Annotated in this window: 30 protein-coding genes, 2 tRNA genes and 1 other RNA gene; 23 read left to right on the top strand and 10 right to left on the bottom strand. The window is 56.8% G+C overall.

Annotation, left to right across the window (positions count from 1 at the left end; all coding sequences use genetic code 11):
• The coding region (locus KUL77_RS05325) for an ABC transporter transmembrane domain-containing protein (RefSeq protein ID WP_297144264.1) at positions 1-1450 on the bottom strand (1450 nt) is incomplete at its 3' end.
• A 165-nt stretch (positions 1451-1615) separates the two neighbouring features.
• Between KUL77_RS05325 and KUL77_RS05320 the strand changes: the two genes are divergently transcribed.
• Positions 1616-4456, top strand: coding sequence for an EAL domain-containing protein (locus tag KUL77_RS05320; RefSeq protein ID WP_297144263.1), 2841 nt, complete (start codon positions 1616-1618; stop codon positions 4454-4456).
• On the opposite strand, the gene xseA is transcribed toward KUL77_RS05320, so the two are convergent.
• Positions 4453-5730, bottom strand: a complete 1278-nt coding sequence (xseA, locus tag KUL77_RS05315) for an exodeoxyribonuclease VII large subunit (protein ID WP_297144262.1) — start codon at positions 5728-5730, stop codon at positions 4453-4455. The genes KUL77_RS05320 and xseA overlap by 4 nt on opposite strands.
• A gap of 39 nt (positions 5731-5769) precedes the next feature.
• Between xseA and ispG the strand changes: the two genes are divergently transcribed.
• Positions 5770-7044, top strand: coding sequence for a flavodoxin-dependent (E)-4-hydroxy-3-methylbut-2-enyl-diphosphate synthase (gene ispG / locus KUL77_RS05310; protein WP_297144261.1), 1275 nt, complete (start codon positions 5770-5772; stop codon positions 7042-7044).
• Between the two features lie 59 nt (positions 7045-7103).
• Positions 7104-9068, top strand: coding sequence for an HD domain-containing phosphohydrolase (locus KUL77_RS05305; RefSeq protein ID WP_297144260.1), 1965 nt, complete (start codon positions 7104-7106; stop codon positions 9066-9068).
• Between the two features lie 5 nt (positions 9069-9073).
• On the opposite strand, the gene KUL77_RS05300 is transcribed toward KUL77_RS05305, so the two are convergent.
• A complete protein-coding gene (locus KUL77_RS05300; RefSeq protein WP_297144259.1) occupies positions 9074-10684 on the bottom strand; it encodes a carboxyl transferase domain-containing protein in 1611 nt (536 codons plus the stop codon).
• An 89-nt stretch (positions 10685-10773) separates the two neighbouring features.
• Between KUL77_RS05300 and rlmD the strand changes: the two genes are divergently transcribed.
• The 6 genes from rlmD (at position 10774) to KUL77_RS05270 (ending at position 15507) form a co-directional block, all read left to right on the top strand.
• Positions 10774-12132: a 23S rRNA (uracil(1939)-C(5))-methyltransferase RlmD gene (gene rlmD / locus KUL77_RS05295; protein WP_297144258.1), complete on the top strand. Its 1359-nt coding sequence runs from the start codon at positions 10774-10776 to the stop codon at positions 12130-12132.
• 3 nt (positions 12133-12135) lie between these two features.
• Complete coding sequence (locus KUL77_RS05290; protein WP_297144257.1) at positions 12136-12651, top strand: CYTH domain-containing protein; 516 nt, start codon at positions 12136-12138, stop codon at positions 12649-12651.
• A gap of 11 nt (positions 12652-12662) precedes the next feature.
• Positions 12663-13715, top strand: a complete 1053-nt coding sequence (gene nagZ, locus KUL77_RS05285; protein WP_297144256.1) for a beta-N-acetylhexosaminidase — start codon at positions 12663-12665, stop codon at positions 13713-13715.
• Entirely contained in the window at positions 13712-14269 is a 558-nt protein-coding gene (locus KUL77_RS05280) for a hypoxanthine-guanine phosphoribosyltransferase (protein ID WP_297144255.1), read from the top strand. The genes nagZ and KUL77_RS05280 overlap by 4 nt, the downstream gene beginning before the upstream one ends.
• Positions 14270-14410: 141 nt before the next feature.
• A complete protein-coding gene (locus tag KUL77_RS05275; RefSeq protein ID WP_297144254.1) occupies positions 14411-15160 on the top strand; it encodes an S-methyl-5'-thioinosine phosphorylase in 750 nt (249 codons plus the stop codon).
• Positions 15161-15300: 140 nt separating this feature from the next.
• On the top strand, positions 15301-15507 hold the full coding sequence (locus KUL77_RS05270; RefSeq protein ID WP_297144266.1) for a cold-shock protein: 207 nt from the start codon (positions 15301-15303) through the stop codon (positions 15505-15507).
• A gap of 55 nt (positions 15508-15562) precedes the next feature.
• Here KUL77_RS05270 and KUL77_RS05265 read toward each other — a convergent pair whose 3' ends face one another.
• Entirely contained in the window at positions 15563-17905 is a 2343-nt protein-coding gene (locus KUL77_RS05265; protein WP_297144253.1) for a Tex family protein, read from the bottom strand.
• Positions 17906-17974: 69 nt separating this feature from the next.
• Between KUL77_RS05265 and KUL77_RS05260 the strand changes: the two genes are divergently transcribed.
• The 10 genes from KUL77_RS05260 (at position 17975) to KUL77_RS05215 (ending at position 28680) form a co-directional block, all read left to right on the top strand.
• The gene (locus tag KUL77_RS05260; RefSeq protein ID WP_297144252.1) at positions 17975-18748 is read left to right on the top strand and encodes an arylamine N-acetyltransferase; all 774 of its coding nucleotides are present in this window, start codon (positions 17975-17977) and stop codon (positions 18746-18748) included.
• Positions 18749-18811: 63 nt separating this feature from the next.
• Positions 18812-18898: transfer RNA gene (locus KUL77_RS05255), tRNA-Leu, on the top strand.
• 21 nt (positions 18899-18919) lie between these two features.
• A complete protein-coding gene (locus KUL77_RS05250; protein WP_297144251.1) occupies positions 18920-20545 on the top strand; it encodes an FMN-binding glutamate synthase family protein in 1626 nt (541 codons plus the stop codon).
• Positions 20546-20581: 36 nt separating this feature from the next.
• Positions 20582-21487, top strand: a complete 906-nt coding sequence (gene cysD, locus KUL77_RS05245) for a sulfate adenylyltransferase subunit CysD (protein ID WP_297144265.1) — start codon at positions 20582-20584, stop codon at positions 21485-21487.
• Positions 21487-23388 (top strand): sulfate adenylyltransferase subunit CysN, encoded by a 1902-nt coding sequence (gene cysN / locus KUL77_RS05240; protein ID WP_297144250.1) that lies wholly within the window; start codon positions 21487-21489, stop codon positions 23386-23388. The genes cysD and cysN overlap by 1 nt, the downstream gene beginning before the upstream one ends.
• A 152-nt stretch (positions 23389-23540) precedes the next feature.
• Positions 23541-24959: a replicative DNA helicase gene (locus tag KUL77_RS05235; RefSeq protein ID WP_297144249.1), complete on the top strand. Its 1419-nt coding sequence runs from the start codon at positions 23541-23543 to the stop codon at positions 24957-24959.
• 3 nt (positions 24960-24962) lie between these two features.
• The gene (gene alr / locus KUL77_RS05230) at positions 24963-26093 is read left to right on the top strand and encodes an alanine racemase (RefSeq protein ID WP_297144248.1); all 1131 of its coding nucleotides are present in this window, start codon (positions 24963-24965) and stop codon (positions 26091-26093) included.
• Between the two features lie 85 nt (positions 26094-26178).
• Positions 26179-26853 carry an OmpA family protein gene (locus KUL77_RS05225; protein WP_343231534.1) on the top strand — a complete coding sequence of 225 codons (675 nt, stop codon included), beginning with the start codon at positions 26179-26181 and terminating at the stop codon, positions 26851-26853.
• A gap of 87 nt (positions 26854-26940) precedes the next feature.
• Positions 26941-27294: a transfer-messenger RNA gene (gene ssrA / locus KUL77_RS05220) on the top strand.
• A 237-nt stretch (positions 27295-27531) separates the two neighbouring features.
• The gene (locus KUL77_RS05215; protein ID WP_297144247.1) at positions 27532-28680 is read left to right on the top strand and encodes a Fic family protein; all 1149 of its coding nucleotides are present in this window, start codon (positions 27532-27534) and stop codon (positions 28678-28680) included.
• 188 nt (positions 28681-28868) lie between these two features.
• On the opposite strand, the gene KUL77_RS05210 is transcribed toward KUL77_RS05215, so the two are convergent.
• Positions 28869-28945: transfer RNA gene (locus tag KUL77_RS05210), tRNA-Met, on the bottom strand.
• A gap of 264 nt (positions 28946-29209) precedes the next feature.
• Positions 29210-29443, bottom strand: coding sequence for a helix-turn-helix transcriptional regulator (locus tag KUL77_RS05205; RefSeq protein ID WP_297144246.1), 234 nt, complete (start codon positions 29441-29443; stop codon positions 29210-29212).
• A gap of 129 nt (positions 29444-29572) precedes the next feature.
• Between KUL77_RS05205 and KUL77_RS05200 the strand changes: the two genes are divergently transcribed.
• From KUL77_RS05200 to KUL77_RS05185, 4 genes are read left to right on the top strand one after another with little or no spacing between them, the layout of a single operon-like run.
• Positions 29573-29812 carry a hypothetical protein gene (locus KUL77_RS05200; RefSeq protein WP_297144245.1) on the top strand — a complete coding sequence of 80 codons (240 nt, stop codon included), beginning with the start codon at positions 29573-29575 and terminating at the stop codon, positions 29810-29812.
• The gene (locus KUL77_RS05195; RefSeq protein WP_297144244.1) at positions 29805-31076 is read left to right on the top strand and encodes a DUF3596 domain-containing protein; all 1272 of its coding nucleotides are present in this window, start codon (positions 29805-29807) and stop codon (positions 31074-31076) included. Before KUL77_RS05200 ends, KUL77_RS05195 begins: the two co-directional genes overlap by 8 nt.
• Positions 31073-32074 carry an HD domain-containing protein gene (locus tag KUL77_RS05190; protein WP_297144243.1) on the top strand — a complete coding sequence of 334 codons (1002 nt, stop codon included), beginning with the start codon at positions 31073-31075 and terminating at the stop codon, positions 32072-32074. Before KUL77_RS05195 ends, KUL77_RS05190 begins: the two co-directional genes overlap by 4 nt.
• A 31-nt stretch (positions 32075-32105) precedes the next feature.
• The gene (locus KUL77_RS05185) at positions 32106-32399 is read left to right on the top strand and encodes a hypothetical protein (protein ID WP_297144242.1); all 294 of its coding nucleotides are present in this window, start codon (positions 32106-32108) and stop codon (positions 32397-32399) included.
• 23 nt (positions 32400-32422) lie between these two features.
• On the opposite strand, the gene KUL77_RS05180 is transcribed toward KUL77_RS05185, so the two are convergent.
• From KUL77_RS05180 to KUL77_RS05165, 4 genes are all read right to left on the bottom strand, one after another.
• Positions 32423-38050, bottom strand: coding sequence for a tyrosine-type recombinase/integrase (locus KUL77_RS05180; protein WP_297144241.1), 5628 nt, complete (start codon positions 38048-38050; stop codon positions 32423-32425).
• On the bottom strand, positions 37992-38753 hold the full coding sequence (locus KUL77_RS05175; protein ID WP_297144240.1) for a hypothetical protein: 762 nt from the start codon (positions 38751-38753) through the stop codon (positions 37992-37994). Before KUL77_RS05175 ends, KUL77_RS05180 begins: the two co-directional genes overlap by 59 nt.
• 227 nt (positions 38754-38980) lie before the next feature.
• Positions 38981-40210, bottom strand: coding sequence for an SH3 domain-containing protein (locus KUL77_RS05170; RefSeq protein ID WP_297144239.1), 1230 nt, complete (start codon positions 40208-40210; stop codon positions 38981-38983).
• A gap of 11 nt (positions 40211-40221) precedes the next feature.
• On the bottom strand, positions 40222-41033 hold an 812-nt coding region (locus KUL77_RS05165), incomplete at its 5' end, for an N-6 DNA methylase (RefSeq protein WP_297144238.1).

Here is a 41033-nt window from a genome sequence, read left to right as displayed (position 1 = left end):
GCGCGCCGCGTTCGCCCAGTTCGCTGGCAAAGCCATCGGGAAGGGCGTCAAGAAACTCGCTCGCTTTGGCCGAATCGGCTGCACGGCGCACTTCGGCATCGGTTGCTTCCAGCTTGCCATAGCGGATGTTGTCGGCCGCGCTGCTGGCAAAAATGACGGGCGCTTGCGGCACGATGGCGATGGCGCTGCGCAGATCAGACGGATCCAAGTCGGTGATTGTTTCACCATCCAGCAAAATGCGGCCAGTGTCTGGGTCGTGAAAGCGCAGCAACATTGAAATGACGGTGCTTTTTCCGGCCCCCGATGGCCCCACCAGTGCAACAGTTTCACCGGGTTTGACGTGCAGCGAAAAACCTTCCAGAGCCGGTGCGTCCGGGCGTTGTGGGTAGTGAAAGGTTACGTTATCGAAATGGATTTCGCCGTGTACGGGGGCAGGTAGTTGGCGCGGGTGCGTCGGTGCGGTAATGGCTGGCTGCTCTTCCATCAGCTCGTGGATGCGGCCCATGCCGCCTGCGGCCTTTTGCAGTTCGTTCCACACCTCGGCCAGCGCGCCCACCGAGCCGCCGCCGATCATGGCATACATGACAAATTGCCCAAGCGCGCCCGCGCTGAGTTTGCCGCCGATGACATCGTGTGCACCGGACCAAAGCACCACGATTACTGCGCCAAAAATCAGCGAAATGGCCACCACCGTTACGATGGCTTGGGCACCGATGCGCTTTTGCGCCGTGCCCACGGCGGCTGTCATCGCGCTGTCGTAGCGGCTGCGCTCGTAGCCCTCGCGTGCGTGTGCCTGCACCGTGCGCACAGCACCTAAGGCCTCGGTTGCCAGCGTGTTGGCGTCGGCGATGCGGTCTTGGCTGGCGCGTGAGGTTTTCTTGATGCGCCGCGCGCCAAGAATAATGGGGATAACCGCCATAGGAATGCCCAGCAGCGCCCACGCGGCCAGCTTGGGGCTGGTGACAAACATCATCACCAGTGAGCCAATGACCGTCACGCTACTGCGCAAGGCCACCGACATGCTTGATGCAATCACGCTGCGCAGCAGCTCCGCATCGGCGGTAAGGCGCGAAACCAGCTCGCCGCTGCGGCTGCGGTCGTAAAACCCGGCATCTAGCCCAAGCAGATGCGCATAAAGGCGGGTGCGTAAATCGGCCACCACTTTTTCACCCAGCAAGGTGACGAAGAAGTAGCGTGCGCCCGTGGCAAGCGCGAGGGCCAAAATAACGATCAGCACAAACCCAAAGGTCTGATCGATATTGCTGCCGCTCTTGAAGCCGTGGTCGATCATTTGCCGAAACGCCACCGGCAGGCTAAGTGTGGCCGTTGAAGAACAGGCAAGCGCAATCAGCCACGCAGTAAATAGCCCCGTATGCCGCCGCATAAAGGGCCAGAGGGCTTGCAGGGAACCGACGCGCGCTTTGGGTGAAACCGGGTCAGAAGCATTCATACGCGTAGTTTAACGGCTACGCGTGAGGCCCGCGCTGATCTGGATCGGCTCCACTTGCAATTGGCTTAAATTCCAATAGGTTATGGGCGCAGCGACGAGCGGCGTGGTGTTGGCGTTGGAATGCAGGCAAAATACGCTGTGGATAAGTGGTTTTGACTGGCTGAGATGTCTTTGGGGAATACGAAACAGCACCGCGGAAAGGGCATCCTTTCCGGAATCGCAGCGCAGCTAGCAGAAACACTGCCGGATGGCGCGTGCGTACAGGTGGGCTGGCATCATTTGATGCTGGGCGAAGGCCGTGTGTTCTCGGCTGAAACCGCTGCGCACCTAGTTGAGCCGGTTGTACCAGCACTGAGTCAGTCGTGGACGGGGCCGGAAGGCGTGCTGCTGAGCTTATCGGTCAGTGGTATGTCGATAGACGACACGTTTAGCCGCTATTGGCTGGCAAGTGCGATACAGCGCATCGATCAAGCCGTGCAGGCAGAGTTTTCGGAGCAAAAAATCACCGCGATACAGCGTTCGGAGAAGGTGCGACAAGCACTGTATGAAATTTCCGATTTGGCGGCCAGCAACCTAGATGTGGCCACCTTCTTGCGCCGAGTACATGTGATTGTTGGCGAACTTATGTTTGCCGAAAATTTTTACGTGGCCCTTTACGATCCGCTGCAAGAGACACTGCGGTTTTTGTATTACATAGATCAGCAAGACACGTTTAAGCCTGAGCTTGACCATAATTACGATGTCTCAGAGACAGATAGTTCGCTGACCCTTCAGTTGGTGCGCGGTGGGAAAGTGCTGCAGGGGGCGTCCGCCGACTTGTGCGAGCAGTTTGGTCTGCCCTTATCCGACGAGTGGGGGCCAGACAGTGCTGATTGGCTTGGCGTGCCTATGCTGCGTGATGGTCGGGCCGTTGGGGCGCTGGTGGTGCAGCACTACAGCCAGGCCAATATGTATGACGAAGACGACCGGGTGCTGCTGGGCTACATCGCCCAGCATGTGATGGTGGCCTTGGATCGAAGGGAAAGCCGCCGCCGATTGGAGCAGCGTGTTACCGAGCGCACTTCCGAACTGCAGCTGGCAAACGAGGTTTTACAATCCGAGGTGTTTGAACGCAAACGCATGCAGGAAGTGCAGCGCGTGCTGTTCAAAATTGCGGAGCTATCCACGAGTAGCGACAGCCTGCAGCATTTCTATGCGGAAATTCACACCGCTGTCAGCGAGCTTCTGTACGCCAATAATTTCTATATTGCGATGTTGTCGACGGACGGTCGCATGCTGGAGTTTCCGTATTCGGTCGATGAATTCGATCCGAATCGCCAAGCCCGCTCGTTATCAACGGGGCTTACTGAGCACGTCTTGAAAACAGGGCGTCCATTGCTGATCAATAAAGATTCGGTAATGACATTCCGCCAAAAAGGGCACGCACTTGGCTATGGAACTGTGGCCGAATGCTGGCTGGGCGTGCCGCTTGCAGACAACGACCGCGTGATTGGCGTGCTGGCCGTGCAGAGCTATTCACCGGATATTTTGTTTAACCCGCAAGACCAAGAACTATTGAGCTTTGTGGCCACGCAGATTGGCAGCAGCCTGTCGCGCAAGCAGGCGCAGGAGCGGTTAAAACTGGCCCACGCGAGCCTAGAGCAGCGCGTTGCCGAGCGTACCCGCGAGCTTGCCGACGCCAATATCGAACTACTGGAGCAAATTGGTGAGCGTGTGCGCATGGAGCGCAAGCTGGTGCATCAGGCTACCCACGATGCGCTTACCGGCTTACCTAACCGCGCGCAGCTTTTGGATCGCTTATCGCACGCGATCGCGATTGCTAGGGAGGGGAAGCACACCTGCTTTGCCGTTTTGTTTATGGATTTGGATCGCTTCAAACTGGTGAATGATAGCGTTGGCCATGCCGTGGGAGATGAGCTGCTGGTTGAGGCCGGGCGAAGAATTGCAGCGGCTGTTCGCGCCGACGATATGGTGGCGCGCCTTGGTGGTGATGAGTTCGCTATTTTGGCGGAAGGCTTGGATGGCCCATCGATGGCCGAAGACTTGGGGCGGCGCGTACTGGCGGCGCTGTCGATGCCGGTGTGGGTAGCAGGGCGCGAACTGTATCCACGTGCCAGCATTGGCATTGCAATGTGGGACCCGCGTTATCGCAATGGCGAAGACATGCTGCGCGATGCCGACGCCGCAATGTACCGCGCCAAAGGCGATGGCCGCGACCGCTGCACGCTGTTCGATGAAGAGATGCACCGCGATGCGATGCGTGCGCTGAATCTTGAAATGGATATGCGTCGCGCCATCCAAGCAGAGCGCTTTATCCCCTATTATCAGCCCATTGTATGCATGGATAGCGCTGAGGTCGTGGGTTATGAGGCGCTGCTGCGCTGGCGTCATGAGGTACATGGGCTGATGACGCCTGGCGAGTTTTTGGATGTAGGTGAAGACAGCGGTTTGATCGAAAATATCGATTGGCTGATGTATCAGCGCGTGATTGATGACCTTGCCGCGCATCCAGCGCTTGGTTATGTGGCGATCAACGTATCGCCGCGCCATTTCCGCAATGACGATTTCGCCGAGCGCCTGCTTGCCATGCTGCATTCTGCGGGCGTCGATCCTTCGCGCTTGCGGGTAGAAATTACCGAAGTGGCGCTAATGGACGATGCGCCCAAAACACTCGATATTCTTGCCACCCTGCGTGCAAACGGCATTTTGGTACAGCTTGATGACTTTGGTACCGGCTTTTCTGCGCTGTCGTATCTGCACCGGTTCCCCATTGCTAGCTTGAAAATCGACCGCAGCTTTGTGTCCGGTTTGACGCTAGACAAAGGCAATGAAAGTGAAGCGGTGATCCGCGCGATTGTGGCCTTGGCCGGGAGTTTGGGCATTGGGCTGATTGCCGAAGGCGTGGAAACCCCGCAGCAGCGCGAGCGCCTTTTGGCCTTGCATTGTCCTTATGCACAGGGCTACCTGTTTAGCCCGCCGCTGCCGTTGGCGCAGGTGCTCGGTTAGGGCGCATCCGGTAGTTTTTCGATGAGCTGCACACGCAGCTGGCCATCGCTAATGCGGGCTGTGAGCGTTTCACCTATGTGTACGTCGCTGCTTGTGCGCACCACGCTGCCACTCTCGCGCTGCAAGATACTGTAGCCGCGCGCCACCGTTGCCAATGGGCTGATCGCGTGTAGCGAGCGTGCCAACCCGCGTAGGTGCAGGGTGTCGTGCTGCAGGCGCTGGGCCATCAGTGTTTGTGGCCGCGTTGCGTAGCCTTGAAGCTGATAGCGCAGCCCTTGTAAGTGCTGCTGGATCACCTGCTGCAGACGCTGCTGTGCACGTTTTGCGCGGTCGTTCAACGCCGCGAGCCGCGCCTGCGGCTGGTGCGGCTGCAGGCGCAGAAAGGCGCGATCCAAGCGCTGCATGCGCTGCCGCTGTGCATTGGCTTGCTGCGTGTGCAGCTGCCGGTGCAGGGCGTGCAGGCGCGTGAGCAGTGCTGCTGCATCGGGCACAAGCAGTTCGGCCGCTGCTGAAGGCGTGGGTGCGCGCAGGTCGGCGGCATAGTCGCTGAGCGAAAAATCAGTTTCATGGCCCACAGCAGAAACTACCGGGGTTTGGCAGGCCGCAATCGCGCGCGCCAATGCTTCGTCATTGAATGCCCAAAGGTCTTCAAGTGAGCCGCCACCGCGCGCCAGCACAAGCACATCGTAACGGCCGCAGCGATCGGCCTGTTCTAGCCGCTGACGGATATGCGCCGCAGCGGTATCACCCTGCACCGGCACTGGCAGCAGTTCCACTTCCACCAGCGGAAAGCGCCTACGCAGCACACTGACGATGTCGCGAATGACCGCACCTGACGGCGAAGTGAGTACCGCGATTCGGCGCGGAAGCGCGGGCAGCGGGCGCTTGCGCGCCGCATCAAACAGCCCTTCGTCAGCCAATTTTGCTTTTAGGGCTTCATATGCGCGGCGCAGTGCGCCTTCGCCCGCTTCTTCCATGGTGTCTAACACCATTTGATATTCACCGCGCGCTTCGTAGAGCGTTAAGCGGCCGCGCGCCACGACCTTTGTACCTTCGCGAGGGGTAAAAGTCAGCCATTGGCTTTTAGGCTTGAACAAAGCGCAGCGCACCTGCGCGCGTGCATCCTTCAAAGTGAAATACAGGTGTCCCGAAGCGGGCCGCGCCAGATTGCCAATTTCCCCCTCCACCAACACATTGGGAAAACTGCCTTCTAGCAGGTCGCGGGCCAGCGTATTGAGCTGGCTGGGGGTCAAAATAGCGTCTTGGCGTGGCATGGCTACAAGCATAAGCCCTAGCAGCGCTAAAATAGGCGGATGAATCTTGAAACCAGCACCATCGCCTCTGAACGTCCCGACCGATTTGGCCCACTGCCGCGCCATATCACCCGCCAGGTTACTGTGGGCAATGTCAAAGTAGGTGGCGGTGCGCCGGTGGTCGTGCAGTCGATGACCAATACCGACACCGCCGACGTGGCATCCACCGCAAAACAAATCGCGGAGCTATGGCGCGCCGGGTCGGAGCTGGTACGCATTACCGTAAATACCGCCGCTGCGGCCGCGGCCGTGCCCAAGATCGTGGACAAACTTTCCATGATGGGCGTGCATGTGCCGATCATCGGCGACTTCCACTACAACGGCCATACGCTGCTGGCGAATGAGCCCGCCTGCGCTGAAGCGCTCGCCAAGTACCGCATTAACCCCGGTAACGTGGGTTTTGGCGCTAAAAAAGATACGCAGTTTGCGCAGTTGATCGAGTTTGCCTGTCGCAACAATAAACCAGTGCGCATTGGTGCGAACTGGGGTTCGCTCGATCAGTCGCTCGCCACGCGGCTGATGGACGAAAACGCGCAGCGCGCCGCGCCTTGGGAAGCAGGGCGGGTGATGCGTGAGGCGTTGATCCTGTCGGCGCTGGAATCGGCACAACGTGCAGTGGAGCTGGGCCTTCCTGCTGAAAAAATCATTTTGAGTGCGAAAGTGAGCGGTGTGCAGGAGCTCATTGCGGTGTACCGCGACTTGGCCGCACGCAGTAATTTTGCTCTGCATTTAGGGCTTACCGAAGCGGGTATGGGCAGCAAGGGTATGGTGGCGTCCAGTGCGGCGCTTGGTGTGCTGCTGCAGGAAGGTATTGGCGATACGATCCGTATCTCGCTGACGCCAGAACCGGGCAGCTCGCGCACGAAAGAAGTGATCGTTGCGCAAGAGCTATTGCAGACGATGGGGCTGCGCGCATTCACGCCGATGGTGACCGCTTGCCCGGGCTGTGGCCGCACGACGTCGGAGTTTTTCCAAGAATTAGCGCGCGATGTGCAAGAACATGTGCGCGCCAAAATGCCGGAGTGGAAAATCAGCCACCCCGGTGCTGAAAATATGACGCTAGCGGTGATGGGCTGTGTGGTGAATGGGCCGGGCGAATCGCGCCACGCCAATATCGGCATTTCTTTGCCGGGCACCGGCGAAGCGCCATCTGCACCCGTGTTTGTGGATGGAGAAAAGACAGTAACGCTACGCGGCGAGCACATCGCGCAAGACTTCATTACCTTGATTGATGATTATGTGAACAAACACTATCGCTCGGGTATGCAACGATAGTCCGAGTTTCTGGCGTTTCTGCGTTATATAGAGTGTCAGGTTGGTGTCGGGGGGCATCTATGGCAGGCAAGCGCTTCAGTGTTCCGCTGTATCTCTACATCACCTTGCTGTCGATGGCATTGGTGGTGATTACAGGGGAAGTGCTGCGCTGGTACGGCGACGCCATCCCCGGCGAGTTGGAATTTTTTCTATTAGTGCTTGGTGCGGGCATCACCGCACTTTTGGTGTCAAGGCGCATCGTTGCACCGCTGGCACAACTTGCAGATGAGGCCGAAGCGATTCGCCGCTTCGACTTCACCGACCACCCGATGATTCGTTCGCAAGTACGCGAGATCGATGGGCTGGGGGCCGCGTTTGACTTGATGCGCGATACACTGCGTCGCTTTTTGCGGATCAACCGGCGCTTGGCTGTGGAGACCGATTTTGAAACGCTACGCCCTTGGCTGCTCGATCGGCTGGTTGACATTGCCAGTGCGCGCGCGGGCGTTCTTTATTTAATTGACACAGAAACCGATGCCCTGCGCGCTACGGCCTTCGACGTGGAAGGGGGGAGGGCCAAGCCCGCACCAGAATTACCCCTGCTTCGCCCAGAGGCAATGCCCAGCCTCATGGCGCAGGCGCATGCCACGATGCTGCCGCTAAGCGGCACGCTGCACGAAGCGGAACTGCACACGCTTGGCCTAGACCCGGTGCTGAGTGTGCTGTCCACGCTAGCGATGCCGCTGCGGGATCGCAGTGATCAATTGCTGGGCATGCTATTGCTATTCAAAGACGATGAAATTGACGACGCAACGATTAGTTTTATTACCGCGGTTGCGGCCAGCGCTGCTACCTCACTAGAGACTCAAGAATTACTGCGTAGCCAAAAGGCGTTGGTAGAAGCCACCATTCATATGGTGGCCAATGCCATCGACTCGAAAAGCCCTTACACCAGTGGCCACTGCTCGCGCGTTCCGGAGCTAACCTTCATGCTGGCGCGCGCGGCCTGTGACGCAGAAGAGGGGCCGTTTGCCAATTATCAGCTCAATGCAGAGGAGTGGGAGGCGTTGCAAATTGCGGGCTGGCTGCACGACTGCGGCAAGGTGGTTACGCCGGAATATGTGGTGGACAAGGCCACTAAGCTCGAAACGATCCATAACCGAATCCACGAAGTGCGCACCCGTTTTGAGGTACTTAAACGTGATGCGGAGATCACCTACTGGCGCGGCCTTGCCGAAGGCGGCGATGCTACCGTTTTGCAGGCGCAGCGCGATGCGCTTGTGCAAATGCTCGATGCGGAATTTGCGTTTGTTGCACAGTGCAATATCGGCGGTGAGTTTCTTTCCAATGCGGCGCGTGAGCGCCTGCAGTTGATCGGGCAGCGGCGCTGGTTACGCACGCTGGACGACCGGCTGGGCTTGTCCCGCGATGAACTGGAGCGCTGCGTGCAACCCGCGCCAACGCTGCCGGCAGAGGAACAGTTGTTGTCCGATAAGCCCGAGCAGCGCATTCCACGTGCAGCCAACGAGTACGTGCACGATAACGCGCGCTGGGGGTTCCAAATGGACGTGCCCGAGCTGCTGTATAACCGTGGCGAGCTGCATAACCTTGGCATTAGTCGCGGCACGCTGACGGCGGAAGAGCGCTATAAAATTAACGAGCACATCGTGCTGACCATCGAAATGCTGGGCGCGCTGCCTCTTCCGAAATATCTACGTGCTGTTCCTGATATTGCCGGGGGGCATCACGAAAAATTAGATGGCACCGGCTATCCGCGCAAGCTCAATGCGGGGCAGCTCAGTCTTGAAACGCGGATGATGGCGATTGCCGATATTTTTGAAGCACTCACCGCGGGTGACCGCCCGTACAAGCCGGGCAAAACACTGCACGAAGCGTTGGGAATCATGGCGAAGATGCGCGATACCGCACATATCGACCGCGATCTATTCGCGCTATTTTTGCGCTCGGGTGTCTATCACGACTACGCCGAGCGCTTTTTGCATTCCGAACAACTTGATGAAGTGCGGATCGAGGACTACCTCTAGCCCTCTTACATGCGAAATACGCCAAACCGCGTGCGTTCTTCGATGGGTGCATTGAGCGATGCCGACAGCCCTAAGCCCAGTACACGGCGGGTATCGGCAGGGTCGATGATGCCATCGTCCCACAGCCTTGCGCTGGCGTAATACGGGTTGCCTTGGTCTTCATATTGCTGACGAATGGGCGACTTGAACGCGTCCTCTTCTTCCGGTGTCCAAATGCCACCCTTAGCCTCGATCCCGTCGCGTTTAACGGTAGCCAGTACGCTGGCCGCCTGTTCGCCCCCCATCACGCTGATGCGCGCATTCGGCCACATCCACATAAAACGCGCGCCATAAGCGCGGCCGCACATGGCGTAGTTGCCCGCACCGAAGCTACCGCCAATCACCACGGTGAACTTAGGAACGTGTGAGCAAGCCACCGCCGTCACCATCTTGGCGCCATCTTTGGCGATGCCCGCCTGTTCGTATTTTTTGCCCACCATAAAGCCAGTGATGTTTTGCAAGAACACCAGCGGGATGCCGCGTTGGTTGCACAGTTCGATGAAATGCGCACCTTTAAGCGCCGACTCGGAAAATAAGATGCCGTTGTTGGCAATAATGCCAACGGGGTAGCCGTGCAGATGTGCAAAGCCAGTGATAAGGGTCTTGCCGTAGCGTGCTTTGAATTCCTGCAGATCGCTGCCGTCGGTGATGCGCGCAATGACTTCACGAATATCGAACGGGCGGCGTGCATCCTTCGGCACGATGCCGTAAAGCTCTTCGGCAGGGTAGAGCGGTTCGCGTGCTGGCTGCGTGGTTACCGGCAATACTTTCTTGCGGTTGAGGTTGCGCACGATATTGCGTGCAATTTCCAGTGCGTGGCGATCGTCTTCGGCAAAATGATCGGCCACGCCAGAAATACTGGTGTGTACGTCAGCGCCGCCAAGTGTTTCGGCATCCACCACCTCGCCCGTAGCGGCTTTCACTAGGGGCGGGCCGCCGAGGAAGATCGTGCCCTGTTCTTTCACGATCACCGACTCATCGCACATCGCCGGAACATAAGCGCCACCAGCGGTGCAGCTTCCCATCACCACCGCGATTTGTGGGATGTTCTCGGCGCTCAGCCGCGCTTGGTTGTAGAAGATGCGGCCAAAATGCTCTTTATCGGGAAAAACTTCGTCTTGCAGCGGCAAGAACGCACCGCCCGAATCCACCAAATAGACACAGGGCAGGTTGTTTTCACGCGCCACTTCCTGCGCGCGCAGGTGTTTTTTTACCGTCATCGGGAAATAGGTGCCACCTTTGACGGTGGCATCGTTGGCCACGATGACCACTTCTTGCCCCATCACTCGGCCAATTCCGCAGATCATCCCGGCGGCAGGTGCGGCGCCGTCGTACATGTCTTCGGCGGCCAGCGGGGCGATTTCAAGGAACGGCGAACCCGGATCGAGCAGGGCGTCGATGCGCTCACGCGGCAGCAGTTTGCCGCGCGCGGTGTGCTTGGCGCGGGCTTTTTCACCGCCACCATCGGCCGCGCGGGCAAGGCGACGATCTAATTCAGCTACCAGTGTGCGCTGGTAGTCGGCATTGTCGAGAAAGTCCTGCGAACGCGGGTCGATCTGGGAAATCAGAGCGGGCATGCGGTGCATCCTTGGCCAATTAGCCCATAAGGATACCGCGTTGCACCATCTTTCCGGCTCCAGTCTGCGACAATAGCGGGCCATTTGTCGTGTTTTTCGCCGTGGCTCGCCTCGATCAAACCCCTAAAACTCTTACCGTTTCCGACCTGAGCCACGATGGCCGTGGCGTTGCACATTGGCCAGAAGGCCACGCACAGGCGGGGAAGGCTGTCTTTGTTGCCGGTGCGCTGCCCGGTGAAACCGTGTCGGTGCAGCAGACCGCACGCTCGAAGCATTTTGATGAAGCCAAAACGCTGGAAGTGCTGCAGGCCTCGCCCGATCGCGTGACGCCGCGTTGCCCGCATTTCGGTGTGTGCGGTGGCTGCGTGCTGCAGCATTTAGACGAAAGCAAACAGATCACCTATAAGCAGCAGGTGTTACTGGATAACTTGCAGCGCATCGGCCATGTAGCGCCTGCTTCGGTGCTCGCGCCGCTGCAGGCTGAGAGTTGGGGTTACCGCCGCAAAGGGCGGCTATCGGTGCGCCGCGTCGAGAAGAAAGATAAAACGCTGGTGGGGTTTCGTGAACAAGACCCGCGCTTTGTGGCCGATCTGCGCGAATGCCATACCGTCGTTCCACAGCTGGGCTTCAAGCTGAATGCCTTAGGTACGCTGGTCGATGGCATGGACGGCCGTCGCGATATTCCGCAGATCGAGTTTATTTCAGGTGACGCGGCCACCGCGCTGGTGTTTCGCCACCTGCAGCCACTTTCGGAACATGATCGTGTCAAGCTTGACGCATTTGGCCGCGAGCACGGGTTCACTATTTTTCTGCAGCCCGGTGGTCTTGACTCAGTACACCCGCTAAATGACGAGCCAGCAGTGCTGTCTTTCCATTTGCAGCAGTGGAATGTTGAACTGAACTTCCGTCCGCTAGATTTTATTCAAGTCAACGCCAAGCTCAATGATGCAATGATCGCGCGCGCGCTGGACTTGCTTGACGTGCAGCCGGGCGAGCGCGTTCTGGACTTGTTTTGTGGGCTGGGCAATTTCACCTTGCCACTGGCGCGTGTAGCGGGTGAAGGTGCTGTGGTGGGTGTTGAAGGCGATGCCGGGCTAGTGGCGCGTGCGCGTGCCAATGCCGTGCATAACGGCTTCAACAATGTGCAGTTTTACACCGCCGACCTTGCCCAAGACCTCGCCGGGCAGCCGTGGCTGAAGGCTGGTTTCGATAAACTCTTGCTTGATCCGGCACGTGCAGGCGCGCTAGAGGTGTTAAATCAGCTGCCGCTAAAAGGGCTGAAGCGTATCGTGTATGTAAGCTGCCACCCCGGCTCGCTCGCGCGCGATGCGGGCTATTTGGTTAATGAACGCGGCTGGGCGCTACGCGAAGCGGGGGTGATGGACATGTTTCCGCATACGGCGCATGTTGAGTCGATCGCGGTGTTTGATCCACCCAAGAAGGGCTAACGCATGGGTATTGAGATCGAGCGCAAGTTTCTTGTTCAAGGCGATGCCTGGCGTGCCTTGGCGCACAAGGTCGTGCCGATGGCGCAGGGCTATCTCAATGACCTTGCCTTGGTGAATACCGGCGCGATGCGCGCTTCGGTGCGCGTGCGCTTAGAGGGCGATGAAGCGCGGCTCAATATCAAGTCGCGTGAGCTTGGCGCGAGCCGTCAAGAATTTGAATATGCAATTCCCGTGAGCGATGCTCAAGCATTGCTGGCGCTATGCGTGGGCGGGCGCGTGGAGAAGCATCGCCACTACGTGCAGCACGAAGGCCATCTTTGGGAAATTGACGAGTTTTTGGGTGATAACGCTGGGCTGGTCGTGGCTGAAATTGAGCTGCAAAGTGAGAACGAAACTTTTTCACGGCCAAGCTGGCTTGGCGCCGAAGCCACGCACGCGCCGCGCTACTACAATCTTGCTTTGGCCGATCGCCCATATTCGCAATGGCGCGAAGACGAGCGGCAAGCGCTGGACTTATAAAGGACACATAGATGCTGTTAATTGGCGTTGCCGGGCTTGAGCTCACCGCACAAGAGCGCGATTGGTTGCAGCATAGCGCTTGCGCGGGGCTGACCCTGTTTGCGCGTAATTTCGCGTCACAGCAGCAGGTGTTTGAACTCACCCAAGCGATTCGCGAAGCCGCAGCGCGTCCACTGCTGATCTGCGTCGATCAAGAAGGTGGCCGCGTGCAGCGCTTTCGCGACGGCTATAGCAAATTGCCTGCGCTACATGGTTTTGAAGCACTGTATCAGCGCGATCCGGAAACGGCGCTGCAATCTGCCCGCGAACACGCTTGGCTCATGGCCAGTGAGGTGCGCGCCAGCGGCCTAGACCTGAGCTTTGCGCCGGTGGTGGATCTGGCCCGCGGCAACCGCGCCATTGGCGACCGCGCTTTTGCCGAAGACCCACAGATAGTGGCCGCGCTTACGTGTGCCTATATCGAGGGTATGCACGAAGCAGGCATGGCCGCCACGCTCAAACATTTCCCGGGGCATGGATCGGTCTTGGAAGACACCCATTTTGATGCGGCGGTGGATCCGCGCTCGTTGGATGTTATGCGCGAAACTGACCTTGTTCCGTTTTCTGCAGGTATTGCCGCGGGTGCCGATGCTGTAATGATGGCGCACGTTATTTACCCAAACATTGCTCCAGAACCCGCAGGCTGCGCGCCGCGTTGGATCAACGACATTTTGCGCGGCGAAATGGGCTTTCGCGGCGTGGTGTTTTCCGATGATATCGGCATGGCTGCGGCAGGCGCGGTGGGCGGCATAAAAGCCTGTATCGACGCGCATTTGGACGCAGGCTGCGACGTGGTCTTAGTGTCCAAACCCACGCAGGCTGAAGAAGCGTTGCAGGCGGTGCAGCACCGCAGCCTCAATACGCTGGCGCTCACAGGGCTCATTGGGCGCGGGCCGATGGCGTGGGATAGCCTGCTTGCCAATACGCGGCATGCAGGTGTACAGCAGCAGCTCGCCGATGTTTTGGTGCCAGAATTAAAGACCGATGCGCTATCCGGCGCGATCAATATTGGAGATGTGGCATGACGATGCCAAAGCTAAAGGACGCGCTGCCGTCTTCGCATGTGCTGTTTGAACGCGATGTGCTGGAAACTGAAATCATGCGCATGGCAGACGAAATCTGCGCAGCCTATGCAGAAGACGAAGTGCCGCTGTTTATCACCGTGATGAACGGTGGCCTGCCGTTTGCCGCGCAGCTGGGTTTTGCGCTGGGTGAGCGCGGCTTAGATTTGCAATACGACTATCTACACGCTACCCGCTACCGCGGCCAGACCACCGGCTCGGGCTTGGCGTGGCTGCATCGCCCGGCCACGCCGATGGCGGGGCGCAAGGTGCTATTGGTCGACGATATTTTGGACGAAGGCCATACTCTGCTGGCGGTCAAGCAGTGGTGCGAGGATCAGGGCGCAGCAGAGGTGCGTATTGCCGTGCTTGCGGAAAAAGTGCACGACCGCTGCGTGGACGGCATCCAAGCGCAGCATGTGGGGGTGCAAGTGCCGGATGCGTTTGTATTTGGCTACGGCATGGATTATTACGAACAGGGGCGCAATCTTCCGGCGATTTACGCGCTGGCGGACTAGTACCGTAGGCCGCCCTGGCATTGTATTGACGGACACGCCGTGAATACATCCATGTAGGCTTCTCGGCGGCATCCTTGCCGCCGAGAGTCCGTCAATACAACACCAGGGTAGCCCTGTGTGAATGTAAGGAAGAGCATTGCTATGACGATTGATCTTGCCGTTATCGGCGGCACCGGCGTGTATGCATTGGGAGAGCTGGCCGACGTTGAGACCGTGCAGCCACAAACCGCCTATGGCGCACCTTCTGGCCCTATTCGTATTGGTCGCTTTGCAGGCAAACGCGTAGCGTTTTTAGCGCGGCACGGCGAAGGTCACTCGCTACCACCGCATAAAATCAATTACCGGGCAAACTTGGCCGCATTAAAAGCGGTGGGCGCGGCGCGCGTGCTGGCGCTCAATACCGTGGGCGGCATTACCAAAGCCTATGGCCCGCGGGTGCTGGCCTGCCCAGACCAGCTGATTGATTACACCTGGGGGCGCGTTTCAACGCTGTGCGAAGAACCGGGCAGTGACGTGCTGCACGTAGATTTTGGTGATCCGTACACACCATCCCTGCGGCGCGAAGTGCTTGCAGCAGCGCAGCGCGCTGGCGTCACATTAGTGGATGGCGGCTGCTATGGCGCCACCCAAGGCCCACGTTTGGAAACCAAGGCTGAAATTGCGCGGATGCGCCGTGATGGCTGCGATTTGGTGGGTATGACCGGCATGCCCGAAGCTGGGCTGGCGCGCGAGTTGGGGCTGGATTATGCCTGCCTTGCGATCGTGGCCAATTGGGCCGCAGGGGCCGGGCCGGATGTGGATGAAGTCATCACCCTACAAGACGTGTTGGATAACGTCGCGGCGGCAATGGATGGCGTGCCCAAGCTATTGCAAACGTTACTAGAAGGATAAACGGTACATTTGCAAGTGCTAAAGGGCTTGCACATCCCGTAAGTTGTTGCATACTCGCGCGGTGGCGCCGAGGGGAGCGGCACACAGGCGCCACAATGCCTGTTCCACCATCCATCGCTTTGTATGAGGTTTATGTATCCATGCAGTACGGTACTGTGAAGTGGTTTAACGACGGTAAGGGGTTTGGTTTTATTGCACCGGAAGACGGCAGCGCAGATGTGTTTGTGCACTTCTCTGCTATCGATTCGAAAGGCTTTCGCAGCCTGCAAGAAGGCCAGCGCGTGAGCTATGAAGTGCAGCAGGGCGCCAAGGGCGCACAGGCAGCAGGCGTTAAGCCGGTTGCATAAGACTTAGATGATGAAGCCCGCAGCGTCTGTGCTGCGGGCTTTTTTAATGGGCGCGTTAACTGCGCTTCAACCCTTTTAACGCATCGGCCATGGCGCTATTAAACGGCGCTTTTTGCTGCATCTGCTGCGGAGCACGTGGGGCAGGGCGTTGGCCGCGTCCAGCGGGCGCACTGCTACGTTGATCGGGTAAATCGCGGCTATCACCGATGGGGTCATCCATGCGGCGGGTAAGGGCAATACGCTTGCGCGCCACGTCCACTTCTAGCACCTTCACCTTCACGATATCGCCCGCTTTGACCACCTCGCGCGGGTCTTTAACGTAGCGGTCGGACAGTGCAGAAATGTGGATCAACCCGTCTTGATGCACGCCAATATCCACAAACGCCCCAAATGCAGCGACGTTGCTAACCACGCCTTCTAGCACCATACCGGGGCGAAGATCTTTGATGTCTTCAACACCCTCGGCAAACTGCGCCGCTTTGAATTCAGGGCGAGGGTCGCGGCCGGGTTTTTCGAGTTCTTTCAAAATATCGCGAATGGTGGGAACGCCGAATTTTTCGTCGGTAAACTGCTCTGGCTTGATCGAACGAAGAAAGCTGGCGTCGCCAATGATTTGCTTCACCTGTTTGCCGCCGGCCGCCAAAATGCGCTCCACCACAGGGTAGGCTTCAGGGTGAACGGAAGAGGCGTCCAGCGCCTGCTCGCCGTCCATGATGCGCAAGAACCCTGCGCATTGTTCAAACGTTTTGTCACCTAGGCGCGGTACCTTCAGCAGCGCCTTGCGCGACTTGAACGCGCCGTTAGCATCGCGGTGCGCCACGATGTTTTCGGCCACCGTAGTTGAAAGCCCGGACACCCGCGCCAGCAATGCACTAGACGCCGTGTTTACATCAACGCCCACCGCGTTCACGCAGTCTTCCACCTTGGAATCGAGCGCCTTGGCCAAACGATACTGATCCACATCGTGTTGATACTGGCCCACGCCAATCGCCTTGGGATCAATTTTGACAAGTTCGGCCAGCGGGTCTTGCAGGCGGCGTGCAATGGAAACTGCGCCGCGTAGCGATACGTCGAGATTGGGAAACTCTTTCGCGGCCAGCTCCGAAGCCGAATATACCGAGGCACCGGCTTCGCTGACCACGATCTTTTGCATTTTTTGTTCGGGCAGGAACTTCAGTAGATCGCCTGCGAGCTTGTCGGTTTCACGCGAGGCGGTGCCGTTGCCGATGGCGATCAGTTGCACGCCGTGGGCGGCGCACAGTTTTTTGAGTGCAATTAGCGATTGATCCCACTGCCGCTTGGGCTCGTGTGGATAGATCGTGTCGGTGGCTACCAGCTTGCCAGTGGCATCGACTACGGCCACCTTCACGCCGGTACGCAGGCCGGGGTCCAGCCCCAGCACTGCCTTCGGGCCTGCGGGAGCGGCCAGTAGCAGGTCTTTGAGGTTATCGCCAAAGACCGCAATCGCCTCGGCTTCGGCCTGCTCGCGTGCTTGGTTGAAAAGATCCAGCAGCAGGTGCAGATGAATTTTCGCGCGCCATGCGAGGCGGCAGGCGTTACGCAGCCATGCATCGGCCGCGCGGCCCTGCACATCAATCCCTGCCTGTTTGGCGATGCGGCCTTCGGCATACAGATGGCCCGCTTCCACGTCGGCACCGGGGTCTAGTTCAAGTTGTAAAAACTCCTCGCGGCGGCCGCGCAGCAGGGCCAGCATCCGGTGCGAAGGAATTTTGGAAATGGCTTCGGCGTGGTCGAAGTAGTCGCGGTATTTTTCGCCCGCCGTTTCTTTGCCTTCCACCACCTTGGCGTGGATTAGGCCGTTTTGGTGCAACCAGTCGCGCAATTCGCCAAGTAGCGCCGCGTCTTCACCCCAACGCTCGATCAAAATAGCGCGCGCGCCTTCCAGCGCCGCTTTCGCGTCGGCGACGCCCTTTTCTGCATCCACAAAGCCTGCTGCAAACTCCTCGGGAACGAGGCTGGGATTGCCTAATAAGCCATCTGCCAGTGGCTCAAGCCCAGCTTCACGCGCAATTTGCGCACGGGTGCGGCGCTTCTGCTTATAGGGAAGATACAGGTCTTCAAGGCGCGATTTGCTATCGGCCGCTTCAATGTCAGCGCGCAGTTCGTCGGTGAGTTTTCCTTGCTCGGCAATGCTAGAAAGAATGCTGGCGCGACGGTCTTCCATCTCGCGCAGATACGTCAGGCGAACTTCAAGATTACGCAGTTGCGTGTCATCTAGGCCGCCGGTGACTTCTTTACGGTAGCGGGCGATGAAGGGCACGGTGGCGCCTTCGTCGAGCAGTGCGACAGCGGCCTGCACCTGCGCGGGCTGCGCCGCAATTTCCGTAGCGATGGTGTGGGCAATTTTGCGCGCAAGCGCGGTGGAGAGTTCGGTCATGCGGGGGTAAATAGTTACAACAAGAGCCCCCATTGTCGCCGCAGCGAGCGTCTTGTGTAAGCTTGACAGATGAGTATCGACCTTATCCGTTATCTTGCCCGTATTGGCTATGACGGGCCGCTGCAGCCGAATGCCGCGCTTTTGCACGCGCTTACACAGGCGCATACGTCGGCGATCCCGTTCGAAAACTTGGACGTGCTGCTCAAGCGCCCCATCCGTTTGGAGTTGGATGCGGTTTTTGAAAAACTCGTGAACGCACGCCGTGGTGGCTATTGTTTCGAGCAAAACGGCCTGTTTTTACAGGTGCTGCAACAGCTTGGCTATCACGCCAGGCCTTTAGCGGCGCGGGTGCGCCTGCGCGCCAAAGATCGCAGCGAAATTCCCGTGCGCACGCATTTGTTTATCGCAGTTGAGCTGGATGGGCAAACTTGGCTCACCGATGTGGGCATCGGTGGGCTGTCGCTGACGGGTGCGATTTTATGGCAGGCCGATATCGAACAGGACACCCCGCACGAAAAACGCCGCCTACAATACGAGCAGGGCCGCTGGTTTCACCAAGCGTGGCAAAACGAACAATGGGTGGACGTGTATGAATTTACCGGCGAGCCGATGCTGCCGCCCGATTGCAAAGTGGCCAGTTGGTACACCAGTACCCATCCAGATTCCAGCTTTATGCAGCAGCGCGTGCTGGCGCGTGCGTTGCCAAACGGCGGGCGTTTAGCGTTATTAGGAAATGAGCTGCGGCGGCGTAATCAGCAAGGTGAGGTAACGCTTACCATCATCAGCGACGACATGCTGCCCAGCATCCTGCAAGAGCGCTTCGGGCTTCCGTGGCCGCTATAACCTAGAAGCAGTGCAAATTTTTACATGACGAAAGCACCCAAGATCGCGTAAGCTTACGCCGCTGCCCGGATGGCGAAATAGGTAGACGCAAGGGACTTAAAATCCCTCGGTGGAAACACCGTGCCGGTTCGATTCCGGCTCCGGGCACCACTTCCAGACAGAAGGGGGGTTATGTCTAGGTACTCCGCGTACTACGCCAGCATTCTGTTGACGGCGGCATCACTGCTTCTTGTTTTTTGGCACCCGCATGCGTGGTGGCTGGTGGCTATTTTTGGTGGCCTGATGTTGCTGGGCACCGCTGATTTGCTTCAGCACAAAAGTACGCTGCGGCGCAATTACCCGCTACTGGCGCATTTTCGCTACGGGCTTGAAACCATCGGCCCGGAAATTCGCCAGTATTTCATTCAGGCCGATACCGACAAGGCGCCATTCTCGCGCGACCAGCGCGCCTTGGTGTATCAGCGTGCGAAACACGTCAACGACGTGCGTCCGTTCGGCACGCTGCGCGATGTTTATCGAAACGATTACGAATGGATCAACCATTCGCTTGCGCCTACGGAAGTTGGCGATCACGACTTTCGTATTGTGATCGGCGAACACTGCAAACAGCCGTATTCGGCCAGCGTGTTCAATATTTCAGCAATGAGCTTTGGTGCGCTGTCGGCGGCGGCTATCCGTGCGCTTAATGGTGGCGCTAAGCGCGGTGGCTTCTATCACGACACTGGCGAAGGTTCGATCTCCCCCTATCACCGCGAGGCCGGTGGCGACTTGGTGTGGGAATTAGGCTCGGGTTATTTTGGCTGCCGCAATCACGATGGCACGTTTAACGAGCAGCGCTTTGCTGAGCAGGCCAAAGACCCTCAGGTCAAAATGATCGAAGTGAAGCTCTCGCAAGGGGCTAAGCCTGGGCATGGTGGGGTGCTGCCAGCGGCGAAGCTTTCGGCAGAAATCGCGGCCACGCGCGACGTACCAATGGGGCAAGATTGCGTATCCCCCGCCCGCCATTCGGCATTTTCCACGCCGTTGGAGCTGCTGCAGTTTGTTGCGCATTTGCGTGAAGTGTCGGGTGGCAAACCCACCGGCTTCAAACTGGCTATTGGCCACCCGTGGGAATGGTTTGGTATTGCCAAGGCCATGCAAGAAAGCAACCTCTTGCCGGATTTCATCGTAGTTGATGGGGGCGAGGGCGGCACTGGGGCGGCACCGGCGGAGTTTGTGGATCACGTAGGCGTGCCAATGCACGAAGGCCTAATGCTAGTGCACAACACGCTGGTGGGCTTGGGGCTGCGCGACCGCATCAAAATTGGCGCGGCCGGCAAGGTGGTGAGCGCGTTTGATATTGCACGCACGCTGGCACTAGGTGCGGACTGGTGTAACGCTGCGCGCGGTTTCATGTTTGCGTTGGGCTGCATCCAGTCGCTGAGCTGCCATACCAACCGTTGCCCCACCGGCATTGCCACGCAAGACCCAAAACGCTGGAAGCATTTGGACGTGCCCGATAAAACCACGCGGGTGTTTGAGTTTCACGACAACACCCTGCGTGCATTGCGCGATCTACTGTGTGCGGCTGGGCTTTCGCATCCAGACGAGCTGGGGCCCGAGCACATTCTGCGCCGCGTCTCAGGCACCGAGATCCGGTCACTGGCCACGCTGTACCGCCAAATCAAGCCCGGTAGCCTGCTACAGGGACATATGCCCGAACATGCGGTCTTCCGCGAGTTTTGGCATGAGGCACGCAGTGATGCCTTTATTCCACCTTCGCATGTTGCAAAGCTACGGAGCAGCAAGTCGATCTGATAGCCTGTGCAGCATCATTTTTATGTGCTCGCAGTCTTGAACGTCGCCCTGTCTCATCTCGATCGGCTTGAAGCCGAAAGCATCCATATCTTGCGCGAAGTGGCGGCGGAGTTCCGCAACCCCGTGCTGCTGTATTCCGTTGGCAAAGACAGCTCGGTGCTGCTGCATCTGCTGCTGAAAGCGTTTTATCCCGCGCGCCCGCCCATTCCGCTGCTGCATGTGGACACCACGTGGAAGTTTCACGAAATGATCGGGTTTCGTGATCGCCGTGCTCAGGAAACCGGCGTGACTCTGCACGTGTACAGCAACCCCGACGGTATTGCGCAGGGCATTGGCCCGATCTCCCATGGCGCAACGGTGCATACCGATGTGATGAAAACCCAAGCGCTGAAGCAGGCGCTTGATAAGTATGGGTTTGATGCCGCCATTGGCGGTGCGCGTCGCGATGAAGAAAAATCGCGCGCAAAAGAGCGCATCTTCAGCTTCCGCAACGAACAACACCGCTGGGACCCGAAGAACCAGCGCCCTGAGCTGTGGAACCTGTATAACGCCCGCATCCACAAGGGGGAATCGGTGCGCGCATTCCCGCTCTCCAACTGGACCGAGCTGGATATTTGGCTGTATATCTTCCGCGAAAAAATCGAAGTGCCTTCGCTGTATTTCGCCAAAGAACGCCCGGTGGTGGAACGCGATGGTGCACTAATTATGGTGGACGACGATCGCCTGCCGCTGCATCCGGGCGAAACGCCAAAAATGCAGCGCGTGCGCTTCCGCACCTTGGGCTGCTATCCGCTTACCGGCGCGATTGAATCCGAAGCCGATACCTTGGAAAAAATTATTGCTGAAATGCTGGTGAGCACCACATCAGAACGGCAGGGGCGGGTGATCGACCAGGATCCTTCTGCTTCGATGGAGAAGAAAAAGCAGGAGGGTTATTTCTGATGCTAACCAATACCGCCGAGGCGCATGTAAGCGCCTACCTGCAGCAGCACGAAACCAAAGGCCTGTTGCGCTTTATCACCTGCGGCAGCGTGGACGATGGTAAAAGCACGCTGATTGGCCGCCTGCTGCACGACACCAAATTGCTGCTCGACGACCAAGTGAGCGCGCTTGAAGCCGATAGCCTCAAGCACGGCACGCAAAATGGTGAAATCGACTTCGCGCTGCTGGTGGATGGTCTCGCCGCTGAGCGCGAGCAAGGCATCACCATCGACGTGGCCTACCGTTTCTTCGGCACCGACCGGCGCAAATTCATCGTTGCCGATTGCCCCGGTCATGAGCAATACACCCGCAATATGGCCACCGGTGCGTCCACTGCCGACGTCGCCGTGGTGCTGGTGGATGCGCGCAAAGGCCTGCTCACGCAAACCCGCAGGCATAGCTATATCGTCAAACTGTTAGGGATCAACCGCGTGGTACTGGCGGTCAATAAAATGGATCTGGTCGATTTTGATCAGGCCGTTTTTGACGGTATTGCTGCGCAATATCGCGAACTGGCGGCGCATCTGGGAATTGAGCACGTACACTGCGTGCCGCTATCGGCGCTGCGCGGCGACAATATGATCGAGCGCTCGCCGCATACTCCGTGGTACACCGGCCCCGCGCTGCTGGAGTGGTTAGAAACCGTTCCCGCCGACCATCACGACACGGCCACCGCATTCCGCTTGCCGGTGCAGTGGGTGTGCCGCCCCAACCAAGATTTTCGCGGTTTTGCAGGCACTGTGGTGGCCGGGCAAGCACGCCCAGGCGATACCGTTGTGGTGTTGCCTTCCGGGCAGCGCTCGCAGATCGCCCGCCTTGTGACCGCAGACGGCGACCTCGCAGAGGCCAGCGAAGGGCAGGCCATCACCGTAACCTTGGTCGATGAAATCGACGCCAGCCGTGGCGATGTCATCGTCTCTTCCGAACAGCCTTTGGAAGTGGCTGACCAATTCGCCGCGCATCTTTTGTGGATGGGCGATGAGCACTTGCTGCCGGGGCGGCCCTACCTTCTCAAAATCGGTACCCGCACCGTGGGTGCGTCGGTGACCGAGATCAAGCATAAGGTGGACGTCAATACCCAAGAGCAGCTGGCGGCCAAGAACCTCACCTTGAACGAAGTGGGTTTTTGCAACCTGCATCTTGATCAACCGGTGCCGTTCTCAAGTTACGCGGAAAGCCGCGCACTGGGCGGCTTCATCTTGATCGATCGGCAAACCAATGCCACCGTCGCTGCGGGCACGCTGGAATTTGCCCTGCGCCGCGCCGGGAATATCCACTGGCAACATCTCGATGTAGATAAGCGCGCGCGCGCCGCGATCAAATACCAAAGGCCGCGCTGCCTGTGGTTTACAGGGCTTTCGGGCGCGGGCAAATCCACCATTGCCAATGTCTTGGAGAAGAAGCTGCAGGTGCTAGGCAAGCACACCTATGTGCTTGATGGTGACAACGTGCGCCACGGGCTGAATAAAGACCTCGGCTTTACCGACGAAGACCGCGTGGAAAATATCCGCCGCGTGGCCGAAGTGGCCAAGCTGATGACAGATGCCGGGTTGATTGTGTTGGTGAGCTTCATCAGCCCATTCCGCGCCGAGCGTGAGTTGGCACGCGAGCTGTTTGATCCGGGTGAATTTCTTGAAATTTATGTGGACACCAGCCTAGCGGAGGCCGAGCGCCGCGACGTCAAGGGGCTATACGCCAAGGCGCGCAAGGGCGAACTACGCAACTTTACCGGTATCGATTCGCCCTACGAAGCACCGGAGCACCCCGAGCTGCATCTGCGCACCGCACAGGCCGACCCCGCTGGGCTGGCCGACCAAGTGCTGACAGCATTGGGGCTAGATGTGCACGACTTCGGCTTATAAGCCAACACAGGCTTAGGTGCCGCTATGCGGAGGGTTATCCACAGGATATCCCGAGACTTGTCTGCAACACCTTCGGCCCAATGCGCACTAGGATAGACGGCTTCAAACACTAACCACCGGCCCCTGATAACGGGTCGGTGTGGAGCCCTGATTTGCCCAAGAATGCCCGACCCGGCCAGCGTTCCGACGCCAGCTTTCAAACCCGCAACGACCAACGCATCGACCAGCTGCGCGTGCCGCCGCAGTCGATCGAGGCCGAGCAATCGGTGCTGGGCGGGCTGATGCTGACGCAAGAAGCGTTCGATCGCGTGGCCGATCAGCTCAATGAAGAAGACTTCTACCGCCGCGATCACCAACTGATCTACCGTGCCATTCGCGAGCTGGTGGAAAAAAGCCGCCCCTGCGACGCGGTGACGGTGGGTGAGTGGTTTGCTTCACAAGGCCAGTCTGAAATCGTTGCGGGTGGTGCTTATTTGGTGGAACTGGCCTCCAGTACCCCCAGCGCCGCCAATATCAAGGCTTATGCCGATATCGTGCGCGACAAAGCGGTGCAGCGCCGCCTGATTGACGTGGGCACGGCGATTGTCAACGATGGCTTTCAGCCGGAGGGGCGTGACTCATTAGAACTTCTGGCCAAGGCCGAGCAAGAAGTATTCGCCATTGCCGAAAGTCATTCACGCGGCAAGCAAGACTTCACCCCGATCAAACGCGCACTTACCGAAGCCTTCGACGTACTACAAAAACGCGCCGAAAACGGCAGCGGGGTGACCGGCCTGCCCACCGGTTATAACGAATTCGATCAAATGACCGCGGGCCTGCAGCCCACCGATCTCATCATCTTGGCTGCGCGTCCCGCGATGGGTAAAACCACGTTCGCACTGAATATCGCCGAATACGGCGCACTGAAATCGAAGAAAGCCGTAGCGGTGTTTTCGATGGAAATGTCGGCCTCGCAGCTGGCCCTGCGTTTGATCTCATCGCTGGGCCGTGTCAACGCTTCGCGCCTACGTACCGGCGATCTGGAAGACGACGATTGGAGCCGCGTACAGGGCGCCATTGGGCAAATGAACGGAGTCAAAGTCTTTATCGACGACACGCCCGGCCTGTCGCCAGAAGTGCTGCGTGCCAAGGCGCGCCGTCTGAAACGCGAACACGACCTTGGCCTGATCGTGATCGACTATCTACAACTGATGGCGGTGCCGGGTAATAACGAAAACCGCGCCACCGAAATTTCGGAAATCAGCCGCTCGCTAAAAGGGCTTGCGAAAGAATTGAATGTGCCGGTGATTGCACTGTCGCAGCTCAACCGTTCGTTGGAATCGCGCACCGACAAACGCCCGGTGATGGCCGACTTACGCGAATCCGGCGCGATCGAACAAGACGCAGACATGATCATCTTCATTTACCGCGACGAGTACTACAACAAAGAAAACTCGCCGGACAAAGGCCTCGCCGAGATTATTATCGGCAAGCACCGTAACGGCCCCACCGGCAGCTTCAAACTGAAATTCTTTGGCGAATACACGCGTTTCGATAATCTTGCCTACGACACCACCGGCAGCTTTGAGTAAGCCATGAACGACGCCCTGCAGCAGCGGCCCACCCGCATCGTGGTGGATTTAGACGCGCTGACGGATAACTTCAACGCGATCCACCAGCGTGTGGGTGTGCCGGTCATGGCTATTCTGAAAGCTAATGCCTACGGCCACGGCCTTGTGCCGGTGGCGCAGCATATGCAGCGGCAGGGCGTGCAGCAGATCGGTGTGGCCTTTGTCGAAGAGGGCATCACGCTGCGGCAAGCAGGGATCACGACACCCATCCTAGTGCTGGGCGGTATCCTGGGCAGACAAGCCGCGCAGCTGATTGAGCACAACCTTGAAATTACCGTGTCTTCGCTCGATAAGCTGCGTAAGGTGGAAGAGGCTGCGCAGGCGCTGGGACGCAAAGCGGTAATCCACCTCAAGATTGACACCGGCATGGAGCGTATCGGTGTGCATAGTTATTCCTGCGGGTCGATGATCGAAGCGGCGATCACGTCGCAATGGTGCGAGATCAAAGGCATCTATTCGCATCTTGCCTGCGCCGATGATCCGTCTTCGCCCATGACTGCACTGCAGCTAGAGTGTTTTCACGAAGCCTGCGCGCATTTCACCCGGCTGGGCGCGCCCATGCCTATTCGCCATTTGGCTAATTCGGGCGGCGTGCTGCACTTCCCCGATACTTGGCTGGACATGGTTCGGCCCGGCATCTTGTTCTATGGCATCTTGCCAGACCCCGCCGCGCAGGCCACGGTAGCGGTGCGCCCCGCGTTGTCGCTGCTTTCGCAAGTGGTGTATTTCAAAGTGGTGCGCGCCGGACACTCGGTGAGCTACGGCGCAACCTGGACGCCCACGCACGACACCCGCGTGGTCACCATCCCCATTGGTTACGGCGACGGCTATCCACGCGCACTTTCAAACAAAGGGGATGTGCTCATTCGCGGCCAGCGCCACCCCATCGTGGGGCGCGTGTGTATGGACCAATTCATGGTGGATCTTGGCGCAGACGGCACCGCTTATAACGGCGATGATGTGGTGTTGATAGGCGAGCAGGGCGGTCAACGCATCAGTATCGAAGACGTGGCGCAGCGCTCCGATACGATCGCCTACGAGCTGCTCACGCGTCTGAACGAGCGCATTCCGCGCGAATATCTCAACCGGCGCTAAACGCTAGCGCCGCCGTTCATATTCAGGCCATCCAGCATTGGCTAACCTCAAAACGTGACCCTCATCGCGTAAATAGGAAGTTTGCATGAAGACTGCATCATTGAAGTTCGTTGTTCTTGGCGTGTGCATGGCCGCCTTTGTGTCTGGCTGTGCCACTTACGATGCACAAGGGAATGTGGACGACCACGCCCGTGCCAAGCGTGGCGCGCTGATCGGTGCGGCTATTGGCACCGCAGCGGGTTTGCTTACTGGCGATAGCGCAGTAGAACGCCGCCAGCACGCGATGGTGGGTGCGGGCATTGGTGCACTGGCCGGTGGCGCGGTGGGCAACTATCAGGACAAGCAAGAAGCCCAGCTGCGTCGCGACACCGCAGGCACGGGTATCGACGTTAGCCGCGACGGCGACGTGATCAAGCTCAACCTGCCCGACGGCGTGACGTTTGACTTCAATAAAACCGATATCAAGCCGCAGTTCTACCCGGCACTGAACACCGTGGCAGGCACGTTGCGTCAGTACAACCAGACCATCGTTGAAGTGAGCGGGCATACCGATAGCATCGGCAGCGATGCGGCCAACCAGTTGGTGTCCGAGCGTCGTGCGCAGTCGGTGGCGAGCTATCTGCAAGCGCAGGGCGTGCAGTCGCAGCGGTTTGAAGTGCTAGGCCTTGGTAAGCGCTTCCCGGTGGCCGACAACAGCACCGACTACGGTCGTTCGCTCAACCGCCGCGTGGAAATTCGTTTGCTGCCGCTGCGCTCCTGAACTGATCGGGTAGGGGCGCCAAGCGCCCCTTGATAACCCCAGAAACGTCTCTATACTGAAAGAAGTCGGCGACGACACAGATTTCCCGGGGGTGTACTGGCTTCGACGGGGGTTGCGAAATCGCACGGCGCATGCCGAGGGGGTAGCTTTCCTCGTAAAACCAGCTGCAAAACTTATAGTTGCCAACGACGACAACTACGCTCTGGCCGCTTAAGGCCTAGCCCCGAACCCACTTGTGCCTGTGCTCGTGGATGTAGGGTCATTATCACAGGATAGGTTCCGGTGGCGACCCGCCAACCGGATTCGAAACTTAGCGGGTATGGGTGTTGGTGTGCTTCGCACGGTGTGTTGCCAACATTCGAGATCAAACACCGAGCTAAGCATGTAGTGCCGGGCATGGAGTGCCTTCGGACGGCGGTTCAATTCCGCCCACCTCCACCAATAATGAAACCCCAACCGTTCTCGGTTGGGGTTTTTTATTCGCGCCTGAACAGCCCTGAGTATCGAGGCGGCTTTATTCTCTCGATCTTTAGAGTCTCGGGGCTGTTCACTTCGACCATTTCTGGGCGGAGGTCGGGTTTGGTGATGCATTATGACCAATGAAAGTTATCTTTAATTGTTGTCATTAAAATTAAATAATGCTTTAATTTGGTGGCGCTCTACTAAAGACGACATTCAATGGCACGCACCACCGGAACCTATTCGATTTCCACGACACTGGGCGAATCGGTGCGCGCATTCGTACCCCACACCTTGCCGCCAGCTGAGCCAGCCCTCTCACCCGAGGTGTTCACTGACCTCAATCGGCTGGCAGAGCTCGCGCTCGCACGTTTGGCGGGCGTGTCTGGCTTGGTACCTTCGGTCGATTGGCTCTTGTACAGCGCCATCCGCAAGGAAGCCCTGCTCACATCGCAGATCGAGGGTACGCAGGCCACGCTGACCGATCTGTTCGACGAGGAAGCTGGCTTCAAGGTCAGCAACAGCGACGACGTGGAAGAAGTCACCAACTACCTGCGCGCTTTCCGCTGGACGCAGGAGCAACTGCGCGATCCGAATGGGCTGCCGATTAGCGTGAGACTGTTGTGCGAGGCGCATCGACGCCTTCTGGATGGGGCTCGCGGCGCAGGAAAACAACCCGGGGAGTTGCGTCGGTCGCAAAACTGGATTGGTGGCACACGGCCCGGCAATGCGGTTTTCGTCCCACCGCCGCCGGAGCACGTTCCCACACTGCTGGCCGACATGGAGCGCTTCATCCACGACGAAGCGACGGATCTGCCACCGATGGTCAAGGTGGCGCTCATCCACGCGCAGTTTGAAACCATCCATCCGTTTCTTGACGGCAACGGACGCATTGGCCGCCTCCTGATCGCGGCACTGTTTGAACACTGGGGACTGCTGTCGGAGCCTTTGATGTACCTCAGCGGCTACCTCAAACAACACCAAGCTGAGTATTACCGTCGCTTGTCGGTCATCCGCACGGAGGGCGACTGGGAATCCTGGGTGATTTTCTTTCTGGAAGGTGTCGCCACCGCTGCGGGCGACGCTGAAAAAAACATCATCGAGGTCGCCAGTCTGGTGGCTACAGATCGCAGGCGCCTTTTGCAATCGGTCAAAGCAGGCCCGGCCAGCTACCGGCTGTTTGAGATGCTGCCAATGATGCCGCGCTTCACCATCGAGCGCGTTCGCCAGCATCTCGATACCAGCTTCCCCACGGCGACGGCGGCGGTCAAGGTGCTGGAAGAGTTGGGCATCGTGACGGAAATGACCGGGCAGAAAAAAAACCGGAGTTACAGTTACCAAGCCTACGTTGAACTGCTCTCTCAGTGAGAAACACCCGCAAGCCCGCAGCACTCCGCTCCAGTGCTTACAAGTTCGAGAGGCCAGTCGCCGCAGGGTCAACCATCCTTCACCAATAACGAAGCCCCAACCATTCTCGGTTGGGTTTTTTCTATGCGCCTGTGTCGGGTGTATAGAAAAAAAGCGACCCGAAGGATCGCTTTTTTAACTGCTGAATATGGTAGCGGGAGTAGGATTTGAACCTACGACCTTCGGGTTATGAGCCCGACGAGCTGCCAGACTGCTCCATCCCGCAGCAGAGTCATGCATTGTATAGAGCTTGTTGCTGCAGCGCAATACCCTAGGGCAAAAATCGTTGTTTTATGCGGGTTTCGAGGGGATGCTATTGAACAACTGCTACCTGAAGCTGTCTAGGAAGTGCGTTTTCAAAGGCGGCTGTTACGTCAATGAATAGGGTCTGTGCCCATTTCGTGCCCAAACGGTGCCCATTTCGTGCCCAGCAAAAATTTCAACTTCACAAAAATGACCGTCGGGCATTTTCGTCACATCAGTTTGCTGGCTAACTTCGAGCAAGCTCATCGGGGACGTATTCGGCTAAGTCTTCAATCTGACACTGAAAGTATTTGCACAGCGCATCTAGGGTGTCGCTACGCATCACTGCACCAGGCTTGAGCATGCGTGAGAGTGTGATGCGCCCAATGCCGGTTGTCGCCGCGATCTCAAGCAGGGTGATGCGGCGCCCCTCTCGGAACTCCTGCTCTGCAATCTGCTCTTTAAGCTTAAATCGGATCATTTATGAATTCCTGTTGAATCGTAAGCGGTTCAAAGTTCTTCTTTTTTGGAAATAAAAACCGTATGTGATACAAATAAATTGAATCGAAAGTGATTCATGTCGGTGTAATTTATATCAAAGGAGCTGTAGATGACACATACGTACCTTACTACGGAAGAACTGTCCAATCGGATCAAATATGACCCGCGAACCATTCGTGAACGGTTGAAGGACTCAGTGCTTCTTGAGAATAAACACTACTTCCGCCCATTTGGCGGACGCAAAATTCTCTACATCTGGGAAGCGATTGAGCAAGACATGCTGACGGCAATAGATCGCCCGTCGGTTACCGGGATCCCAATGGCCAACGGCGGGGTGTGCCATGGGTAATATTCGTCAACGTGATGGAAAGCTGTTTTTTGACTTCCGCTTTTGTGGTGAACGCTGTCGCGAACAGACTTCTCTTCCCGACAACGCATCCAACCGCAAACGCATGCAGAAGGTGCTGGAGAAGATCGAGGCAGCAATTGCGTTAGGCAGCTTCCGCTATTCCGACTTCTTTCCTGGCAGCAAGCTGGCAATGAAGTTTGAGGCGCAAAACGGCGCTGAGAGCACGCCAACTTCGGTGAACAAGCCAGAGGATGTTCAGCCCCAAAGCGACACGCCTTCATATCAAGCCTTTGCCGACGTGTGGCTCATGGAGAACGAACCACTCTGGCGGCGTTCGCACCTTGCAACCGTGCGCTCCACTTTGGAACATCATTTGATTCCTGCGTTTGGCCATGTGCCTGTAGGCCAAATTACGAAGGCAGAGTGTCTGAGCTTTCGTGCGCAACTGGCTAAGCTGCCAGGACGCAATGGCAAGGCTTCACTTGCAGCAAAAACAATAAATCGCGTGATGGCCATTCACGGGCAGGTGCTCAGCGAGGCCGCTGAACGGTTCAATTTTCCCAACCCTACGTTGCGCATTAAGCGGCTCAAACAACAAAAGATTGATATCGCGCCGTTCTCGCTAGTGGAAGTGCAGGCCATCTTGGCGGCTGTACGCGAGGACTATCGCAACTACCTTGTTGTGCGCTTTTTTACGGGAATGCGTACCGGCGAGATCAATGGGCTGCAATGGAAGCATGTGGACTTCGACCGCCGCGTGATTCAAGTACGTCAAGCCATCGTGCGTGGGCAAATGGAGTACACCAAGACCGACGGCTCGCAGCGAGACATCACTATGTCACAACCTGTGTACGAAGCGCTTATAGCGCAGCGCCAGCGCATTGAGACGCGCTCGCCATTTGTGTTCTGCAATCAGGCGGGTGAGCCAATTGATCTCGACAACTTCACCAACCGCGTGTGGTACCCGTTGTTACGTTACCTTCAACTGGATGCACGGCGCCCCTATCAAACGCGTCATACCGCAGCCACACTTTGGCTTGCCGCAGGCGAGAACCCCGAATGGGTCGCAAGGCAGCTGGGGCATACCAATACTGAGATGCTGTTTAAGACTTACTCGCGCTATGTCCCTAACGTCACCCGAACAGATGGTTCGGCGATGGATCGATTGCTAGCGGCCAACCTCAACTCGGCGCCAGTTGTGATACTGCGCCAGCGTGATTTACAAGCACCGCACATGATGCAGCCCCATGGAGTACAGGCATGACACGGATGACAGACTTGAATACAGCAGCTCCCCAAGACACCAGGCAATACACCCTGAGTCACATCGAATCTAGGTTCACACAAGCGGGGGATCCCTACAAGCAACTGACATTGGATGATGCCAAGGGGCGCATTAAAGCCTACGTTTGGGAACGCACTGGTCTGCTGGAACAGCTGCCACATCAATATCCGGTGGCCGTACAAGTGCAGCTATGCGAGCGGGAGCTGAACCATCGCAAGATTGCCGATGTGCTCAGGATTCACACCTTGGACCATAACGAGGTGCAAAACGCCGCCATGCTACTTGCACAGCACGATTGCCCTGCAGCGGCACAAGAAGCGTTGTTAGCACTGGTGCACTGGGTAGAAGAGCTTGGCGCACTTGAGGGCACATGCCAAACTCCGTTACGCCGCTTTATGAACCGCGTTCTACTTGACGCACAGATTGCGCACAACCTTACTACGTGCAAAAGCAGTATGAAGAGCCACCATAACGTGCCAGGTGGCCACCTGATGCACAGCATGGATGTCTTACAGATTGTGACGCAGCTGGCGAAGGACAGGCTTAGCCCACTTGAATTAGCGATTACCCAAATGGGGGCCTTCTTCCATGACTTAGGCAAGCTTCGCGTCGTGGGATCAACACAAACACGCCCCGAACACTACAAGCTTGGAAGCCATGAACAGCACACGCTTCGCCTACTTGAGCCGCATTTGGCTTGGCTAAAACCGCGGGCGCCGGAGGTGGCGGCTGGGCTGTCCTATATTCTTGAATACCTCAGCAAGCCAGCATCAGACCGCTCCCATGCGCTGTTTATTGCCGCTGATATGGTGGCTGCTGCCGATCGCATGAGTGCGGGCTTCAACAACGGTCGACGGTTAGAGGATTTGTTGGCCAAAACGCTGCCCGCATATTCCAGCCAACCAACATCTTCCTCCTTCAAGCGCAACCAAGGGCTGCAACAAAAAGGGTTTGGGAAAACGGCAGTCGGATTCTAATATGGAAGAGCATGGGGAGAGGACAACCGTGATGGCCACCTACAGCCAACAAGATTTGGCGTTACGCAAGCTTATTAGTGAAGTGCTGTATTACGTTTGGGATCCGATTGATGTTGTGGAATTCCCTCATGCACGCGACGAATACGACCTTTACCACGATGCAGTCTTCAAGCTATTGCGCACCAACGCATCAGAGCAAGCGATCGCCACTTATTTGAACACGATTGCCGTTGAAAATATGCTGGAACTGAATCGTAGAGCGCGCGCCGAACAGGCAGCGCGGGTGTTGGTGCGCTGGCGGGACTACTGTGCAGCCAGTGTTTAGTTCGGCCGTTGCAACTGCCAGAGCTACTCGCTCACCATTGCAATTGCCATCACCCACGTCATCACCCAGCGAACCGCGCCAGCATTGCGCCCACCTCGGGCTGGCTGGGCGTCAGGTGACTTGCCCCGGATGTCTTCAATCCAAATCAAAAGCTCGCGTGTGTTGGTAGAAGCCTCTTCGTTCAGAGGGGCTAAGTGATCGACGTGCTTGAGCGAATGTTGCGTCTGATAGACGTGCGTCAACGCATGCAGCTGCGCTGCCATCTCTACGTCCCGACCGGATTTAAGCGGCATTTTCCCTGAGCGTGCATTGCTAGTGTGTCGCCATGCATGCATAAGCCAAGTAAAACATTTGGGATCTTGCTGGTGTATCCACGCCAGCCATGCAAGAACAGCTTCAGCATGGGCCACCTGCTTGCCCGGTAACAGCAGTTTTGGCAATGGTGTGCCGTCTTTTCCTTTTAGTGGCATGTGGTGCCGTTTGTCTTCGGTCACATTTTGGGATTGGGTTTTCTTTCCTTCTGGCACGACATGCATTGACGCCACGTTCGGGCGCCGCTTGCGTGTTGGAATAGCCGCAATTGCGTGAAGGCGCTGCGAGATGCTGTTGATATCTTCAGGCATGTCGGTGCGTTCACCCAAAAAACAGGCTTGCAGCTTTTCAAAATAAGTGACCGACCAGCCCTGTGGGTTCTCCGGTGCTGAACTTGGCGTCACAATCGCTGTATCCAGAGCTAGCTCATGAGGCGTTGGGTCAATATGCAACAGTGTGTCAGGGGCTACTCCCACCGTGCTGGCGGCCTTGAGGAACATCGATTCAAGTATGTCGCGATAGTTTTGAGCTTGTTCAAAATCGGGCCGTGCTTCTTCTTGATAGGCCTTTCGATGACGGTAAAGCGTGGATGCTGCGCGCATGCGACGACGAAAAGCGAGGGCAAAATCGGTGTTCGATTCGCCTAGATAGTGTGCATGTAATGCGATGCCCAACGTATGAACGTAGTGCTTGATGGTGGTGGTCTCATGCAGATGCCCCAGCAACGCGGCTATCGCTTTGGTGGATTGCCCCGTTTGCCCGGCCTTGCCCAGCAATAGCTCAACTTCTTGTTCGGGTGGAAGAGAACTGCTTAGCCAAGGAAATTCGTGTTGAAGCAGGTGAAGCGGAACAACATTTGCAAGCATGCGCAGTAGTAACGTGCTTGCCTTGGTATGGCGTAAGTGGTGAAGACCAATATCACGATCACCCGTCGCCAGTTTCATCGCCTTTGCTAGCTTGTCGTAGAATGCATCATCACTGGAGAGTGCAAATAGTGAGCCGTTGTTGACTTGGTCTTGCGCATATAGCGCTTGCAAGTGTGCCTTTGGAATCATGGCAAGCGGCACAACGCGTTCGGAGGCGGCCGTTTTAAGCGTGCGCCCTTCATATGTTCGGATACGCAGCATATCGCCATCGAAGTCGATACTTCTTAGCCCTTGTACTTCTGCACGCCGTGCGCCCGTTGCATAGGCGATTTGAAACAGATTTTTTGCAAATTGACGCGTCTGTGGGTTGTAGATACCAGATTGTGCATAAGGAATCAGCGCAACCAAACGATCCACTTCTTGGCCCGATAAAATTTTGGCACTGACAACAGAGCTCTTGGCTGATGAAATCGCCCCCACTTCAAACGGGCCGTGCAATGCCTTACTTTGCAAGAAATGATTGAATCTTGCCCAGGCACCGTGATGTTGGCGCGCCTTGAAAAGGCTTTCAGTTAAATCCGCAAGTCGTATCAATACCGTGTCGTTAATGAGACTCCAGTCAGGCGCTTGCTCCGCATACAACAGCAACCCAGCCCACACAACGTGCAGGTGCTTTTGGATGTTTTTCTGCTCGCGCTTTTTGAGCTTAAAGTCTCCTCGGTACGTGTGTCCGGCCGTTGATTCAGGGGCGTAGGTTTGCACAAGGTGCAGTGCAAAATTGCAAAGTAACACTTTGATCGGCGCAGTCTGCTTCTTTAAGACCAAGGTGATTTTTCTTTCCCATTCAGATGCAAGCGATGATTGAAATCCGCAGAGTAACCGCACAAAATTGACGTTTGGTTTTCTTAAGTCGTTTGGTAACGTTACTTCCCCTTCGTCTTCGTCTTGGCCTTCGCTGCGTACAAGGGCATCTGCATCTATGCCAATTGCTCCCGCATCATCAGCGGCCGGCTTGAGTCCGGCTAAACGACGCAATTCGGTAATGGGGAGATCATCTGTTTGCAGTTCGCCACTGGCATAGGCAGCCAGTAACGGTGTGCTGTGTAACATCAAGCGCTGCCTACATGCGGCCAGCCACTGGGCTAGCGAGAGCTGGGTGGATACGCCTAATGAGCGGAGATAGCGCCGGAACGCACGCTCCCGTAGCTTTGCACGCAGGCTGGGTTGGGCGAGTCTCGCTAAGTAAGCCGCTTGTAACCATGGCTGAACACGGACTGCCTCACACAAGAGCAGAGACGATAAATACGGCGTGAGAAATAGCGTTCTGCGCATCGAAGCACGTGTACGCTCGGAACGCACTTTAAACGCGATGACTCTGGCAGCGCCAATGCCCTCGATCGGGACAGGTTTGCCCAAGTGGAGAAGCAGGCTATCCAAATGTCTTGACGATAGAACGCCGCCGCGCAAGCTAAGCGCTGCAAGTAGCCGTCCAATGCTGATAAGTACATCCGGATCGGGATCAGGCAAGTGACTCAAATCACGTTCGATTGCACCGAGCAGATCTTGCTCAATATAGGCGAGTGCGTAGAACGCCCGTTGATCTACCATCCAATTATGTTGAAAGCGCGCGCGAGGGGCTGTGGCAAAGATAGGGATTCCTGTCTTTGTCCGGATGAAATCGCAATAAGCCTGCGTAACGGCTAAGGTGACAGGCCGGTTGTGCATCTGCCGCCGCATTAACGCCAAATACACAAGCTCTCTTGCCACCTGCGGCTCGGGTGGCTCGGCTTCAAAAACGGCCTCGTATGTTTTATAAACCGATGCCTCGCGCAGTTCTGCTTCCAGCACTTCACTGGGTATCGACGGTGGAGCATGGGGCTTTGCTTTCGTTAAGACATACGTGTTTGCGGCATCACCTACTGACAATGCTCGCGTAAAGCGCATCGATTGCGATCTGACAATCTGAGGTGGCAAGTAATCGTCTAAATGCAGAGGCAACAGCCCAAGGTCTTGCTCTAACTTACCTTGTAGCGCAAGCCATTGCTCTCGAAACTGATTTACCGGAAACGTTGATGTCAGCGCCCATGCGTGTCGCCCACGCGTCCAATGGCCAAGGCCTGCATCCTTAAAGCGTGCGGGAATAAGCGGTGCTTCTTTAAGCTGATGGGGCCATGACCGCACCAACTTGCGGCCAAAATTCCCCACGAGATCTTTGATCTCAGCAGCCTCTCGGCGGTGTTTGACACGATATGTCGTGGCGCTCGTTGTTCCCTTTTCAAAAAAGAAGAGCGGCACGCACTGAGGGTTACCTGCACTGAGCTGTTCAAACTCGGGATGTACAAAGCGCAGCGCCTCAGTGAGTGCCATATGGGTTGTCAGCTGCGTACAAACCGCGTCTGACAAGGGCACATAGCGGTCGGTCGATGCATCGGCGCGGCGTTTGTCTTGCACGATGGCCCAGCCCTCCGACGTAATGACACTGGGAACAGGGTTCGAAACGCCACGCCCTGCTGTTGCAACACCCATCCACAGCGCGGTGTATAAGCACGAGACGTTATAGGCTTTGATCCAGTCCTGACGCTGAACTGCGGCTGTAAAGGCTTCTTTCAGCGTCGTAATACGCTTTTCGATCCAGTATGGGCTGACTCCCTGAGCCGCTCCGGTGCGCGCATGGATGTGTGCGGCATCATCCACCGCTTCAAGTTCAATCGGATACGCCGCTTCACGCCACAGGCGTTCTACATCCTGTTTACGAAACGAGGCGTAATGCAACATATTGGTTGCGTTGGCCAGCTCTGCATCTGAAATGAGTTTGGCAAATGCGAGGTCGTCATGGCTCACCGCTAATAAGCGCAGCTGCATATGTCGTGCAACGGCATTTAAGGAAACCTCAAGATATGTAGGGAGAGTGTCTAGGAGCGACTGTGCCGTTGAGCGGAGCGTTTTGGCCTGTGGGCATCTGGCTTCAGATGGAATGCGTGCTAACAAAGGGGACCACGTTTCCGGAAGGCGTTGCTGCAGGGCATCGACCCATTCTTCAAAATAGTGACGAGACGCTTGTTGCTTGAACGCTTCGTCTTTGAGAGCAGGTTTTGCGGTCTTAATCGTCACCACGCGGCTATCTGGGTCAATCTGAATGGCCGCATCGCTTTCGCCCGATAGCGTGATCTCAAACTGACCGATTGCACGACCTGTGATCAAGCTCACGCCAAGGGCAAGGCGCGCCCAATTGGTGTCGGCATCGTTACTCGCCGGCGATGTAACAAGTGCCAGCACGGCATTTACAGCCGTATTGGAAAGGCGGTGTTTGGGCCATGCCAGTTGCGCATTGTTGAGCTCAATGTGGTGCGCTGCAGATTTAGCTTGATACCACGCTGCGAGTGGGTCACCTGTACCTAGGTAAATCTGAAAGCTTGGCTCGACAGGAAGTTCAAAAGCATCATCAGTCTCTGCATCCTCTTGCTCTAGGCCTAGCGTCTGCCCCTTATCTGGGTCTTGAAGGTAGATGTCAGAGAGCGCGCCTTTCTCTTCATGTTCTGCATCCACCGGCTGCGTGACCAGCGACACGCCGCTTTTATAGCGCTTTGCTTGGATGTGTTCGAGCCGCTTTTTGCCGTAAGACGAGGATATATAGCCATCGCTACGCGTGTGGGTCTCTTTATTTCCCCAGATCAGGCTTAAAAGGCGTTTGATGTCTTGTAGGTCAAACTGCGTTCCGGTAGGTGTTTGGAATGCTCGATTCAGTGCAAGGATTGTTTCTTTTTCAATCAGCTGATCACGCAGCGGAAAGGGCTTGGTCTGACCTCCGCGTTCGGATAGAAAGCCTTTGAGTAGACGTGCAAGTTGCTTGGAAGATGCAATGCTCGGTTCGCCGAATAATGCAGCCACACGTTGCGCTAGTGCCTGATTGGAGGGATCCGCCAATTTCGATAGCGCGCTAAACGTGCTGTATATCCGCACGCTGCTGCCCTGATTGAGCCGCAGTTTTTGATCTTCGCGTTGATGAAGGTAATTTGCGTAGTCCTGGCGCTTATGATGTGAGGCTTGGTGGTGGCTTACTTGCCAGAAAAACCAGACGAGTACGCGCTCAAAGTGCTGGCGCTGTATGGGGTTATCGTCTTCCACATCAAGCAATAGCAAATCGCATATGCCGCTATCTCCTGTGTAAGGCCGAAGCGGTGTGCGTATCGACGACTCACTGGGTGCAATATTTTGCGAAAAATGTGCATCAAGCCCTTCGAGAGCTGCAATCTCCCGATAGGTTGCAAAGTGCTTGGCAATATCTACAACAGCGGGCTCTTCCAGCATCGCTGGATGCTTACGGGCAAGAGCATCTAACCGTCGGCAGCATTCTTGAATGCCTTTGAGGTGATAAGGCGCACGTATTAAAAACAGCGCGTCTAGCAGCGCGTATTCACTTAGACCGGCTGCTTGCTGTGCTGCTTCGTGTAGCCTTTGAAACCAATGATTCATGTGAAGATCGACTTCGTATTTGCTTGACGTTACTTAAGCTCCAGTCAGTCAGAAGTACACCCAGTGAAAGCGCGTTTGCAACCGGTGCAGTGCACACGATTTGCTTGCAATTTTCCAACGCGATGGCGTCTATCGCTGGCAAGGCCAATTGCACAAAATCATGTAGGCCAAATCGCGCCTTGGTGTATTTTTTCAAGACGCGCGTGCGCACTAACGTCTTGGGAAGCACCTCCTTGGCAAGAAATGCCGATAGAACATTGCCCAAGACGGGCACAGAGCTTGCACCATGACGGTTTGCAGTAATCCCTTGGGTAGGGCTTTTAATTGAAACCGGGTCAATTGCCACAATCGGTGGTGCCCATTCCACAAGTTGTGCAACAAATGCTTCTGGGATGGCTTGAAGAAATGCGTAAAGCTCGAAACTTGGGCGCCCGGCGAGCGCTTTATGCGGCGGTGCAAAACAAAATGCCGCAGGATAAAGGAGCTGCGTATTGTTGATGCAAGCACGTTGCCACTTTGCCCGCGCCGGTAGCCCTATCTCTCCTTCAGGCAGCCATTGTTTTGCTCCAAGCAAGACTTTGCGGTACGTGGCAGCAAGTAAAAGCGCAGCATCAATTGAGGCTTTGCTATAGCTGTGAACAGACTGCTGCAATAGCAGCTTGCGCAGGACCTCACACGGCAACGTCTTGCGCCCCGCCTTCATCTGCGGCGCGAGTGCGTCTAGTAGATATGTGGGGATTGGCGGGGGCATTGCTGGAAAGTGGAGTAGGAATGTGGCCCAGCTTAGAGGCTAGTGGATCGGCTTTGAGCTAGAGAAAACGTTTGTGGCCACGGTAATCCCCCCACTGCTTGCACTATCAACCATATCGTTGCGCAGTTGCACAATGCTATTGTCACTGCCTTTGTGCAAAAAGTCTTGCAGACTGGCCGCTATTCCTTATCGTGCTTCGAATGGCTTGCGGGGACTCGCTCCAAGTAATGCTTTAACACCCAGCCGGTGCGGTACTCTTCGTGCAGCCAATGGTAATACTCAACCTCGACCCAGCGCCCCTTGCGGTCGATAAAGCGCACCACTTCATTGGGCAGCAGCTTTCCCTCCACGGAGGCTCCGTGTTCAGGCGCTGCCCTGACCGTTGCTGGGCGCTCACGTACAACAAAACGTTCCGCGGGTTGATGAGCGGCTTGCGCCAGCGCCTGTCCAATGAGGACTGTCAGGCTTTGAATCTGCTGGGCTTGAACCTGCAATGTGGTCGTCGTCTGCGCCCGGAATGCTTCATCCTTGGCCTTGTCTTGCTGATTCGACGCCTCTTGATAGATGAAGATCAAAATTGTCAGTAGCAGGCTCACAAGAGTCACGGCATCGGCCTGCTTGCGACTGAAGATGCCTCTTTCCTGTGTCCCAGAAGGCATATGCATCGTGCCATCTGGCCTGATGCCAAGCAGAGTCAACTGCTCTTGGATGCCATCGCGTCCAAGCAGATGTGCCAATGCGCCCGCAGATCCCCAGTCGATGGTTGGCAGAGCCACCCGGCCAAGCTGCTCTTGAATGTCCTTGAACGAACCGACAATGCCCAACACTTCGTTGGGTACCATCCACTGCTTGTTGACGGCCTCAAACTCTTTGAGGTAGCGCTGGATGCCGCTGGTACCGGCCACGCTATCGAGTAGCCGCTGGTGCTGTTTCTGCGACTCGTCGGCCTGCCGTGCAATCATTTTGGCCACCGCCTCTATCCCAGAGGTCTGATCTGCCAGTTCCTTGATGTGGTCTTGGATTGAACTGGCCGCTGTCAATTCCTTGATGAGCTTCTGAGTTGCGTCGTCTGCCAGAAATCCCTTACGGATGGCATCCAGAGGATCGAGCATCCGTCGCATTTGCTCACTCTGGGCGCGTTCGGCATCCTGCCAAGCCTTGATGGCTTGCATGGCTGAAGAAGATGCAGTTAGCTGGTCTTGGTACTGCTGCGCGATTGTCATTGCAGGGGACTGCAACGCCTTTATCGCTTCGGCCATCTGTTCCGAAGCCGAATTGATCTGCGAAAACTCTCGTATCTGCCGGGTCAAGATGTCGGTTTGAGCCAGTGCTTTCCGCCAAGAAGCGCGCTCGGCGTCTATCCGCGCCATCTCACTCGTGATGCTGGAGAAGTAACTATTGGCGTTCACAGAGGTACCCATCACGGTAGCAATGGCAAGCCAAGTTCCTTGAGGAACTCGTTGTGCCGCGAGGTGGCTGCATTGATCTTCTGCTCCAGCGAAACCAGTTCCGAATGCATCGCGCCGAGGTCAATTTCCTCCTCGATCTCCGCCGTGCTCACGTAACGCGAGATGTTCAGGTTGTAGCCTTCCTTCTCGATGCGCTCCATCGATACGCGCATCGAATAGCGGTCTTCCTCGCGGCGGTGCTGATAGGTGTCGAGAATTTTGTCGATGTGTTCCGGCAGCAGCCTGTTTTGCCGCTTGCCTTTCTCGAAGTGCTGGGCAGCATTGATGAACAGCACGTCATCGGGCTTCTTGCATTTCTTCAGCACCAGAATGCACACCGGAATACCAGTGGAGAAGAACAGGTTGGCGGGTAGGCCAATCACCGTATCGATATGGCCATCCTTCAGCAGCTTGGTGCGGATGCGCTCTTCCGCACCACCACGGAACAGCACGCCGTGCGGCAGGATGATGGCCATCACGCCGTCTGGCTTCAGATAGTGGAAGCCGTGCAGCAAGAAAGCGAAATCGGCGGCTGACTTGGGTGCCAGCCCGTAATTCTTGAAGCGCATATCTTCGCCAAGCGCCTCAGTCGGCTCCCAGCGGTAGCTGAACGGCGGGTTGGCCACCACGGCATCAAACCTTGGCTGCTTGGCCGGGTTCATTTCGCGCAGGCTGTCCCATTCGTTGGTCAGCGTATCGCCGTGGTAAATCTCGAACTCGGAATCCTTCACCCCGTGCAGCAGCATGTTCATGCGTGCCAAGTTGTAGGTGGTGATGTTTTTCT

The sequence above is a fragment of the Thermomonas sp. genome (assembly GCF_019104945.1).
GTDB lineage: Bacteria > Pseudomonadota > Gammaproteobacteria > Xanthomonadales > Xanthomonadaceae > Thermomonas.
The sequence above is the reverse complement of the archived record's forward strand: the minus strand, read 5'-3'. Positions and strand labels throughout refer to the sequence as shown.

What these genes read in the sequence shown, in the direction of transcription:
- KUL77_RS05320 (WP_297144263.1), top strand. Translation starts at nt 1,616, where the DNA reads ATGTCTTTGGGGAATACGAAACAGCACCGCGGAAAGGGCATCCTTTCC.
- xseA (WP_297144262.1), bottom strand. Translation starts at nt 5,730, where the DNA reads ATGCCACGCCAAGACGCTATTTTGACCCCCAGCCAGCTCAATACGCTG.
- ispG (WP_297144261.1), top strand. Translation starts at nt 5,770, where the DNA reads ATGAATCTTGAAACCAGCACCATCGCCTCTGAACGTCCCGACCGATTT.
- KUL77_RS05305 (WP_297144260.1), top strand. Translation starts at nt 7,104, where the DNA reads ATGGCAGGCAAGCGCTTCAGTGTTCCGCTGTATCTCTACATCACCTTG.
- KUL77_RS05300 (WP_297144259.1), bottom strand. Translation starts at nt 10,684, where the DNA reads ATGCCCGCTCTGATTTCCCAGATCGACCCGCGTTCGCAGGACTTTCTC.
- KUL77_RS05290 (WP_297144257.1), top strand. Translation starts at nt 12,136, where the DNA reads ATGGGTATTGAGATCGAGCGCAAGTTTCTTGTTCAAGGCGATGCCTGG.
- nagZ (WP_297144256.1), top strand. Translation starts at nt 12,663, where the DNA reads ATGCTGTTAATTGGCGTTGCCGGGCTTGAGCTCACCGCACAAGAGCGC.
- KUL77_RS05280 (WP_297144255.1), top strand. Translation starts at nt 13,712, where the DNA reads ATGACGATGCCAAAGCTAAAGGACGCGCTGCCGTCTTCGCATGTGCTG.
- KUL77_RS05275 (WP_297144254.1), top strand. Translation starts at nt 14,411, where the DNA reads ATGACGATTGATCTTGCCGTTATCGGCGGCACCGGCGTGTATGCATTG.
- KUL77_RS05270 (WP_297144266.1), top strand. Translation starts at nt 15,301, where the DNA reads ATGCAGTACGGTACTGTGAAGTGGTTTAACGACGGTAAGGGGTTTGGT.
- KUL77_RS05265 (WP_297144253.1), bottom strand. Translation starts at nt 17,905, where the DNA reads ATGACCGAACTCTCCACCGCGCTTGCGCGCAAAATTGCCCACACCATC.
- KUL77_RS05260 (WP_297144252.1), top strand. Translation starts at nt 17,975, where the DNA reads ATGAGTATCGACCTTATCCGTTATCTTGCCCGTATTGGCTATGACGGG.
- KUL77_RS05250 (WP_297144251.1), top strand. Translation starts at nt 18,920, where the DNA reads ATGTCTAGGTACTCCGCGTACTACGCCAGCATTCTGTTGACGGCGGCA.
- cysN (WP_297144250.1), top strand. Translation starts at nt 21,487, where the DNA reads ATGCTAACCAATACCGCCGAGGCGCATGTAAGCGCCTACCTGCAGCAG.
- alr (WP_297144248.1), top strand. Translation starts at nt 24,963, where the DNA reads ATGAACGACGCCCTGCAGCAGCGGCCCACCCGCATCGTGGTGGATTTA.
- KUL77_RS05225 (WP_343231534.1), top strand. Translation starts at nt 26,179, where the DNA reads ATGAAGACTGCATCATTGAAGTTCGTTGTTCTTGGCGTGTGCATGGCC.
- KUL77_RS05215 (WP_297144247.1), top strand. Translation starts at nt 27,532, where the DNA reads ATGGCACGCACCACCGGAACCTATTCGATTTCCACGACACTGGGCGAA.
- KUL77_RS05205 (WP_297144246.1), bottom strand. Translation starts at nt 29,443, where the DNA reads ATGATCCGATTTAAGCTTAAAGAGCAGATTGCAGAGCAGGAGTTCCGA.
- KUL77_RS05200 (WP_297144245.1), top strand. Translation starts at nt 29,573, where the DNA reads ATGACACATACGTACCTTACTACGGAAGAACTGTCCAATCGGATCAAA.
- KUL77_RS05195 (WP_297144244.1), top strand. Translation starts at nt 29,805, where the DNA reads ATGGGTAATATTCGTCAACGTGATGGAAAGCTGTTTTTTGACTTCCGC.
- KUL77_RS05190 (WP_297144243.1), top strand. Translation starts at nt 31,073, where the DNA reads ATGACACGGATGACAGACTTGAATACAGCAGCTCCCCAAGACACCAGG.
- KUL77_RS05185 (WP_297144242.1), top strand. Translation starts at nt 32,106, where the DNA reads ATGGCCACCTACAGCCAACAAGATTTGGCGTTACGCAAGCTTATTAGT.
- KUL77_RS05180 (WP_297144241.1), bottom strand. Translation starts at nt 38,050, where the DNA reads ATGAATCATTGGTTTCAAAGGCTACACGAAGCAGCACAGCAAGCAGCC.
- KUL77_RS05175 (WP_297144240.1), bottom strand. Translation starts at nt 38,753, where the DNA reads ATGAAGGCGGGGCGCAAGACGTTGCCGTGTGAGGTCCTGCGCAAGCTG.